This is a genomic window from Paenibacillus humicus NBRC 102415 (assembly GCF_004000905.1).
Classification (GTDB): domain Bacteria; phylum Bacillota; class Bacilli; order Paenibacillales; family Paenibacillaceae; genus Paenibacillus_O; species Paenibacillus_O humicus.
On the sequence record NZ_BIMD01000013.1, the window covers coordinates 1 to 57,671 of the forward strand.

Here is a 57,671-nt window from a genome sequence, read left to right on the forward strand (position 1 = left end):
TCGCCGAGTCGAGCGTGGGAAGTCAGCAGCTCGCCGAAGGCAGCGTGAAGAGCGAGCATATCGCGGCTTCGAGCGTAGGAAGCCGTCAACTGGCCGAAGGAAGCGTGAAGGGCGAGCATCTCGCGGAATCGAGCGTGGGAAGCCGTCAACTGGCCGCAGGCAGCGTGACGTCGGAGCATATCGCGCCTTCGAGCCTATCGGGCAGCCTGCTCTTGGAACAAAGCGTTGCCGGCCGCCACTTGGCTCCGAACAGCGTGAACTCGGTCCAGCTGGCGGAAGAGAGCGTGACGAGCGCGCATTTGGCTGCCGGCAGTGTGAGCGGAGATCATATTTTGCCGTCAAGCGTAGGAAGCGAGCATATTGCTGCGGCCAGCATAACCGGCGAGCATATTGCGCCATCGAGCCTAACCGGCCTTTTGCTCGCAGAACAAAGCATAACAAGCGGCCTGTTGGCGCCTGGCAGTGTGACCGCCATTCAACTGGCGGATAAAAGCGTGACCAGCTCGCATTTGGCCTCAGGCAGTGTAGGCGGCGAGCAGCTGGCGGCAGGCAGTGTGACGAGCAAGCATTTTGCCTTTTCGAGCCTAAATGGAAGTTTAGTCCAGGAGCAAAGCATAACCGGCCGTCAATTGTCGCCTGGCAGCGTGAACTCCGTCCAACTGGCTGAGGAGAGCGTAACGAGCTCGCATTTGGCAGAAGGAAGCGTGAAAAGCGAGCACATCGCGGAGTCGAGCGTGGGAAGTCAGCAGCTGGCCGCAGGCAGCGTGACGATAGCGCATCTTGCCGCAGAAGTCCTCCGTCAGCTGTCGCATCCGGCTGTGCCGATTCCGGAACCGGCTCCATCACGCAAAAGCAGCGATTTCAACCAGCAATTCGGCCTGACGCCCTTCGCTTTCAACGACCGGGACGATCAGCTTGAACTGGAAGTGGCCTTCAGCGAGCCGTTCGAGGATGCCTCCTATGCCATTGCCGCGAACGCGGACCATCCGTACTGCTATGCGGCGATCAAGGCCAAGGAGCGGGAACGCGCCGTCCTTACGATCGTCCGTACCCGCATAGGTCCGGTGCCGGCCGGCAGCATCAACTGGATTGCAATTGGAAAGGGCCGAGAAAGCAACGAGTAACCCGGAAAAGAAGAGGCTGCCGCCAGGCAGTCTTTTTTTTGCCCTGACCTCGGCGAGATTTTGATTACAGCCCGAATTGTTTATAATCAAGGAGAACGTTTATTGTCGATCGGAGGAACAGGCATGAAAACGAAGTATGCCGCCGGCACGTCCCTCGCCGTCATGGCGGGCGGCTTTATATTGACGACGATCTTTACCAGCGAGCAGCACAACGCGCTGTCGCTGCTTCAAGGCGGCTTTGAAGCGGGGCTTGTCGGGGGAATCGCGGACTGGTTCGCGGTGACGGCCCTGTTCCGCCATCCTCTGGGGCTGCGGATTCCGCATACGAACCTCATCATCCGCAACAAGGACAAAATGGTCAACGCTCTCGTATCGGCGCTGGAAAACGAGCTGCTCAACAAGGAAAGCATCAGCGCGCGGCTTCGCCGGCTCAATCTCATCGGGGGAGCGGGCCGGTTCATCGTCAAGCAGCTGGCCAAGAGGTCCAACCGGGAAGCGGTGATCGGCGCCGCGATGGCCGTTGTGGAGCGGCTGCCGCTGGAACGGCTGTCAGCGTCTGTGCGCAGCGGGCTGGCCGGCTATGCGAGAGGCGTGGACCTTCGCCCGGCGGTGGAAGGAGCGGCATCTGCGATCATCCGCGACGGACTCGACGAGAAGGCGCTGGACTATGCGCTCGACCAGGCCGTCGACTGGGTGGCCAAGCCGTCTACCGGCAAGATGCTGGGAGAGATCGCTCAGAAGAAGCTGCAGGAGCTGCAGGTGGGCGGTTTCATGGGCTTTGCCGTCCAAGCGTTCGCGGGCTTCATGAACGAGGAGAAAATGGGTGCGATGCTTCAGCATATGCTGCTGTCCGGCATCAAGGATCTCGGCACCCCGGGAAGCAGGCAGCGCGACAACCTGCTGCTGGAATTCCGCTCGCGCGTAATCGGAATTGCGGAGGATGAGGAGAAGCTCGCGGCAGTCAAGGGCTGGCTCGAAGGCAAGGTCGATTCGGAAGAAGCGGAGGCGTTTTTTGTCGCCCGCCTGTCCGAGCTGAAGGCTTTTGTGCTGCAATGGCTGCAAAGGGACAAGGAAGAAGGCGGTCGAAGCCTCGTCCGCATCGCCCACGTTGCGAACGAGCGGCTTAAACGCGAGGAAGAGCTGGTCCGCAGCTGGGAGGAGCGCTTGTCGGCCGTCCTGGTGAGCACGATCGAGGCCAACCATTACCGGCTCGGATTGCTTGTCCGGGAAAACCTGAACAGCCTGGACAACAAGGCGCTGGTCGAGCTTCTGGAATCCAAGGTGGGAAGCGATTTGCAGTGGATCCGGGTCAACGGGGCGGTCTGCGGTTTCCTGGTAGGTATTCTGCTGACTTTGCTCGGCTGGGTAGTCTAGACGGGCGGGCAAGCGGAAGCTCGCGGGCTCTGCGGCTGCATGGAGTACGCTTGAATCGGATCAAGCCAAGCAGGAAATCATGAAAAAAGAAGCCGCCTTCCTTGAACAGGAGGGCGGCTTCTTGCGCGCTCTTGCTGCGAAGCTCGGCTGCGATCCGGAAGCTGCGTGCAAGCTTCCCTCAGTCTTCCGGCAGCCGCCTGCGCGGCTTCGCCTAGCCGGAGAACGATGAGCCGATAGGAAATCGGCAGGCGGACGAGGATTTCCGAGCCTTATCAATGAGTTCCGGTTACTTGTCCTCCTGGACAGCCCGGCTGTCGGCTCCGCTGCGGTCGTCTCCGGGATATTCACGTTCCTTGCTGCCGTGCAGGGCGCGGTTCTCATAGCCGAATCGATTCGGCTGCCTCTGCTCCGGCCGCCAAGGGGTGCTTTTTACCGGCTCCTCTTCATGGAGGACAGCTCCGTAAGGGCCTTCCGGAAACTCCTCGAACGTAAGGTCGTTGCGCTGCGACTCCACCGTAGATAAATCGGTATATTTCTCCCGACGCGATTCTTCTGTCGCGAAGTCGGTGTCGCCGCGCCGAATGTCGTTGTCCATCCTTCGTACAGCCCCTCTCTGCTGCCGGGGGATCATGCTCCCCTGCGTGAAGGCAGCTGTACTAGCTTTTCCCAATCAGTCGGTGAAATTCACTTCGCCGACGACAAGCGACAGGAAACCGCCAAGCTCGGACGCTTCTTCCTCGTCCAGCTTGAACGTATGCTCCAGATAGCCTTCCTCCTCCAGATCGTCCTGGCCGATGATGGCTGTCTTGCCGCTCTGCAGATCGGTGACGAGCTTTTTGCCGTAGAAGCGGTTGGTCGTCGTGACGGCCAGGTCGAAGCGCTTGAGGCCCGGCGTAATGAAGGTGACGAAACGAGTCGAGGTTTGCTCGGTCGAATCGGACATGAAATCATAATCTTTCAGCTGCAAGTGGATTCGTACCTCCTTCTTGTCCGATGTAAGGCGGGTCCGATCCAGTATAGCATGGATGTTGAGCGGCCGCCGCCTGCAAGGAGGATAAAGAAGGCGTTGCACAGGTGCCGGGCCGTATGATAGGATGAATGTACCAGAACAAGAACCGAACGACCGGGAGGAAGCACCTCTCTTGCCTGCATTTGCGGGCGGGAGAGGTGCTTTTTTGCGTTTGCAGACGATAGGAGTCTTGATCTGGACCATAATCGGAGGTGCGCGAATAATGCAGATCGTCTTTTTGAATTCATTCGAAAAACCGCTTGGAGACGGGAGAATCGACAACGCCCAGCTGTCCATCTGCGAGCAGCAGGGAACATGGTCCGTCGTATGGAACGGAGCCCGGCACGGCAGCGCGGAGCCCTCTTCCCTATGGTATGAGGGAAGCTCCTGGGAGGAGATGATCACCGCTTTCCGGCATGGGGTCGCGGTGCAGATGGGCGAGGGATTCACGCCGCTCATCGACGGCATGCTGGACGAGCGGCCGGCCGGCAAGGGAGGCGTCATTTCCATGCAGCAATGCTACGGAGAGCTTCATGCCGATCACGAGCTGTTCGAGGCGCTTCGCGACTGGAGGCGGATCAAGGCTTCCTCCGAGAAGAAATCGGCTTATCTGGTGGCGACGAACCGCACCTTGCTCATGATCAGCTCCTATGTCCCGCATACTCTCGAGGAGCTTGCCCAGATTCCGGGATGGGGACCGGGCAAAAGCCGCGAATATGGAATGGAGGTGCTGGAGCTTACGGGAGCTCGCAAGCAAGCAAGGGCGTTCCCGCTAAGCTGGGTGAGCGAGGCTCTTGAGCCGAAAGCCTATATCCAGTGGCTCTACAAGCAGAAGGAAACCAAATTCAAGAACAAGATGGACAGGCAGCAGTCGAGCCGTCTCATTCTGGAAGGAATCAATCAGGAGCGGTCATTGGAGCAGCTGCTGGCGGATACCGGCCTGCAGAGAAGAGAGCTCATGGAAAGGATCGAGCAGCTGGATCAGGAAGGCTATGATCTGGAGCCCTTGATCGCCAAGGAGCTGGAAGGAATATCGCAGGAGGAGCAGCAGCGCATTTGGGAAGCGCTGAAGGAGGAAGGGGACAAGTACCTGAAGCCGATCCTCCAAAAGGTTTATGGCACGGAGCCGGCACCCTCCGCCAAGGTCGACCTGATCTATGACCGGCTTCGCCTGGTGCGGATGCGGTTTCGCCGCAGCGCCGCCGGCGAAGCCGGCGGCCTCGAAGCGATGTAACGCAGACGCATGGCGTCATGCTGATGCCTTCATGGCAGCAAAAGGACGCCTGGAGTTGTCCAAGCCCGATTCAGAGAGGGCCGGGCGGGGCACGGAACCATTCCTCCATGCGGCGCACGAGAGCGGCGCGCAGCTCCGCCTCGCGCCAGCCGAAATCCTCAGCGGCCGCGGCCGATTGTCTGGCCCCAATGGATAGCGCCGCTTCGTCGCGGATGGCGGAAGCTCTCAGCCAGCGGACGACGATGGCAAGCAGGCTAGAGGCTGGAACCACAAGGTCAAGATAAGCTTCCCATGCCTGTCCAGACATTGCGACGGAATGCGGAGTCGATGAACCGGCTGAATGCAAGGATTTCAGCCCGTCTCTCCGGACTCTGGAGTAGGCTTCAGGGGCGAGGAAGCGCGAGGCGATCATGCTTTTGAGACCCCGGGGATCCTGCAGATGCCTCAAGACGGCCAGCATGCCTCGCATGCTCTTGTTCCAGTCATCCTTTTTGACGTAAGGAGCAAGATCCGCATGATGGACGGCGATCATGCACTCATAATTTTCGATTACAGCGTCCGGCAGAGGACCGGCGGCGGCCTGAAGCATCCATGCGTCGAGCCTGGCATCGGACTCTGGGCTTGCATGCATATCCAGCGACTGGTCATCCACGTTCAAGCGGCGTCTGATGGCTTCATATCCGTTGGGAGAGAGACTGCCGTCGGGCTTCATGCCGGCATCAAGGAGCAGATGGAGGATGAAACCGAGCGTGTAGACGACGGCTTCGTCTGTCTCCGGGCCATCGAGAGAACGTCCGGAGACTCCGTCGAGCAGATCCAGCAGCACGGGCAGGGGATTCTGCCGATGAAGCCGGTCGGCCAGCACGTGCATGAGAGATCGTCTCGGCCATGGCATCAGCCGGTGGCAATAAAGAAAATCCGGGCCCAGGCATCCCAGGATGAAGCCTCTTTCCAGCTCCGGCGAAGACAGCAGGCGCTGCTCCCCGGACGTCTCAAGCACCAATCGGCCGAACCGGATATGGGTCCATATACCAGGCATGAGTCATCCTCCGCCTTTCCAAAATTAGAACCAAGCTCACCTTGACGTTATAGGTCTTTAGTAGCGTTAATGGTTATATTGGTATACTTGCACTAGTTAATTTAGTATAATTGCTACCAATATAAGGTTGACGTGAAACTTGGTCTATAAGGAGCTTAAGTGCCGATGAGAGCCGAATTTATCAATCCGTTCCTGGAGTCCGCAGTCATGGTATTGGAACAGGTCGTCCAGATCAAACCTATGCCTGGGCCAATCGGCCTGAAGGTGCTGAGCGGCGCCAACGATTTTTTATGGATTCGAATTCAATTGATCGGTCAAGTGAGCGGAGATATCATGTTCGGCATGAGCGAGGTGGATGCCTTGAACATCGTTTCGGCGATGATGGGCGGTTTCCAGGTCGACGCGCTGGACGAGATCGGCCGCAGCGCCATATCGGAACTGAGCAATATGATCAGCGGCAATGCCAGCACGAAGCTGTCCAGCCAGGGAGTTCATGTGGATATTACGCCTCCGGCGCTGCTGCAGGGAGCGGAGCTTGATTTCCTGGATAGGCGCCAGGCGCTGTCCGTGCCTCTGATTCTCGAAGGAATCGGCCAACTGGACATCCAGGTATTACTTGCATCGTAACATAAGCCTGCCGGCTGCGCCGTTTTTTTTGCTATGGGCGGAACATAGGGCTAAGGACGAAAGCGCAGCAACAGCTTTTTCCAGGCCAAAGGAAGCTCCCCAGGGAGCTTTTTTTTGTGGCTTCAGCGGTCGGGGACGAGACCGGATCTAGAGAGCGGGCGGATGCCTTCTTCGAGATGGGAGCAAGCCGCCCGGCTTTGCTATCATATCGCTTATAAAGTACACTTGTAGCAGGTGATAACAATGATTCGCGACAAAGTAATCGTGGTTACAGGAGCGACCAGCGGCATCGGGGTGCTGATCGCCCGCAGGCTCGCCGCCAAAGGCGCCATTCCGGTGCTTTGCGGACGCAGCGAACAAAGGCTTGCTGCGGCGGCTGCATCCATTTCGGGCCGCTGCGGCAGCAGGCGGCTGGACGTGACGGACAACGAGGCGGTCCAGGCCGTGATGGACAGCGTGCTCCGAGAGTTCGGCCGAATCGACGTGCTGATCAACAATGCCGGCTTCGGTCTATTCAAGACTTTTGCCGACAGTACCGTTCAGGAATTTGAATCCATGATGGATACGAATTATATGGGCCTCGTGAGATGCACCAAGGCCGTTCTTCCCTCCATGCTGGACAATCGAAGCGGACATATCATCAATATCGCTTCGCTGGCCGGCAAGCTCGCGACGCCGAAATCAAGCGGTTATTCGGCCAGCAAGCACGCGGTCGTCGGCTTGACGGATGCTTTGCGGCAGGAGGTAAGAGGTCGGGGCATTTTCGTGTCCGCCGTCAATCCCGGTCCCATCGATACGCCTTTCTTCGATCAGGCCGATCCCGACGGTTCTTATGTCAAGAACGTAAGCTGGCTCATGCTGAAGCCGGAGAAGGTTGCGGACCGCATTGTGCATCTGGTCGAGAAGCCGCGTGCGGAGCTTGATCTGCCTTGGCTTGCTGCCGCCGGAGCGAGGCTGTACCGGCTGTTTCCGAGATTGGCTGACCGGATCGCCGGACCGATGCTGAACAAGAAATAATGCATCCGCCTTCGCCTGAGCAAGGGGAGGCGGTGCGAACAAGGAGAACTAGACAAGATGTCATTGGATACTTGGAAGCAGCTTGGAATTGAAGAAGCCGCAGCCGGCAAGCTGGCGGAGAACGGCATCGGGGAGCCGACCCCTATACAGGCGAAGGCCATCCCTCTCCTGCTGGAAGGCAGGGATGTGTCGGCCGGATCGCAGACGGGAACGGGCAAAACTCTCGCCTACATGCTGCCGCTGCTGCAGCGGATCGATTCGGCGAGCAAGTCGGTGCAGGCCGTCATCCTTTCCCCTACCCAGGAGCTTGCGATGCAGATCGTGCGTGTGGCGGAAATGTACGGCGAGGCCTATGGAGTCCGCGTGCAGCAGCTGATCGGGGGAGCCGCGGTCAAAAGGCAGATCGAGAAGCTGAAGCTGAATCCGCAGCTTGTCATCGGAACGCCTGGGCGCATCCATGAGCTGCTGAAGCTGAGAAAGCTCAAGATGTCCGAAACCCGGACGATCATCGTCGACGAGGCGGACCAGGTTTTCGGGCTCGGTTCGACGAGCGAGGTGGAGACCATTTTGTGGGCGGCGCCCAAAGACAAACAGGTCGCTTTCTTCTCCGCCACCTATCCGCAGGTTCTGAAGACGCTGGAGAAGCGGTGGATGAAAAATCCGGAGCGCGTCGACATCGAGCCTGCCCAGCGCGTATCCGGCACGATCGAGCATGCGTTCATCGGCTGCGAATGGCGCGACCGCCTGGATACGGCCCGCAAGCTCATCCGGCTGCTCAACCCCGCCTCGGCGCTGCTGTTCATCAACGATACGGACCAGATCGCCAACTATGAGGCCAAGCTGTCCTATGAAGGCTTCAATGTCGAGACGCTGTACGGCGATGCCAACAAGCAGCGCCGCGCCGCTACGCTGGCGAGATTCCGCGAAGGGCGCTGCCAGCTGCTGCTGGCCACGGATGTCGCGGCGAGGGGGCTTGATATTCCCGGACTTCCGCTCGTCATCAATCTCGAGCCTCCTGCAGACGCGGATCAGTATGTCCACCGCTCCGGCCGTACGGGCCGGATGGGCCGGGAAGGCCGGGTGTTCACGATCGCGGCGCCGGGCGAACGTTATCTGATCGACAAGTACAAGCGCAAGCTGGATGTCGATATTCCGGAGCTGGCCATGTACAAGGGCAAGCTGGTCGATCCGGCGGATGTCCGCCGCAGGCCGTCTCCTGCGAGAGAAGGTGCGGCTCCATCGCAGAAGGCCGGCACGACACCGTCGAGAGGAGCTGCGGCTTCATCGCAGAGGGCCGGCACGACACCGTCGCGGACGCCGCTGCTGGATCAGCTGTCGGGATCCGGTTCCGGCCAGAAGCGGCGTGCTCCGCTGGAGTCTCCTCCCGCTCAGGAGCAATCTACTCCGCTGCAGTCCCGCCCCGTACAAGAGGCGGGATCCGCACGGGGCTTCACTGCAGGGCAAAAGCCGGCATCAGCCGCCAAGGCTGCCGTCTCCGGAGTCCGGGCAGCGGGCAGCCGGAGCAAGGCGCCGGATTCTGCCGGCGGAGAGCCGGCAGAGTCGGACCGCAGGCGCGAGGCGCAGCCTGCCGCGGGAGGCGTCAAGCCGAAGGCGGCGGCATCTTCGGGGCCGGCAGCCAAGGCGCGGAAAGCCAAGGCGGACAAGAACAAAGGGGCCCCGAAATGGCTGAAAGCCAAGCGGGACCAGCCCGATCAATAACGACTCCGGCGTTGCAAGCCGGGATTTCCAGCTTTCAGGCAGACAGGCTTTCGCAGCGTAGGATGCGGAAGCCTGTTCCTGCACATTCTGCAGGCACGGGAGGAAACGATAGTGGCAGAAGCATTCGCAGAGGAAAATGTGCTGCAGGTCAGTCATCTTGTAGGAGGCTACAGTCCGCGCAGGCCGGTCTTGCATGATCTGGATTTTACGGTCAGGCGAGGGGAGATGATGGGGCTGATCGGCCTCAACGGAGCCGGCAAAAGCACGGCAGTCAAGCATATTCTGGGCTTGATGGCGCCGCAGCAGGGAGAGGTCCGGATCCGCGGCGTCAAGCTGGAGGAGCAGCCGGAACGCTATCGGGGAGCATTCGCCTATGTACCGGAATCGCCGGTGCTTTTCGAGGAGCTCACTGTGGAAGAGCATCTGCGGATGACGGCGATGGCTTACGGCTTGCAGGAGGAGGATTACCGGGAAAGATCGGAGAAGCTGATCGCGGAATTCCGAATGGGTCCCAAGCGCGGCTCGCGGGCTGCGCATCTGTCGAAAGGAATGAAGCAGAAGGTCATGCTCATGAACGCTCTGCTGGCCCGGCCGGATCTGTACATCATCGACGAGCCGTTTCTCGGCCTCGATCCGCTCGGCATCCGCTCGCTGCTGGAGCGGCTTGTGGAAGAGAGGGAGCGCGGAGCGGCCATCCTCATGAGCACGCATATCCTCTCGACGGTCGAGGCTTACTGCGACCGCTTCATGATCCTGCACCAAGGGCGGGTCAAGGAGCTCGGGACGCTGGCGCAGGTCAGAAGCTCGCGCGGAGCCGAAGGACAATCGCTGGAGAGCATCTTCTACGGCATCGTGGAGGAGAGTGACGCCGATGGGCGAAACGCTTGAAGCGATCTGGAAAAAGAGGGCTTCCGCCTTTTACCGCAACTCCATGCCCTATGTCGGCTATATGCTCCGGAGCGGCGTTCCGCTCGTCCTTTTCCTTCTCCTCATCGTAAGCGCCGTCTACTATACGGAATTCATCAAGCAGGTGCCGGCCGACTTTCCCGCCGTCGCCGCAGGCGCTGTGCTGCTGACGCCGGTTGTCGCCTGGAGCCCTTTGCGGACTTGGCTGCAGCCTGCCGATATCGTCTTTCTCATGCCTAGGGAAGCGCATATGGACGCTTATATCCGGAGATCGTTCCGCCATAATCTTCCGGGAGGGCTTGCGCTTGCCGGCATTGTCCTGCTGCTGTTCTGGCCGGTGCGGACAGGGGCGGCCGAATCGGCCGACGCCTGGAAGCCCGATCTTTGGATCACGCTTGCCGCCGTGCTGGTCATGAAGGCGGCCAACAGCCTGTCTGCCTGGCGGGAAAGGCAGGCGGCCTGGCCGTCGGCCCGCTGGGCGCTGCGGCTGCTGCGCTGGTTTCTGACCGCTTGGGCGGCCGCCGCCTGGCTCGCCTTCCTTCCTTGGAAGGCCGCGGCCTTCACGGCTGTCTCCGGAGCTCTCTGGTGGGCGGCTTCTCGGCTGGCGGCCCGCCAGAGATTCCCATGGGAAACGCTGATTCGCGAGGAAGGCCGGACGATGATCCGCTATTACCGGTTTTTCGGCTGGTTCACGGATGTGCCTGCGCTCGGCTCGGCGGTCAGCTCCCGGCCTTATCTGAGCTGGCTGTCCAAGCTCGTGCCGCTGCGCAGACAGAGCACCTATACGTACTTGTACAGTCTCAGCATGGCCCGCACGGAGCTCGGTGGCATGCTGCTGCGCCTGACGCTGCTCGGCATGCTGTGCTGCTACTGGCTTGGCGAAGCCGCCTGGCTAGGTGGCTGGGGAACGGCTGCCGCGCAGCTGCTGTTCCTGCTGATCGCCGGCCTTCAGACCTCTTCTCTCGGTTCGTGGCATCAATACACGGTATGGCGCCATGTGTATCCTCTGCCGGAGAAGCAGCGTCTGCACTCGCTTATCCAAGTGGACAGGCTCGCGCTGCTGATCATCCTGCTGCTGCTCTGGCTCGCCGGCAGCCTGCCTCTGCTGCTGCAGGGCAAGCCGCTGGCCGCAGCAGCGGCCGCCGCTGCCGGGGCCGGGTACATCCTGCTGCTGCGTCCCCGCCGGCTGACGAAGCGTGTGCTTGCAGACGATGGCGACGATTGACCTCCAGCCGCATTCCGTCCATCCGGAATGCGGCTTTTTCGTCTCGCGGAAGGCTCGCCGCGATCATGCCGGGAACTACAAAAAAAAAACAGGCATGCCGGACCATCTCGAGATGGCTTGGCATGCCTGTTTCTTATTGGAATCCGTTCGTCTTCAAGTCGCGTACCGCCTGATGAATCAGGTTGAACAGCTCCTCAAGGCTGGACTCCTCGGTGCAGCTGAATGCAACCCTCAGATCGGTCTCTCCGAGAGCGATCGTGCCGACTCCGTATTCGTCCAGGAGACGCTGGCGCACCTCTTCCGCACCGACGCCGATGAGGCGCAGGCACATGAAATAGCCGGAATTGAACGGATAATACGTCCAGTCGCCGTCGTAGCGGCCGCTGTCCAGCAGCTGCTTGACGCGGTTGGCGCGTCCCTTCATAATGGCGTATTTCTCCGCTCTCTGGGCTTCGAAATCAGGGGAGCGCAGAGCACGGAGCACAAAGGTCTGCGACGGATGCGGGCCGCTGGAGATCGTCGCGCGGATGATGCCCATCGTCTTCTGCTCCAGCGCGGCCAGAACCTCGGGGGAATCCGAGGCGTAGGTGATGAAGCCCACCCGGAATCCCCAGACGTATTCTTCCTTGGTGGCGCCGTCCACCTTGACGGGCAGGATGCGCTCATGGATTCCGGCGAGGCTGCCGAACAGCGATTCATGGACGGAATCCTCGAAGAACAGGCCGAAGTAGGCGTCGTCCGTGACGGCAACGACGAGGATGCCTTCGTCGGCGGCCGCCTTGAGGGCGGCGACGATTTCCCGGCATTCATCCGGGCCGGGAGTGTAGCCGGTCGGATTGTTCGGGAAGTTCAGGATGACGATCGCCTTGCCTTTGTCCCGCTGGGCGAGCAGCGCCTCGCGCAGGCCGTCGGCATTGAAGCGTCCTTCGGCGGTGTAGAGCGGGTATTCCACGATTTCGGCTCCGCGGCGGATGCCGAAGGTGAGCTCGTAGTTCTCCCAGTTTTTATCCGGTATGATGACCGCGTCCCCGGCATCGGCGAACAGATCGGCCACGATGCTCAGGCCATGAGTGAGAGCGTTGGTCGCGACGGGATTGCCGAACGGCTTGGAGGCGAGGGACGGATTGTCCTTGATCATCTTCTCGCGCCATGCGGCCCGCAGCTCCGGCTTGCCGGCAGGAGGAGCGTATTCGTACAGATCCTTCGGCTCATAGGCCGACAGCGTTTCCTGGATAGCCTTCAGGTGCATCGGAGCTCCGCCTTCCGTGGCGATTCCGATCGTGGCGTTGAACTTCGTGGCTTTGGCCTTGGCCTCGGCGGACTGGCTGAGAATGCCTTCCTTCGGAAAATAAAGCTTGCGTCCCAGGCCTGACAACATGGCGTACACATGGGCATTGCCTTTTTCCAGCGCGGTGTTCAACTGCTGGGCAAGTGGATTCATGATTCCGATTCCGTCCTTCCGGGGGTCGATGTGTCCGGGCCGCTTGAGGGTCCCGGCGGGGCTGATGCATCAACTGCTCGCTGCCTGCGCGACCGTCCCTGTTGCCGTCCCGAAGGGCCGCGAGTGGAATGCCGGTCATGCGCATGCTTTCTTCGGGTGCTATTATATCATTATTTGCGCGGCGGAGGGAGGGTTCGGACATTTTTTATGAAGCTTGCGCGTCCCCTCGATGCTGGGGTATGATGGCGAAAAACAAGGCTGATTAGGTTGATCCGCGCCATGGCGGCGGTCTTTCCTTCAATCTAATCCCGCCGAAGAGGAGCATCCGAGGCCGAATGCTGCAAGTACCGCCCTCATCGTTCAAGCTGTTGCCGTCATTCGCCAAGATCGTCTGCGAGCCGGGCTGGAAGTGGCCGCGCAGGGAGAAGCCGATGGCCAATTTCGACCTGTTTTATGTCTGGAGCGGAGAAGGGGAGCTTACGCTTAATGGAGAGCCCTATCCCGTCGGACCGGGAAGCTGCTTTCTGTTCCGCCCCGGAGACTACACCAGCGCCGTCCACAATCCGCAGCGGCCGCTTGTGCTGACTTATATCCACTTTGCCATTGAAGGAGAACCGCTCGATATTCCGGCACGCTACCGCGAGCTGGAGGAGACGGTGGAATTCGAGAACATGCTCTCCCGTTATGTCCGCCTCTTCCTGGTGAGGACCTTTGCAGCGGAGGAAGAAGCGCAGCTCATCCTGAAGCAGATGATGATCCACCTGCTGCGCGCGGACAGGCAGCCGGTCCTGGAGCGCAAGGCGAGCAACCAGCTGACGGAAGCGATCCAGGAAATCGCCAACTACATCCGCCAGAATCCGGGCATCTCCCATCGGGTGGAGGATCTGGCCGGACGAGCCGGCTTGTCTCCGCGGTATTTCTCGATCAAGTTCAAGGAAATCATCGGAACTCCGGTCCAGACGTACATGATCCGGACGCGCATCGAGCGGGCCCAGCATCTGCTCATGCACGGAGGGCTCAATGTGACGGAGGTCGCAGACGCGCTCGGTTACCGGGACATCTTTTTCTTCAGCAGGCAGTTCAAGCAGTACACGGGCAGGAGCCCGTCCGAGATCCGGTAGCCGCCGGATCTTTTTTTATGGGGCTGCAGCGGTCCGGGAAGAAGGCAGGCGCAGGGGAATCGGAGGAGAAGGTCATAAAATACGGCCCCTTTGGGAATATTTAGTTGAGGTGGATAAGCGCATAGCGGAGCGTACTCCGGCGCGGACAGACTAAGCTAAGCGACCCAGGGGGACTCATGACGACTACGGAATCCTATATACAGGCAGCTAGACAGCTCGCCCTGACTCACGATACGGCTAGAGGAAGAAAGGCCTCCCGGCAAAGGAAGGCGCTTGCCGCACAGCTCAGGCAGCTGCAGGAATTCGCCGAGGAGCTGCGCGCGGACGACTGCGGCTGCTCGCAGCCTGCCGCCGAATGGCTGCTGGACCATTCGGAATTCATCGAGGAGCAGGGCTATCATGCTTCGATGGAGCTGAGGCACGGAGGACTTGCCGGCCTTCCTTATTTGAGGCGCTCGGGCCATGCCCGGGTGGAAGCCGTCTGCGACGGGTATTTGGACGCTTCGGGAGGAAGCTACGACCGGAATTCGTTTGTCGCCTTCATCCAGGCTTATCAGGAGGTTGCCGTGCTTACGATCGCGGAGACGTGGTCGCTGCCGCTCGCTCTGAAGACATGCCTCTTCAGGCGTCTTGCGGAAGTGTTCAGGGAGGTGCGCCAGCGGCATGATGCCTGCATGGGCGCGGAACGCATCCTGAAGCAGGCGCTGGCCGGCGGCAGAGGGCCGCAAGCGCTCCCTCTGGCGGAGGCGCTCGACAGAGCTGGAAGGGACATCATGCTCTCGGGAGCGGTCGTGGCCCATCTGACCTCGAGGCTGCGGGAATGGGCGGACGATTCCGAGGATGTGAGGCGCTGGCTGCTGCTGCGCCTGGACAACGGAACGGAAAGCCTGGCCAGGCTGAACGCTTACGAAGCGAGGCTTCAAGCCCGGTATCAAAGCGAGGCCGGACGTCTGATCGGCAGCCTGAGAGCGGCCGAGCGGACTTCCTGGGAGAAAGAGCTGGAAGATCTCAGCATGGCCGATGCGATGCTCAAAAGCGAAGCGGCGGGAACTTATTCTCTTATGGATGCGCAGAGCAGGGCGACGCTCCGGGCAGGCACGGCGCGGCTCGCGGCGCGGCTGGGGCTGCCGGAGAGCCTGGTCGCGTCCTGCGCGGTCCGGCTGGCGGACGCGGAGGCCGGGAAAGCCGGATGGCCTGCAGCGGACGGCGATGGACAGCCGGGAAGGGGCGGCCTGGAAGGCGGCGCGGCTCCTTTATCGGGGAAAAATGCTCCGGGTCTCGGCAGCAGGGCGGGACTCCGCAAGAAGGCTGAGGAGAAAGCCTATGTGGAGCTTCCCCTGCTCCCCCGGACCGCGTACGCCGCTTATTATCTGCTCGAGCCTCAAGGCAGGCGGCTGCTGCGCAGGGAGGCGTGCCGGACAGCGAAAGCCCGGAGATTGCCTGAAAACGGCTTGCTCCGGCATCGGACAAGCACATACCTCGCGCTGCTGGCGGTCCTGTTCGCGGCTGCCGCCGCCGTCCTTACGATCTGGGCGGGGGAAGCAGGCGGACTTCGTGCCGGAGGCTGGGTATCGGCCGCCTTGCTGCTTGCGTTTCCGGCCTCGGAATGGGCTGTCGTCCTGCTGCACGGGCTGATCGGAAAGGTCATGCCGACCAGGCCGCTGCTCCGATACGATTTTTCGACGGGAATTCCTCCGGGAGCGGATACGATGATTGTCGTTCCGGTCATCTGGTCAAGCATCGCCGAGGTGAAGGAGCTGGTCCATCGGCTGGAGCTCCATTATCTGGCCAACCGGGATGCGCGCTTCCACTTTGCCTTGCTGGGCGACTATCCCGATGCGGGGAGCGAGCATACAGAGCTGGACAAGGAGCTTGAGGAAGCCGGAGCGGAAGGAATCCGAAGGCTCAACCGGCACTATGGCGCGGAAGGGAGCACGTTCCACCTGCTCCAGCGGAAGCGGACCTGGAACGAGCGGGAAGGCGTCTGGATGGGCTGGGAGCGCAAGCGGGGCAAGGTCGTCGAGTTCGCGAGGCTGCTGGAGGGCGATCGGCAGACCGGATTCTCGCTGAGCGAATCCGATGCTTCCGTATTTCCGCGGATCGCTTATGTCATTACGCTCGATGCCGACACGCAGCTTCCCATCGGAAGCGCGCAGCGGATGGTCGGCACGATGCATCTTCCGTACAATCGGCCGCGCCTCAATGAGAAGGGCACGAGGGTGGAGGAAGGCTACGCGGTGCTGCAGCCGCGGATCGCGATCAGCAGGGAATCCGCCGCCAGCTCCCGCCTCGCTGCGCTCTGGGCAGGCAACCCCGGCATTGATCCGTATGCGTTCGCGGTGTCGGATCCTTACCAGGACGGTGTCGGCCAAGGCATTTTTACGGGAAAAGGAATATTCGATGCGCGGCTGTTCCGCCGGCTGCTGGCGGACCGGATTCCGGACAATGCCGTTCTCAGCCACGATCTGCTGGAAGGCGGATTTCTGCGGAGCGGCCTGCTTTCCGACATCGAGCTTGTCGACGGGCATCCGAAGACGTTCCGCTCCTGGCAGCTGCGGCTGCATCGCTGGGTCCGGGGAGACTGGCAGCTGCTGTGCTGGCTGAAGCCCAAGGTGCGCGACTGCTCCGGCACGCCGCGGCCCGTCGATCTCAGCGCGATCACCCGCTGGCAGATCGTCGACAATCTCAGGCGGAGCCTGCTTCCGCCCGCGCTTTACCTGCTTCTCGTCATCGGGCTGCTGCTGCCTCCCGGAGCCAGATGGACGCTGCTGGCAGCGGCTGTTCTCACGGCCTGCCTGCCGCTGCTTCAAGCTCTCGCCGCTCCGGGCTACCTGGTGCGCCATCCGGGACAGCTGAAGGCCGCCGTCCTGCAAGCCAGCCTTTCGGTGCTGCTGCTGTCCTATCAGGCGGCCATGATGGCCGATGCCGTCTTGCGGACCCTTTACCGGCTGAACGTATCCCGCAAGAGGCTTCTGGAATGGACGAGCGCGGCAGAGACGGACAGGAACAGCGGCGGGAAGCTGATCGCGTTCCGGGTTCCGGGAACCGTGCTGGCCTTGCTTTTGCCCGTTGTCGGCTGGCTGTCCGGCGCAGCGGCCGGATGGCAGGCTGCCGCCATTCTGGCCGCTGCGGCCTGGCTGGCTGCTCCGCTGCTGGTCGTCTGGCTGAACGGCGCGCCGACGGTACGGGAGGAGAGGCTGTCGGATGCGGACCGGGACAAGCTGCGCAGTCTGGCCGCGAACATTTGGGCCTACTACGCCGATTATGCGAATGCGGAGGACAACTGGCTGCCGCCCGACAACGTTCAGCTCGATCCGGACAAAGGGGCGGCAAGGCGGACCTCGCCGACGAACATCGGCCTGCTGCTCGCCTGCACCGTTACGGCCCGTGATTTCGGATTCATATCCTTCGAACAGATGGTGGACCGGATCTCGCTGACGGTCGACACGCTGGAGAGGATGGACCGGTGGCATGGGCATTTCTTCAACTGGTACGACACGGGCACGCTGCAGCCGCTCTATCCCCGGTATGTATCGACGGTCGATTCCGGCAATCTCGTCGCCTACCTGATCGCGGTCAGGCAAGGAGTGCTGGAATGGGCGCATAGGGAGAGCGGAGATTGGCCGGACGGGCGGGCTCGGTTCCATGCGAATATCGCGGCTGCGTCTGACTCCATGCCTTTCTCCGACTCAAGCTCTACGTTTAAGCTGGAGTCTGAGCCGGGGGTTGGATCGGAATCGGGAGCCGAGCCCGAAGCGAGGGCCGGGTCCGGAATATCCGCATCTGTGGAGAAGGCTGTCCGGCTCGCTGAAAGGCTCGAGAAAATGGCGGCCGAGACCGACTTTCGGCCGCTCTACGACAGCGAGGCGCAGCTGCTGTCGCTCGGATACAACGCCGATCAGAACAGACGGGACGACATCCTCTACGATCTGCTGGCATCGGAAGCGAGACAGGCGAGCTTCCTCGCGATCGCAAGCGGCCAGCTTCCCGTATCGCATTGGTTCAGGCTGGGCCGAGGACTGACCCGGATCGGACGGAATCCGGCTCTGCTGAGCTGGTCCGGCACGATGTTCGAATACTTGATGCCCGCCTTGCTGATGAAAACCTATCGCGGGTCGATATGGGACAGCACATTCAAGGCCGTAGTCGCGAGGCAGAAGGAATATGCGCGCGAGCGCGGAGTGCCATACGGCATTTCGGAGTCGGGCTACTACGCCTTCGATTACGACATGAACTACCAATACAAAGCATTCGGAGTGCCGGGGCTTGGCTTCCAGAGGGGACTTGAAAAGGAGCTCGTCCTGGCCCCGTATGCGGCTATCATGGCGCTGCCTTGGGACATCAAGGCCGGGATGGCCAATCTTCGGCGCTATGAGGAGATCGGAGCTGTCGGTCCATACGGATTCTGCGAGGCGGTGGACATGACTGCATCCCGATTGCCGGAAGGAGACAAGCACCGCGTTGTCCGCAGCTTCATGGCCCATCATCAGGGGATGAGCCTGCTTACGCTCGGCAACCTGCTGCTGGAGCGTCCCATGACCGAACGATTCCACGCCGATCCGCGCGTTGAGGCGGCCGAGCTTATCCTGCAGGAACGCATCCCGGAAAAGGCGGCCGTCATCGCTCCTCAGGCGCTCAAGCCGGGGTCGGCGCGCAGCGCGCCGGCGGAAGACGGCCGTTACATCCGCGAATTCCGCCATCCGGTCACGGACGTGCCGGAGGTGAACGTGCTGTCCAACGGCTCCTTCACGACGATCGTGACGGCGGCAGGCAGCGGCTTCATCCGCAGCGGCGGCGTGAACATGACCCGCTGGCGCGAAGATGCTCTCACGGAATCGCACGGACCGGCCGTATATATCCGGGATCTTACAGGCGGACTGTTCTGGTCGCCTTCTTTCTATCCCGTCGGCTCCGAAGGGGAAGGAGCCTCCGCCAGCTTCGGCTTGGATAAGGCGGTGTTTTCCCGCAAGGAAGGCGGTGTCGCCGCCGTCATGGAGGTATTCGCCGCTCCCGAGCACCCGGCGGAGATCCGGCTGATCCGGCTGGTGAATGAAAGCCGGGAGCCGCGGCTGCTCGAAATCACGACCTACCTGGAGCTGGCGCTTGCTCCTCCGGCCGTCGACGACGCTCATCCCGCATTCAGCAAGCTGTTCGTCCAAACATCCTATGACGGCGATACCGGCGCGCTGCTCGCCTTCCGGCGGCCCCGCTCGCCCGAAGAGAAGCAGGTTTGGGGCGTCCATGCCTTGATTGTCGATGGAGACCAGTCGGCTCCGCTTGAATATGAGACGGACCGGGCGAAGTTCATCGGCCGCGGCCATTCTCTCGCCGCTCCGCGGAGCGCCGGAGAACGGCTCAGCGGAACGACAGGAGCTGTGCTGGATCCCGCGTTTGTGCTGCGCCGCAAGCTGACGCTTCAGCCGGGAGAGCAGGCTGTGCTTCAGGCTGTGAGCGGCATGTCCGGCTCGCGCGGCGAGGCGCTGCAGATGGTGCGCGAGCTGCGCGGCATCCCGCGCATGGACAAGGCGGCCGACCTGGCCTGGACGCTTGCGGGAATTTCGCTGCGGCAGCACAGGCTGCAGCCTGCGGATGCGGCGGCGATGCAGACTTTGGCGGCCAGGCTGCTCTATGTCCCGCCTCTTGGACGCGAGCGGGCTGAAGCCATCCGGCGCAACAAGTCCGGCCAGCCGGGATTATGGAGCATGGGCATATCCGGAGATCTTCCCATTATGCTGCTCCGTATCGGAGATCTGTCGCAGCTTGGATTTGCGAATCGAATCATTGACGGTCACGGATACTTGCGGCGACTAGGCATCGCAAGCGATCTGGTGCTGCTGAACGAGAGCAGCGAAGGCTACCAGCAGGAGCTCCACCATGCCCTCTCGGCATCCGTGCAGGCCGCGGTGTCCTATCCTCCTTATTCCGTAGGGGGCGGCTTGTATCCGCTGGATGCGGCCAAGCTCTCCGGGGAGAGCCTCGACCTGCTGGTCGCTTCCTCTCGGGTCGCTCTTGATGCGGGGGGACCGAGCATCGGAGCCCAGCTGCGCAGCCGTCCGCAGCGGACCGCCGGCGATGATGGGGTTCAAGCCGGCGAGACAGACAGCGAGGTGAAGGAAGCCGGTGCGGGAGGCTGGGACGAGGCTTCGCTGCAGACGCGGAGAAAGGCCTGCGTGACGGCGCTCCCGCTGGCTCCGGAAGCCGGAGAGCTTCAATTTTTCAACGGCTGGGGAGGTTTTTCCGCGGATGGCAGCGAGTACGTCATCCGGCTCAAGCCGGGCGAGCCGCTGGCCGTGCCGTGGAGCAACGTCATCGCAGGCCCTTCCTTCGGAACGCTCGTGACCGAACGGGGGACGGGCTATACCTGGTGGAGCAACAGCCGTGAATTCAAGCTTTCCCCTTGGTCGAACGATCCTGTTCTTGATCCTCCGGGCGAGCTCGCCTACGTTCGCGACGAGGAGTCGGGCTGTTTTTGGACGGCATTTCCATCCCCCTCGGATACGCGGGAATTCCGTGTCGCTCACGGACGCGGATACAGCCGTTTCGAGACGGCGATGGAAGGGCTGAGCCAGTCCATATCCGTCTCTGTCCATCCTTCCGACTCCGTCAAGCTGACCGCAGTCAGGTTGACCAATGACAGCGATCGGAGCCGCCGGCTGTCCGTGACCGGCATGTGCAGTTGGGTGCTTGGAGTGAGCCGGGATTCCTCGGCCTCCTATATCGTCACGGAATGGGACGAGGAATCCGGCTCGCTGCTTGCGCGAAACGCGTACCAGGATACATTCCGGGAAGCGTCGGCTTTCCTGAGGATCAGCTCTGACCGGACGGGAAACCTCGATGAAGACATCAGCTTCACGGCCAATCGCAAGGAGTTCATCGGCAGCGGCCATACGGTATACTGTCCGGCAGGAATGGGAAGCGCGGCTCTTAGCGGCGATACCGGCGCTTTCGCCGACAGCTGCGGAGCCGTCCGGCTTGCCCTGACGCTGGCGCCGGGAGAGACGCGGACTGTCTATCTCTCCTTGGGAGCAGGCGCCAGCAGGCAGGAGGCGCTGGAGCTGGCGCAGCGCTACCGCAGTCCCGACAGCTGCTCGGCCGTGGAGCCGGCTTCAGCCGCCTTCTGGAAGGAGAAGCTGGAGCAGACGGTCGTGGAGACGCCGGACAAGGAGATGAACCTGCTGATGAACGGCTGGCTTCTGTACCAGGCGCTCAGCTGCCGCGTGTGGGCGCGTACGGCGTTCTTCCAGGCGGGAGGCGCATACGGCTTCCGCGACCAGCTCCAGGATTCGATGTCGCTGCTCCATGCCATGCCGGAATTGACGCGCCGGCAGCTGCTGCTGAACGCTTCCCACCAATATGAGGAGGGCGATGTCCAGCATTGGTGGCATGAAGAAACGCATAAGGGAATCCGGACACGGTATACCGACGACCTGCTCTGGCTTCCATACGCATCGGCGCGTTATGCCGTTCATACGGGGGACTGGGATGTTTTCGACGACAAAGCGCCATTCATCGCAAGCTCCCCGCTCGGACCCGAGGAGCATGAGAGGTACGAAGCGACCGTTCTTTCGGGCCGGGAGGGAACGCTGTACGAGCACTGCGTCCGGGCCATCGACAAAGGCCTCACTTCCGGCCGTCACGGCATTCCGCTGATGGGAATCGGCGACTGGAACGACGGCATGAACTCGGTCGGCGACGAGGGCCGCGGCGAAAGCGTATGGCTGGGCTGGTTCCTTTGCGTCGTATTGGAGAAATTCAGCGCCGTCTGCGAGCGCCGCGGGGACGAGCTGCGCGCTGCCCATTACCGCAAGGAGCGGACCCGGATTGCAGGCGCGATCAACGAGCATGCCTGGGACGGCGAGTGGTTCCGGCGCGCCTGCACCGACGAGGGCGCCTGGCTGGGCTCCAGCCGCAGCGCCGAATGCCGCATCGACGCGATCGCGCAGTCCTGGTCGGTCATTTCCGGCGGAGCTCCGCCGGATCGCGCTGCCATGGCTATGCGGTCGTTCGACCGCGAGCTTGTCGACCGCCATCTGATGCTTGCGCGCCTGCTTACTCCCGCGTTCGACAAGACGCATCCAAGCCCCGGCTATATTCAAGGCTATCCGCCGGGCCTTAGGGAGAACGGCGCCCAGTATACGCATGGCGTCATCTGGAGCATCGTGGCGTGGGCCAAGCTGGGTCAAGGCGACAAGGCGGCGGACCTGTTCCGGCTCTTGAATCCGGTCAGCCATGCCAAGTCGCCGGGCGATGTCAGAAGATATGGCGGAGAGCCTTACGTCATGGCCGCGGATGTCTATACGACGGACATCTACGGAGGCAAGGCGGGATGGACCTGGTACACGGGCGCCTCCGGCTGGATGTACCAGGCGGGCCTGGAATGGATTCTCGGTCTGAGGCGCGAGGGAGATGAGCTGATCATCGAGCCATGCCTTCCGGCGGATTGGCCTTCCGTAAGCCTCACCTACCGCCATGGCGGATCGCGGACGGAGATCCGCGTCCTGAACCCGCATCGCCTGCCCGCCTCGAAAAGCCGGGCAACAATCAACGGAGCGTCTCCCGGACCGGATGACGGTCGCGGAGCGCGTATCCGGCTGCTCGGGAATTCGGGGGTTCAAAGCGTTACCATTATAATGGAACAAAGTGAGGGCGAGGAGGGGGCCGTATCGGTTCTGAACTAAATTGAACATCGGACTGTATCGCGCCAGTGACTTCGTAGACGGCATGTCGCCCTTGAGCCTTCAGGCATCCCCCGGTCGTCAGCACCGCATTTGAACCTGGCGGCATCCCCGGGACGGCAGCGCCCCATTGAACCTTGCAACGTCCATTGGACGCTGCAAGGTTTTTTGCACATAGCCGGCACGTTCTTTTCGACCAGTGATAACGGAATTGATCCCATTAAATTTACAAACTAATTCATGCATGTTTATGCGCTTACAACTTTCTTCGGTCCTTCATGATATTTTTCTTTACATAACCTTTAGGAATAATTTATGCTTTCTATGATTTTCGTTTTTCTTCGACTGCTATAATGTCGAAGTACGAAACAATAAGGGAGGACTCATATTTCTATGAATTGGAAGCCGAAATGGAACAAGCCGACCGCTTCCGTGCTGGCAGCCGCCGTGCTGTCCGCGCAGGTCATCGGGGCAGGCGTTCTGACGACGGGCAAGGCTCATGCCGCAGCCGCAGCCGCGCCAGTCGATCTGACACTGCTGAGCACGACGGATGTACACACCAACGTGTACGGCTACGACTACTTCAAAAACGCGCCTTCCCTCACGGTAGGTCTTGACCGTGCAGCAACGCTCGTCAAGAATGCCCGCGCCGAATTCCCGAACAATCTGCTGCTGGACAACGGCGACCTGATTCAAGGAACGCCGCTGGGTACTTATGTAGCCCAGCATTCCGATTTTACTCCGGACAATACGACGGACATCCATCCGATGATGGCCGCTCTGAACGCCATGGGCTACGACGCCGCTACCTTCGGCAACCATGAGTTCAATTATGGCCTTGATTTCCTGGAGCGCACGATCGGCCAGTACAATCCGAAATACGACACCCTCCCTGGCGCAGACTTCCCGTACGTCAACGCCAATATCTATATCGACGATCACGACGGCGACGACAGCAACGATCAGAACGCATTCAAGCCTTACGTCGTGCTGGACAAGCATGTCAAGGACGCGAACGGCATGGATCAAACGATCCGCGTCGCCCTGATCGGCCTCGTAACTCCGCAAATCATGGAGTGGGACAAGGTCAGCCTGGAAGGAAAAGTGAAAACGAAGGATATTTCCCAAACGGCTGCGAAGTTCGCCAAGGAAATCCGGGACAACAACGAGGCTGACGTTGTCGTCGCCATGGCCCATTCGGGCTTCGATGCGACTTCGACCGAAGGCCAAATGGAGGAGAATGCTATCAACGCCCTGACGAAAGTCGCGGGCATCGATGCAGTCACGTTCTCCCACTCCCATAAGGTCTTCCCGACGACAGGCGCGCTGGATGCGAGCTTCATCGATCCCGATACGAAGCTGCCTTACAACAACTCCAAAGCCGTCGTCGACAATGTCAACGGCCGCATCAACGGCACACCGGCCGTACAAGCGGGCTTCGGAGGCGCGTACCTCGGCCTGATCAACCTCAAGGTGGTTCCTGCTGGCGACGGCAAATGGGCGGTCGACAAAGCGGCTTCCAAAGCCCAGACCCGCTCCATCTACAAAACCGACAAGGACTCCGCCGGCAAGACGGTGAACGTTCCTACGGTCGAGCCGGACAAAGCCGTCCAGGATGCCGTTGGCGCCGCTCACCAAGCGACCATCGACTACACCGGCAAGAAGCTCGGAACGACTTCCGCTCCGATGAACAGCTTCTTCGCCATGGTGCAGGATGATCCGACTGTCCAAATCGTGACGAACGCCCAGAAGTGGTTCGTCGAAAATGAGCTGGCCGGCAACGCCGACATTTCGGCTGAAGTTAAGAATCTGCCGATTCTGAGCGTTGGAGCGCCGTTCAAAGCCGGCCGCAACGGCCCTTCGGAATATACGGATATCAGCCAGGGCGACCTGACGATCCGCAGCGCGAGCGACCTGTACCTGTACGACAACACGCTCAAGGCGATCAAGGTCAAAGGCTCCGTCATCAAGGACTGGCTGGACATGAGCGCAGGCGCGTTCAACACGATCAGCCCGCGCAAATCGGCTGCCCAGCCGATTCTGAACTCCAAATTCGCCGTCTACAACTTCGATGTCATCGATGGCGTCAACTACAAATACGACGTGACGAAACCGGCGAAATACAACCCGGACGGCTCGATCGCCAACGCGAACTCCAGCCGCGTCGTCGACCTGACGTTCGAAGGCAAGCCGGTCGACCCGAACCAGGAATTCATCGTCGTGACGAACAACTACCGCGCAAGCGGCGGCGGCAACTTCCCGGGCGTCAAGGGAGCCGACATGATTCTCGACACCCAAAAAGAGAACCGTGAAGTTCTGATGGAATACATCGAGAAGCAAGGCACGGTGAACCCTTCCGCCGACGGCAACTGGTCGATCCTGCCTATCAACGGCAACGTGAAGGTTACGTTCACTTCGGCTCCTAAAGCAGCCGATGTGCTTCCGCAGGGAGTATCCTACACGAACACGATGGACGCTTCCAGCTTCGGCATCTTCACGCTGGATCGTCTGAAAGCGGCCGTTCCGGCTCCGACAAAAGACGTTGAAGTCCATCTGCTCGGCATCAACGATCTGCACGGACAGCTGGACACCGTCTCCACCGTGAGCAACAAAGCGGCAGGTACGGCGCCGATCCTGGCCACATACCTGAAAAATGCCCGCGCTAAGTACGAGAACTCCATCCTCTTCCACAACGGCGACTCCGTGGGCGCATCCGCTCCGGTATCCGCTCTCGAGCGCGACAAGCCGACCCTGGAATGGCTCAACATGATGCAGTTCGACGTCGGTTCCCTCGGCAACCATGAGTTCGACCAAGGGATCGATGCGCTGAAAGCCCAGCTGTACGGCGGCAAAGATCCTAAAAACGACAAAATCGTGCACAGCGGCGTCGACTTCGACTACGTGAACGCGAACGTCATCGACAACACGACCAAAAAACCGCTGATCACTCCTTATGTAGTCAAAGAAGTTGGCGGCGTGAAAATCGGCTTCATCGGTACGGTAACGAAAGCAACGCCTAGCAAGGTATCCCCATCGGGTACGGCTGGAGTATCTTTCCTCTCCGCTTCTGAAGAAGTCGAAGCTCTGAACAAATATGCTGCCGAGCTCAAGGCTCAAGGCGTAGAAACCATCATCGTCCTGGCTCATGACCCGGCCAAAACGACGACGACGGCTGGCACGACGACTACAGTCGGCGAGGCTGTGGATCTGGCGAACGCGCTTCCTGCGAACTCCCCGATCGACGTCATCGTAGCCGGCGACGATCACGCTTATGCCAACCAAGTCATCAACGGCAAGCTGGTCGTACAAGCCTACTCGTACGGTTCCGCATACGAAGACATCAAGCTCGTTATCGACTACAAGACGGGCGATGTCAAAGAGAAATCCGCTGTCGTAACGACAACCTTCCAAGAAGGCGTTACTCCGGATGCCGAGTCGGCCGCTCTGATCAAGAAGTACGTCGACAAGCATCCTGAACTGACGGAATCCGTAGGCACGACGGACGGCTCCATCACGAGAACGGATGCCTACAACAGCGAATCCTCGCTGGGCAACCTGATTGCAGACGCTATGCGCAACGCTCCATTCGAAGGATCCAATGGTCCTGCGGACTTCGCGTTCATGAACCCGGGCGGCATCCGCGCCGACCTGCCGAAAGGCTCGATCACCTACGGCGACCTGGCGAAGGTACAGCCTTTCGGCAACATGCTCGTGAAGCTGTCTCTGACTGGCGCCCAAGTCAAAACCCTGCTTCAACAACAATGGGCTTTGAACGCTGACGGAACACCGAACACGAAGACGCTGCAGATTTCCGGCCTGAAATATATCGCCGACTTCGGTCTGCCTGTCGAAAACCGTGTAACCAGCCTGCTTCTGGCAGATGGAACGCAGCTCGATCCGAACAAAACGTACACAGCTGTAGTCAACGACTTCATGGCTGCCGGCGGGGACAACTACAAAGTCCTGACGCAGGCATCGAACAAAGTTGTAGGCGACAGCGACTTGAAAGGCTTCTACGATTACATTCTCACCAAGTTCAAAAAAGGCGCGGTAACGGCTTCCATTGAAGGTCGGATTACGAACATCAAGAGTTCGGGAACAACGACGCCTCCGGTAATTGTACCAACGCCTGCACCATCCGCAACGCCTGCGCCATCCGCAACGCCTGCACCATCCGCAACACCGGCGCCATCCGCGACGCCAGCACCGAGCGCGACTCCGATTCCGGTGCCTGCATTCACCGACCTCGGCAACGTCGCTTGGGCTAAGTCCGCCATCGAAGAACTCGTGGCAAAAGGCATTCTGAAGGGCGTAGACGCAAATAAATTCGCTCCTCTGAAAAACCTGACCCGCGCCGAGTTCATCACGATGCTCGTTCGCGCTTACGGCCTGAACGATGCGGGAACGGCAACGTTCACGGACGTCAAGAAAGACGCTTGGTATACCGAAGCGATCGCAGCGGCTGTCAAAGCCGGCATCGTGAAGGGAACCGGCAACAACAAATTCGAGCCGAACCGTGAAATTACGCGTGAAGAAATGGCGATCATGGCTGCGAATGCTCTGAAGCTTCAGCATGAGCTTGCCAAGGTCGACAAAAACGCCGCTCTGTCCAAATTCAAGGACAAAGGCAAAATCGCTTCCTACGCTCAGGAATCGGTTGCCCAGCTTACCGATGCGGGCATTCTGACCGGCGTTGACGCCAGCCAGTTCGCACCGAAAGGCATCGCCAACCGTGCGCAAGCGGCTGTCATCATCTCCCGCCTGCTCCAAGCTTCCTAAGCTCCAATCATGAACAAAGTGCGCCTCTGTCATCTCGCGATGGCAGGGGCGCACTTTTTTTGTTCTTTAGACAAGAACAGAAGCTGAAGGGTTACCTTTTCTCTAATTCTGCGACTTTCGGGAATGGGTTTTAGCTTCATTTCTTTTCGAACGGGTCGGCAGGCTTCATTCTCTGATCGCATTGAATTCATTTGTCTATCGATGTCAGGCTTCCATTCTTCCAGGCATAGACCTCATGAGGGAAATACCGTCTCTAGTCCTGGAGCTCTTCATTATTTCCCGGGGCATAATGCCGCATCAGCGATGCCGTTTCATGATCGAACGGGCAGCCGCGCAGCTCCAGCTTGAGTGCAACATCCTCCCGTTCCTCATCCGCAAGATTCTGACCGAATTTGAATTTGGCGGACAGGGAAGAGACGGTCAGCTTGACGACGGCAACGCCTTTGAGGCGAGGAATGTAGTCGGGATCTTCGGCGCTAATCGTTTTGTAGCCGCCATCGGGCTGCAGCTTGGCCATCATCGCTTCCAGCGCTTCGGCTTTCTCCTCCAGATTGTCCAGCGGAGCCGCCGTTCCCCGCAAAAGGACCGATTTGAAATAGGCTGTAGCCGGACAAGCGAGGAGCGGATCCGAGAAATAGGAAGGGATCAGGGCGTATTCCTTGGCCACGCAGAAGCTGACTTCCCCGGAAGCCGCGATGCTCTTCATTTTTTCCCCTGCCCTGCTCCCATGGAAGTACAGATTTCCTTTGTGGTACACGAAATTAAGCGGCGTAATTCCCGGAGTTCCGTCCGGCCGGATGCTGGCCATGAAGCCGAATGTCATCTCCTTCAAGAAAGCCTCCAGCTCGATCTGATCGCGGCTTTGATCGAATTCTTTCCTTCTCATTGTCTATTCCCCCTCGTTAAGTCTGTCCTGCCGTTTCATCCCGGCCTTGGACCGCCGGCTTTCAGAGGCAAAGTCCATTTCGGAAGCAGGGTGAAAAAGAAGCCGTGCGGCTTGCTCTAGCTGAACATTACAACTAAAGTGGATACAAGATAAGATCCAATTAAAGCCCATTCAAATAGACCACTTGACAAGGAGTAGGAAGAGGTATGGAGATTCGGTTGGCTTTTGAACGTTATTTCCTCCAATCCGGGAGCAAAAGAGCGGCTCTGTACGATTCGCTGCGCGATGCCGTCCGGAGCGGACAGCTGAAGGAAGGGGAACGCCTTCCATCCTCCCGTTCTCTTGCCGAGCTGTACGGAATATCGAGAGGGACGGTTACTCAGGTCTATGACATGCTGTATGCGGAAGGCTACATTCAGGGAGAGCGGGGCAGCGGCACGTATGTTTCGCAGCGGATCCCTTATCCTTCGGCAAGGCCGGAGCGCGTGGAGCAGCCCTCCGAGCTGCTGTCGACATGGTTCAACAGGCTGGACGAATTGAAAGCGGACAAAGAAGGCCCTCCTCCTTTTGCTCCTGAATCCCAGCAAGCAGGCCGTACGTTCGGTCAGCAGCTGTTCCAGTCGGGACAGACCGATTTTCGCCTGTTTCCCGTAAAGGAATGGAAGGTCGCGCTTCATGCCGCCGTTCGGGAATGCATGCAGGAAAATCTTCCTGACGGCTACAGGGAGATCCCCGGCTCCGGCCTATTCCGGCTCAGGGAAGCTGTGGCCGCTATGCTCTATATGGAGAGGGGAATCGCCGCTTCTCCAGAGGAGATTGTCATGACGAGCGGCTCCAAGCAGGGGCTGGCCTTGCTGTTTCAAATTCTGGCCGAGCCGGGCCGGCGCATCGTGCTGGAATATCCATGTTATGGCGGCATCCGGGAAGCGGCCTCCGTAACCGGGGCCGAGCTCATTCAGGCGGCAGTGGATGAATGCGGAGCGATTCCTGGCAACTGGGATGCTGCGATAGCGGCATTGACGCCGAACCGCCAGTTCCCGACCGGGACGGTTCTGTCCGCCGGGAGAAGGAAGGAATGGCTTGCTTGGGCGGAGCGCCGCGGCGCGATTATCATTGAGGATGATTACGACAGCGAGTTCCGCTATTCGGGAAGGCTGGGCGAGCCTCTCAAGGCGATGGACCGCAACGGGCGGGTCATCTATCTGGGAAGCTTCTCCCGCACGATGTACAGCGGGCTGAGAATCGGCTATGCTGTCGTCCCGTCCTGGATGGCTCCTAGGCTCGCCCAGGCGAAAGCGTTTTATGAACCCTACGCTTCCGGGCAGCTGGAGCAGATGGCGCTGGCCCGCTTCATCGCGGAAGGCTCTTATGCCAAGCATCTGAGGAGGATGAAACGCCAGTACAAACGAAAGCTGGCAGCTCTCCACCGGGGACTCGACGAGCTGGAGGGAACTCCGTTCCGCTTCCGCCCCTCCGATGCAGGACTGCATCAATATGCGGAATGGACGGGCAGCAGCGCCGATTACGACCGGCTGCTGCAGAGCTGCCGAAAAGGGGGAGTCGCCTGGCATGACGGGAGCAGCTATTTCGCGGGCGAGCCTGGAGGAAATAAGGACAAGCGCTTCGCTCTATTCGGCTTTGCCCACCTGGAGGAGGAAGAGATCGCCCAAGGCATGCAGGCTGTCGCCGAACAGTGGAGCGGGATTGCGGGGAATGGGGAAGACAGCCGTCAAGCTTGACCTGATTTCCGTCCGATCCGCTGTTGACCGGGAGAAAGAAGAGATTGAAACCGCCCTCTATCTTTGGTAAAGTATTGCGTAAAGATTTACTAAAAAATTTACTAAAAGCGATGTGCGTATATGGCCACTTTAAAAGAAATTGCCGACGAAGCAAAGGTATCCGCCGCCACCGTATCCCGGGTGCTGAACTATGACGCTGCGCTTTCCGTAAGCGAAGAGACGAGGCGGCGCGTCTTTGCCGCCGCCGAAAAGCTGCGCTACAAGCCGCGGCAGATGAAAAAGCTCCGGGAAGAGTCGACAGCGTCCCGGAAGCGGCTGGGCTTGCTGCTGACTTTGTCTTCGGATGACGAGCAGCAGGATTCCTACTTCTCGCTCATCCGCAAAGGAATGGAGCTGCGCACGGAGGAGCTGGGCCTGCCTCAGCCTGTCGTCCTGCGTTATACGGGCGGAGAAGAGCCGGATCTATCCGGAGTCGACGGCTGGATCGCGGCAGGCAGCTTCATGCCGGACGATCTGGAGCGCCTCCTTCCTCCGGGAGCGCCGCTGGTGCTCGTCAACAATCACTTCGACGACGGCAGGCATGACAGTGTCCGGCTGAATTTTGAAGGAGCCGTCAATGGCGTTCTGGAGCATCTTCTGGGGCTTGGCCGCGACAAAATCGGCCTACTGGCGGGAGAAGAGTACCCGGTCCGCATGAGCGCAAGTCCGGAGCCGCCTGTTCGCCATGACTTCCGGAGAATCCAGTTCGAACGGACGATGAAGGAGAAGGGGCTGCTGCGTCAGGAGTGGATACGGACGGCGGCATGGAGCCCGGCCGGCGGTTATGCGGCGATGCAAAGCCTGCTGGATTCGGGGGAGCGGCCCACAGCCTGCTTTGCGAGCAGCGACCCGATCGCCGTGGGAGCATTGAAGGCTTTGCAGGAACGGGGAATCCGGGTGCCGGAGGAGATGGCGCTCGTCGGCTTCAACGACATGGACATATCGGGGTATCTCCAGCCCCCTCTGACGACCGTCCAAGCCTTCCCGGAAGAGATCGGCCGCTCTGCGGTCCATCTGCTTCTCGATCGTCTCGGAGGCCGGGAGGCTTCCTTGCAGCTCATGGTCAATACCCGCCTCATCGTCCGCGAAAGCTGCGGCGCAGCATCGAAATCAATCGAATAGGAGACTCAGACATGCCGGTAACCTACCACGAAAAGGAACACGTTTTTCATCTCTACTCCAGCAAGATGAGCTATGTCATTCAAATTTTGAACGGCTTCCCTCTCCATCTGTATTGGGGCCGCCGTCTCCGGGACGAAGCGGGTTTCGAGAGCATGCTGAGCAGGGTCGAGAGAGCTTCCTTCTCCCCGACTCCGTTCCCGGAGGACCGGACGATCTCCCTGGACGCGCTGCCGCAGGAATATCCCCAGTACGGAACGGGCGACTTCCGCGCTCCGGCCTACCAGGTGCAGCTTGAAGACGGGACCCGGATCACGGAGCTGCGCTACGATTCGTACTCGATCTCCAAGGGCAAGCCTGGTCTGGAGGGGCTGCCTGCTGTCTATGCCGAATCGGAAGATGAAGCCGACACGCTGGAGCTGGTCCTGCGCGACGACTACTCCGGGCTCAATGTCATTCTCTCCTACACCGTGTTCAAGGATGCCGGCGTCCTGGCTCGTTCATCCCGGCTCCAGCTGGATGCGTCCGCCAAGCCGCTGAAGATTCTCCGGGCGCTGAGCGCGAGCGTCGATTTCCATGAGCAGGACTATGAACTCGTGTATCTGTCCGGCGCGTGGACAAGGGAGCGGCATGTCGTCCGCAGGCCGGTCGCGGCCGGGACGACTTCCCTGGAAAGCCGCCGCGGGTCGAGCTCCCATCAGCAGAATCCGTTCGCCGCGCTTGTCAGGGCGGATACGGGGGAAGAACAGGGAGAAGCCTACGGCTTCAGCCTCGTCTACAGCGGCAGCTTCCTGGCCGGAGCGGAAGTGGATCAATTCGGGATGACCCGGGTAAGCATCGGCATCCATCCGTTTGATTTCTCCTGGCGGCTGCAGCCCGGCGGGAGCTTCCAGACGCCCGAGGCGATCATGGTCTATTCCTCCGAAGGACTCGGCGGCATGTCCAGGACCTACCACCGCCTGTACCGCACCCGGCTCTGCCGCGGCAAGTTCCGAGATCAGCCCCGCCCGATCCTCGTCAACAATTGGGAGGCGACCTATTTCAACTTCAACGCGGAGAAGATCGAGGCGATCGCGAAGGCGGGGAGCGAGCTCGGCATCGAGCTGTTCGTGCTCGACGACGGCTGGTTCGGCAAGCGGGACAGCGACAACAGCTCGCTGGGCGACTGGGTCGTGGACCGCGCCAAGCTTCCGGCCGGCCTGGAGGATCTCGTCCGGCGCGTCAACGGCCACGGCATGCAGTTCGGCCTATGGTTCGAGCCGGAGATGATTTCTCCGGCGAGCGAGCTGTACGAGGCGCATCCGGACTGGTGCCTGCATGCCGCAGGCCGCAGACGCACGGAAGGGCGCTCCCAGCTCATTCTCGATCTGTCCCGCCAGGATGTGAGAGACTACCTGTTCGAGGCCATCAGCGGCATTCTGGGAAGCTGTCCGATCGCTTATGTCAAATGGGACATGAACCGCAACATGACGGAGATCGGCTCCGCGCTCATGGAGGCGGAGGGGCAGATGGAAGTCTCCCACCGCTATATGCTCGGCCTGTATGAGCTGCTGGAGCGCATCGTGACCGCCTTCCCGGACGTCCTGTTCGAGAGCTGCTCCGGAGGAGGGGGCCGCTTCGATCCCGGGATGCTGCATTACATGCCGCAGACGTGGACGAGCGACGATACGGATGCGGTCGAGCGGCTTAAAATCCAATACGGAACGAGCATGGTCTATCCGGTCAGCTCGATCGGCGCACATGTATCGGACGTGCCCAACCATCAGGTCGGACGGACGGCTTCGCTGGAAATGCGCGGCGATGTGGCGATGTCGGGCAACTTCGGCTACGAGCTCGATCTGACCAAGTTCGGCGAGCAGGAAAAAGAGATCGTGAAGAGACAGGTGGCGGCCTACAAGGAGCTGCGGAGCCTGATTCAGACGGGCGATCTGTACCGGCTGAAAAGTCCGTTCCAGAGCAACGAGACGGCCTGGATGATGGTATCGGAGGATCGCCGCGAAGCGGTCGTATTCTGGTTCCGGACGCTGGCGGAGCCGAACGCTCCGCTGCGCAGGCTTCGGCTGGCCGGATTGGATCCGGACGCTTCCTACCGGGTAGCAGTGCTGCAGACGGCGGCGGATGCCGAAGCAGCCGCTGCGAAGCTGCCGGGAGCGGCGGAGGACGCGTCGGCCGGAGACAGGCTCATGCATCACGGCATTCCGCTTCCCCTGCTGCATGGCGATTTCAAGAGCATGGTCGTGAAGCTGACGGCGGTATAGGATCATGAGCACGCCCTGAACCGGGTTGCCGGTTCAGGGCGTCTTTTTGCCGGGCAGTCCCCATGGCTCCTATAAAAAGGAAGAGTCCGATAGATTGACAGGGGAATTGGATTCAAATATAACCATATGACGAGGCAATGGTGATTTTAAGCGAGGTGTGCAATGGAAGCGGGAACTTTTTGGTCCAAAATGAAGGGCGGCGGGAGAAGCGCGTTGAAGGCAAGCCCCAGAAATGCCGCGATCGGCGCCGCAGGAGGTTTTGCCGTAATCGCAGTGCTCGCCCTGCTCACGCAAGCCTCCTCGTCGGCGTGGCTCATGGCTTCGTTCGGGGCCAGCTGCGTGCTTGCGTTCGGTGTCTGGGACGCGCCTTTGTCGCAGCCCCGAAATATTGTCGGCGGCCATCTGCTGTCGACCCTGATCGGTCTGATCCTGTCTCATTTGTTCCATGGGGGCGTATGGGTCATGGCTGCCGGCGTAGGGCTTGCGATCGGCCTCATGATGCTGACCCGCACGACGCATCCGCCGGCCGGGGCCGATCCGCTGATCGTCATCATGGCCGGCAGCGGATGGAGCTTCCTCGTCATGCCGGTGCTGATCGGGTCTATCGTCATCGTGCTGGCCGCATTGGTAGTGAATAATCTGGATCCGAATCGAAGGTATCCGACATTCTGGATCTGAGCGGTCTTTTCAGCCTGCGTCTAATCTGCGCGCAAGCCATCCGCTTCAAAAAACCGCTCCGCACGGATGAGAATCCGTAAGCGGAGCGGCTTTTTGACGTTCATTCAGGTTGATGACAGCTTGCCGAGCTGTTCGCCCATCTTGACCTTGAGGCCGACGGCCAGGTCTGTACGGGGCTCGAACGTGCCGTCCTCGAACAGCAGGACGACGGTGGAGCCGAACTCGAAGTAGGCCAGCTCGTCGCCGCGCCGGACTTCGGCGGTCTGAGGCTCGGTGTACCGGATGCTGCTGACGTTGAGCGCGCCGACCTTGACGATGGCGATCTCGCCGCCATTGTGGGTCATGTACGTCACAAGCCGCTCGTTGCGGCTCAGCACGCGGCGCATTCTCGTGAGGCCGAATTCGTTCACCGGATACACGCGTCCAGGCAGATGCTCCCGCTCCACGATGACGCCGTCGGCCGGCACATGGATGCGGTGATAATCGGTCGGGCTCAAATAAAGAACCGCATAATAGCCGTTGCGATAATTCTGGATGCGGGGCGAGCCGTTGAGAAGCTCCTCGACCGTATAGTCCTGCCCCTTGATGCCCAGCATCGTGCCGTCCTGGATAGGGCCGGCTCCCGTCACAAGCGCGTCGACCGGGCTTACCGCCATATCCGCGGTATCGTCCACGGGGCGCATGCCGGGCTTCAGCCTGCGGGTGAAAAACTCATTCAATGTCGCGTATTCTTGGATTGCTCGCTCCGCTTCTTCGGTACGGATGCCGTACGTGCGGGCAAAACGGGGGATAAATCCCCGGCTGGCTCTGGATTTAGCAAAGCTTCCCGTCAGGCGGGAAATCCATTTGCGGGATCCGAGCTCCGTCATATGGCGGAATAACCAGGTCCACATGCCTCCGCTCTTCACGTCCTTTCGCTGTCAGCCATGCGGCGGTCTCGGTTCCGCTGCTCTAGCGGACCTATGCCGGCATAGGCCGTCCCGACTAGTGTGCCACATCCGCATGGACAAAGCAATGAAATCGGAGGTTTGAGGGAGTTATTTCAGCGAATGGAAGCGATAGCGGCGGACGGCTTGAAGGACGGCCCACGCCGCGAGCAGGGCGGCAAGAACCCAGGCTGCTGTCGAGACAGCGGCAGGCTGGGCGTCCTTCCCGGCAATGCCGATGAAGGCCCATACGAGGACAAGCTCATAATAAGGATCCCGGAAAAACCAGCCGACGGTCAAGCCGAGCAAGGCGGCTGCTGCAAGTCCGATCAAAGCCCAAGCCTGATCCCCCCAGCCGAAGCCGTCCCAATCCAGGCTGTAAAGCCAGGCCGAGACGTTGACGATCGTCGCCACGCTGATCCACCCCATGTAGATGCTGAACGGAAGCTGGACCAGCAGCTGCTCGCCTGCCGCCGCACTCGAAGAAGGGCGCTGTGTTTTGGCATAGAGGACGATCAAGGACGCGAGCAGAATCAGCATGATGAGGACGCTGAGCCCGACATGCTCGTAATGCCAGGCGACGATCCATGCCGAGTTGGCCAGCCCGTTCAGCACGAACCAGAAGCCGATGGAGCGGACGCTGCTGCGCGAGCTGCCCTGCGGAGTCCATTGGTAGACGATGAAACCGGCCAAGAGCAGGTAGATCAGGCTCCAGATGCTGAAGACATATCCCGGCGGCGTGAGCAGAAGCGGGTATTGGTCGGACAGCTCCTTGGTCGTTTTTCCTCCCAGAGGGAGCAGGACGGCGAGAGCGTTCATGACGATCACTAGGGCGAAGGCGATCGTGTTGAGAGCCTTCCATGCAGGGCTGGTTCGGGGAAAGGATGTTGGGGATGGACTCATGATTGGGTTTCCTCCTTGGCTCAGTTCGATCCACTGCGATCTGAAACTGGTTCTGGATTGGGATGATAATATTATACTCGTGGGTATATATTCACCGTATGGAGAAGTGCCCAACCACCCTTTGCAACGACATCAGCCGTCCGGTACGCAGGCTCGGACAGCATCCGGCCTTTGGGTTTGCGGCGATTTTGTGATGAAGCCTACGACGACGAGGCTGCTGCCATGGCGGGACGCTTGGCCCTTTCGGGTTCTCCAGTCGGAGAATATGCTGAAGCAGCAAGCTTTATGCAGGAAGGGGAGAAGCAAGTTGCAGAGGCCGAAGGTCGCTTTCGTCACGCCGGGATCCTTTCCCATCCCTTCTGCCGGCAGCAGCTCCGTGGAACGCGTTATCGAGAAGATGGCGCCTCTGGTGGCGGGGCAAGCGGAAGCGCGGATTTACGGCCGCTCGGGTGCCGGACTCGGAGCTGTCGGACAGATTGGAGGCGTCCGCTGCGAACGGTTTCCCGCCCGAGACAAGGCCGTTTACCTCAGCAGCGTGAGCCGGTCTCTCCGTCTGTTCCGGCCGGACCTTATCGAAGTGGAAAATCGTCCCGGCTATGCGCTCAAGATGAAGCGGAGCCATCCCGATGCGAGAATATGGATCAACCTGCACTCCTCCTCCTTCATTGGACCGAAAGCCATCAGCAGGGATAGGCTGAAGAGGAGCTTTGCGGCCGCGGAAAAAATCATCGTCAACAGCGAATTCCTGCGGGATACGGTGGAAGGCCGGGTTCCCGAGGCCGCGCACAAGCTGAGAGTCGTGCATATCGGCGTGGACACGGCGCGATTTCTTTCCCGCTGGGAGCCGGAGGGAGCCGCGCGCAGGGAAGCGCTGAGACTGGCGAGAGGCTGGCAGGACAGGGACGTGCTTCTGTTCATGGGAAGGATCATACCGCTCAAGGGCGTCCATCATCTGCTGCGGGTCATGCCGGATATCATCGCTCTTCACCCGAATGTACTGCTCGCCGTCGTCGGAAGCCCGTTCTACGGCTCGCACCGGACGACCCGCTACAGCCGCGCCTTGCAAGCGCTGGGCAGGCGTTATCCCCGCCATATCCGGTTCATTCCCTATGTTCCTTATCCGGAAGTGCCGAGCTGGTTCCTGGCGGCGGATGCCGCCGTCGTGCCCTCGGGAGCGCGCGAGGCGTTCGGCCTCGTCAACGTCGAAGCGATGGCGAGCGGCATCCCGGTCGTCGCCTCCCGAGCCGGGGGCATGCGCGAGATCATCGTTGACGGGGAGACCGGGTACCTGGCCGATCCCGCCCGGCTCGAGCAGGAGCTCTGCGACCGGCTGCTGACACTGCTGCGCGATGCGGCCTTGCGGGAGCGGATGGGCCGCGCCGGCCGCGAGCGGGTGGAGCAGCGCTACACCTGGGAGGCGACGGCACAGCGCTGGCTGGAGGTGCTGGCGGAAGCCGAGGAGCATCCGTGAGCGTGTGCGAGGCGGCCAGGACGGCTGCGGCGAGGCCGCCGAACAGGACGGAACGGGTTGTGCCGTTAAAGCATACCGCCGGCAACGCGAAAAATGACCGTATCCCCTTCTCACGGGGGATGCGGTCATTGCATTCCGCTTTTTATCGTGCCGGCGTCATTTCCCTGACCGGATGTTCTTCAGCGTCTTCTTCTCGAGGACGAAGCCGGAATAGATCCGATCGCCGCCGGATCCGGTCGGGCATTGAGGCAGCAGTCCGACCTTCACCGTCTCTTCCACGGGCAGGGTGAAATACCGCATCATGAAGAAATGGATGCCGTCGAGCGAATAATGAAAAGCGAAGGAAGGGCCGGTGCGGGCAACCTGCAGCCAGACGGAGTTCCCCTCGATGTCGCAGCCATTCGCATCGTCCGACACCGAGTTCGTGACGACGCTGACGACGGCATGCGTTCCGAAGTCCGTCAGCTCGAAGCAGGCTTTCGCCCAGACGTCCAAATCCTTCATGACCATGATCGAGGCCGAATCGTACATGCTCGTGAACGCATGCTCGACCTTGACGCGCATAACGAAATCTCCGGCCGCCTCGGTGTAGTAGAAGGGCGCGTTGAGAAGGCTCTCGGGCAGCGTCCCTTCTTCGGATTCCGTACCATGGGGACAAAAGAAGTCGGTTTTTTCCGGGGCATGCAGGATGATCCGGTCCGAGTCGAATCGTACGCTGCTTTCATTCAGCCAGCCAAAAGTCTTAAAAGCGGATGGGTTCAATAAAATTCCTCCTTGTATATTTTATATTAACAGGAATTTTTATCTAGTACGACAGTGAAAGTGCACGGGAAAGGGCAGTCGTATTGAACGTAAAAAGCCGCTAGGACGATGACGGTCGTCTCTAGCGGCTTTTCGGAGCGTGGATACCCGGATGGCAGCGCATCTTAGGACAGAAAATTAAAACTGAGATTGATAAAAACAAAGGAAAAGGATTTGAGCAAACCGGATATTGGAAATACGACTTTGCTGGAAATGCCGTTGAAGAACAGAACTCTACGTTTAGCAAGATCAATTCTTATGATGCCTTAAACCGACTTATAGAAGTAAAACAACCCAATGGGGAAAGAACCTCCTACGGCTACTCTCTGGCAGGAGCTTTGAAAAAAATTACTCATCCAGATGGCACGATAGAAACGAGCCAGTATGATGAACTAGGCCGTCGGATGCAGCATACCGATGGAAGCGGAAAATCAAAGAAGTATCTTTATGATAAAGCCGGAAATGTGACGAAACTGATCGATAAAGGCTATCAGACAACAACTTATGAGTATAACAACCGGAATTGGCTAACACGTAAAACAGCTGGTGGAAGCTCGGTCGGCTATCAGTACGACAACGCCGGTAGAAGAACCAGCATGACAGATGGAACGGGAACCACTGGATATTACTTTACACCTGGAGTCGGTGAGCTAGAGAAGATTACGTATCCAGACGGCAAACAAATACAGTTTACGTATAACAAACACGGGCTCCGAAGCACAATGACAGATCCATTTGGTCTGAAGCTTTATTACGGTTACGACGAACTCAACCGGCTTAAAAAAGTCGGGCAAACCGAAACAACCGCAATGGCTGAATATAGCTATCATTCAAATGGATTGTTAAAAGACATCAAGTTGGAAAATGGAACATCCAGCACGATGAATTACAATGGGTACGATTTAAGCGATTTGACGCAGCTGCAAGGGGCGTCTACGGTTATAAATCGTCATTCCTATACATGGAGTCCTGATGGAAATCAACTTTCTAAAACAGATCTGGTGGCTGGTCAATCTAAATCTGTCCAATATGGATATGATTCGCTCAATCGGATTGAAACGTCTACGGAGTTTAATGAGCTTTATGTCTACGATTCGCGTGGAAACCGCCAAACGCTTGTGAGCGATCAGGCGCCCAAACTTCAGGAAGCCAGTTACAATTACGACGGATGGAATCAACTGACCGGGGCGTCGGTAGTTGGAAAGTCTCCCGTTGCCTACAAGTACAATGGCGATGGTCTGATGGTTGAGCGAACCGAGAACGGATCGACTCGTCGGTATTATTATGACGGCGATCAAATTATTGCGGAAGCGACGGTTAGCGGATCGACCCTCTCACCGGTTGCTCAGTACATTCGTGGAAAACAACTTATTGCCCGATTAAGCGGAACGACCAAGCATTATTATTACTATAACGGCCACGGCGATGTAACAGAACTAAGAAACAACACAGGTGCGCTAGTAAATCGTTACAGCTATGATATGTGGGGCAATCCATTGACGGTGTCTGAGCAAGTTGCCAATCCATTTCGATACTCAGGAGAATACTGGGATTCAACAACGGAGCTGCAATATTTAAGGGCCCGTTGGTATGATCCGAGTATGGGACGGTTCATAAGTGAGGATACGTATGAAGGGCAGATTGATAATCCTCTGAGTTTAAATCTCTATACTTATGTAATTAATAATCCACTAAAATACGTTGACCCAACGGGACACGAGCACGAAAAAGGATCAGGAGGCGGGGGCGGCGGCGGTGCTGGCGCAGGTAGCGGTAGAGGTCTAGATCTAGACGCGAAAGCTAGTGCTTTATTTGGGAAAATTTTTAAGAGTATAAAGAACATTCCAGCAAAAATTTTTGGAAAAGGTAATAATTCTAAGGGTGTGGGAGAAGTTAAGACTCCTACAGTAGCAGGAAGGGGACAGTCAAAAGGAGGACATCAACCAACTAATCTAAAAGAACAACTCGCAGTGGAAGAATCCATGTCAAATCCTGCCGCAGGAAAAACTTTGGAAGGGAAAAACACAGACCCAAGATGGCCTGCAGATGAGGGATGGGTTAAAAAAGCACAAAATGTCAATGGTGTTGAGGTACACTATACGTATAATACGAAAACTGGTGAAATAGATGATTTTAAGATTAAATAACGAGGTGATTATATGAAAGTCAGGTGTATCGCAAATACAGGCGATAAGCTATCAATAAAAACTAAAGAACTGGGAAACTCTGACCAAACAAGGTACTCTGTAAAGATTGACGAGCAATATACTGTCTACGGACAACACATTTATAAAGGGGTATTAAGTTACTTGTTGCTTGGGACTTTTGAAAACCTCCCATCTTGGTATCCTGCCGAATTATTTGAGGTAACGGATACGTTACTCCCTTTAGAGTGGTACTTTCAATTTTACGGGAATGAAAACAGTATTAGTGCCATTTGGGGGTACAAAGAACTTGTAGCTATTGATTCACATCACGATGACCTTATTGAGCGTGAAGATGAAGCGGTACGTATTTTTTTGAAGCGAAAGAAAGAGATAGACGAATTTAATGAATAGCAAGTTTCAGGCGGCCTTCTTCTGATGGAGAGAGCCGCTTTTCTTTGGCGGGGCTACCCAGTGCCGAATGAACTCAACATTCAACCAATAACACATCTAACGCATGTAATACCCGAATAAAGATTTTTCTATCTTGTTTGTACGCACACAAATGCTGTACTTTTATACCATAAATAACGCTATACCAATACATCAACAGATCGATTATGGTCAGTTACCACCATGATTGACCTGTTTTTTGTTATCTTCGTTTTCTGCGTTTTTTTCAAATTTCTTCTCAACTATCTCGATATAGAAATTGAGAAGGCAATCCATTGAAAAGTCATCGCAACTAATCGGAGGGATAGCCCGACTTTTATAATGTCAGGACGTAACTGGCATTCTACAACGGGAAGGTCATGTGTTAATGCCTAGCCATCTCCCCTCTAATTAAGCCCGAAATTCATCAAAAAATTCGGGAGGGGGCGGCACATGAAAGGGGTCACTGTATCCATTGACCGTATTGTCATCGACTTTACAGGCGTTAATTGGGATTTCTTCAATGAGCTTCACAAGCGTATCTGTCACTTCTACGGGCTCAGGATGACGGTGGGAGAAAGAGGATTCCAATACCGCATCAGAATCAATACGGGAGAACACTTCCTGCATATCTCCTACAAGTTGATTTTTGCCCCAAGAACACAGAGGAACACGCTGAGGATTGAAGCCTACCCGAAATCGCTAGTCTACTTCCGTCAATGGCTCGATCGAACAAATCCGAGAGTATGCAAAGCAAGTGCTTTGATTAAAAGTGGTATTGCACGGATTACAGGAAATGGTACAAAGCAAATAGTAACATCTAATAAGGAAAAATATTAGATGTCAGCCCTTATTACACTCATACCACTACTACCTCAAATCCCGGTTATATTGGTAAACCTAATTCTAGTATCGATATTATTGACCGAAAAACGGGTGAGTTATTAACAAGAAGATGGTATGGAGCAAATGGTAGAGCTATCAGAGATGTAGATTATACCCATCATAATAACACTAAAACCCACCCTGAAGCACCACATGAGCATACTTGGACGTATGATAAAGATGGAAATCCATTTAGAAATTAAAAGGGGGAATAGAAAGTGGGATACACAGAACTAGTCCAACGTGTAGGATGGGGTGAAGAGTTTCAATTCTATTATCTAGGTGATGAGTTCTGGATTAGTAGAAATAAAGAAGGTCTCTATTTAACTAAAGGGAAGAACTCTTTTACACAATCGTTTCTAACCGCAGAAGAATTGTTTAAAAATGCTCGAATAGATGGAAAAACAATTTTTGAATTATGGGAAATGATAGAAATTTAATTTTAGAACCTTGATTGGCTTCATGCCTTTCAGGGTTTCTAAGTGGGACCCTAGTTGACAACTTCCCCCATCCCGACTTATAGTCATACCAAGATATCCACTAGGGGCGCCTGTACGGGCTGAGATAAAGCGCAAGCTTTGGTCCCTTCGAACCTGATCTGGGTCATGCCAGCGTAGGAAAGTGGTCGAACATGCCTTTTATTTGGCTTGTGCCTCTTTTCGCCGCTTCCAGACCGGAGGCGGCTTTTTGCCGTCCTCCGGCGGAAAGCGGCGGAGAATCAGATGCACCCAATCTGCTAGCCGCAATCTGCCGATGAAGGCGAATGCGACGAGTAGAGTGTCCCGGACAGCCTGCGTTTTTCGCGCAGACCATCGGGAACGAAAGGCATGACCGGCATTTCCAAGCGTGCAGCCCCCTGGCGGATATCATCATCCGTTAAGGGGGCTTTTGATTATCCATGGCCATACATACCGAGCCGCTGCCGGGCAGCCGCAAAGTCTACATGCAGGGAAGCCGGGAGGATATCATGGTTCCGATGAGGGAAATCGCGCTGTCGGACAGCGAGGTGCGGGGAGTTTCCATCCCGAATGAGCCTCTGCGAATCTATGACGCAAGCGGTCCTTACACGGACACCGATTACGAGGCAGATGTCGCGAGAGGCTTGCCGCTCATGCGAAGGAGCTGGATCGCAGAACGGGCGGATACGGAGGAATACGAGGGCCGAATCGTCCTTCCCGAGGACAACGGCTTCTCCGACGCAGTCAAGGCGGCCGCAAGGGGAGCGGATATTTTCCCGCCATCCGGCAGGCTGCCGCGGAGAGCCCTGACTGGGAAAAATGTCACCCAATTGCATTACGCAAGGCAGGGCATCGTGACTCCCGAGATGGAGTTCATCGCCTTGAGGGAAGGGATGGAAGCGGAATTCGTACGCTCCGAGGTCGCGGCGGGAAGAGCGGTCATTCCGGCCAACGTCAACCATCCCGAGAGCGAGCCGATGATCATCGGGCGGCATTTCCACGTGAAGATCAACGCCAACATCGGCAACTCCGCCGTGACCTCCTCGATCGAGGAGGAGGTGGAGAAGATGACGTGGGCGACCCGCTGGGGGGCCGATACGATCATGGATTTGTCCACCGGCAAGAACATCCATACAACGAGGGAATGGATCATCCGCAACTCCCCGGTTCCGGTCGGGACCGTGCCGATCTATCAGGCGCTGGAGAAGGTGAACGGCAAAGCGGAGGACCTCAGCTGGGAGGTGTTCCGCGATACGCTGATCGAGCAGGCGGAGCAGGGAGTCGATTATTTCACCATCCATGCCGGCGTGCTGCTCCGATATGTGCCGCTGACCGCGAAGCGCGTTACGGGCATCGTCAGCCGGGGAGGCTCCATCATGGCCGCCTGGTGCCTCGCCCACCATAGGGAGAACTTCCTGTACACGCATTTCGAAGATATCTGCGAAATCATGAAAGCTTACGACGTGACCTTCTCGCTGGGCGACGGGCTGAGGCCGGGATCGATCGCGGATGCCAACGACGAGGCGCAGTTCGCGGAGCTGGACACGCTCGGCGAGCTGACGAAAATCGCCTGGAAGCATGACGTGCAGGTCATGATCGAAGGTCCGGGCCATGTTCCGATGCATCTGATCAAGGAAAACATGGACCGCCAGCTCGCGGTCTGCGACGAGGCTCCCTTCTACACGCTCGGTCCGCTCACGACGGACATCGCGCCGGGCTACGACCATATCACAAGCGCGATCGGGGCGGCGATGATCGGCTGGTTCGGCACGGCGATGCTCTGTTATGTGACGCCCAAGGAGCATCTGGGGCTGCCGAACCGGGAGGATGTGAAGGAAGGCGTCATCACCTACAAGATCGCCGCCCACGCCGCCGATCTCGCCAAGGGCCATCCGCAGGCGCGAAAGCGCGACGACGCTCTGTCCAAGGCCAGATTCGAATTCCGCTGGCGCGACCAGTTCCATCTGTCGCTCGATCCCGAGCGGGCGATGAGCTACCACGACGAGACGCTCCCTGCGGAAGGCGCCAAGAGCGCTCATTTCTGCTCCATGTGCGGGCCGAAGTTCTGCAGCATGAGGATCACGCAGGACATTCGGGATTACGCGGAGAGGGAAGGGCTGGACACGGCGGAGGCGATCGAGGCGGGCATGAAGGAGCAGGCGGAGGCGTTCAAGGCCGGAGGCGGCAGCATCTATGCTTGAGCAGGCGGCAACAAGCCGATCCGAGGCGCAAGAAGCCATTCAGGAACGGTATTCCAGGCAAATCCACTTTGCTCCCATCGGTTGGAAAGGACAGCGGCGGATCGGCCAGGCCGTCGTGCTTGTCGCCGGTACCGGCTCGCTCGGAGCTTCGCTGGCGCAGCATATGGCCCGGGCCGGGGTAGGCGAGCTGCGGCTTGCCGACCGCGACTACGTGGAATTCAGCAATCTGCAGCGCCAGATGCTGTTCGACGAAGAGGATGCCCGGCTGGCGCTTCCCAAGGCGGAGGCCGCCGCGCGGAAGCTGAGACGGATCAACGGCATGGTGGAAGTCAAGGCGTTTGCCGCCGATTTCACGGCCCCCGGCGTGCTGGAGAAGATCGCGTGCGGCTGCGATCTGGTGCTGGACGGTACGGACAATGCCGCGGCCAGGCTTGTGCTGAGCGAATACGGCTTCCGTGCCGGCATTCCTTTCCTGTACGGCGGCGTCGCCGGGGCGGCCGGAATGAGCGCTCCGCTCATTCCCGGCGCGACCTGCTGCCTGCGCTGCCTGATCGGCGGCGAGGAGGAGCAGGACAGCGGGCAGACCTGCGAGACGGCGGGCATGATCTCGCCGGCCGTGGAGATGGTCGCGGCGCTGCAGGCGGCTGAAGCGCTCAAATGGCTGGCAGGCGATAGGGAAGGTATGCGCCGCACGCTCGTCTCCGCCTCTGTGTGGCCATACGCGATGCGCGAAACGAAGCTGCCCGGACCGTCAAGGCTCTGTTCGATCTGCGGCAACGCAAGAGCGGTGCAGGAACGGAGGGGGGGAGGGACACGTCCGGGAACGCAGGATGCTTGGCGGGAGGATGAAGAAGCGGAGTCTCTATGGGGAACAGGTCGAGAGCTCCTTCCGAAAGCAGCCTCGGAAGCAGCCGGAAGCACCCGCCGCCAGAACATAGCCGTTCTGTGCGGCCGCGATTCGTTCCAGCTGCAGCTGGAGCCTGCCGAACCCGGAACGTATGAGAAAAGGCTGGAGAGGCTGGGCTGCCGGCTGACGCTAAATCCTTATCTGCTGCGGGCAGCGCTCCCGGACAACGGGAAGCTTGTCGTGTTTCCGGACGGCAGAGTGCTTGCGCAAGGCGCGGCGGACCCTGACACGGCTTGGGAATGGTGTCGGCATTATTTGGGCGCGGATGCGCCGGAGAGAGAGGCCAAGGATGAAGAAGCTTGAGTTCAGCCTGTACGTCATTACGGGCGAGGGCTGCCATCCCGGAAGAAGGCTGGAGGATGTCATGCGGGAGACGCTTGAGGGGGGAGCCGATATCCTGCAGCTGCGGGACAAAAAAGCTTCGCTGCGGGAGCTGGGAGAGAAAGCGGGCCTGCTGCGCAGGCTTACGAGGGAGTACGGAGTGCCGTTCATCGTGAACGACCATCCCCTGCTCGCGCTTGAATCCGATGCCGACGGCGTCCATCTCGGCCAGGACGATCTGTCCATCGCGGATGCGAGGGAGCTGCTCGGTCCGGAACGGATCGTCGGCATCAGCACCCACAGCCTGGAGCAGGCCTTGAAGGCCGAGACGGCCGGCGTCGACTATATCGGAGTCGGGCCGGTGTATCCGACGGCAACCAAGCCGGGCCGGGCGGCGGTCACGCTGGAATACGTCCGCCAGGCGGCGCGGCATGTTCGCATCCCATGGACGGCAATCGGCGGCATCCATCCCGGCAATGCAGGCGAGGTGCTCGCCGCAGGGGCGAGGAGATTGTGCGCCGTCTCCGCGGTTGTCGGCAGCTCCGATCCCGCAGCTGTCTGCCGGGAGCTGCGGAGCCTGATCGCTGCCGCAAGCGAGGCTGCAACCGGTCGGACCGACTCATCCGAGGCTGGTTCCCGACCGGGCCATCCGCTTCGCCTCACATTGAACGGCAAGGAAATCTTTACGCATTCATCGACTCTGCAGGAGCTGGTCGAATTTCACGGCCTGTCCGGCCAGAGAATTGTCGCCGAAGCGGACGGAATCATCCTGGCGCGCGGAAATTGGAGCCGCCATCGGCTGGCGGATGGAATGCAGATCGAGCTGGTCCACTTTGTAGGGGGAGGCTGAGTGATGGAAGATCATATGGGGGTTCAAGCTGAGCCGCGAACAGAGGCTCGAACAGAGGCTCAGACAGAGGCTCAGACAGAGGCTCAGACAGAGGCTCAATCAGAGACTCAAACAGTGGCTCGAACAGAGGCTCAGACAGATGCTTTGGTCGTAGTTCAAACAGAGCCTCGAACGGGTTGTCCAACCGCTGTCGATTCGAAGCTTCAGCCTGAGCTGGAGCTGGGCCGGGATGTCTGGACAGTGGGCGGGACAAGGCTCTCTTCGCGATTCTTCCTCGGAACGGGCCGTTTCCCGAGCCCGGCCGTCATGCAGCAGGCGCTCCGGGCAAGCGGTGCGGAGGTCATTACGTTCGCCGTCCGCCGCGTCAACCTGGAGCAGCTTGAAGACGATTCGATCCTGCAGCATCTGCCCGAAGAAAAGCGGATCTACCTCCCCAATACGTCGGGCGCAGGCAACGCGGACGAGGCGGTGAGGATCGCGCGCCTGGCCAGAGCGGCAGGGCTCGGCAGCTGGATCAAGGTGGAGATCAGCGCCGATTCCCGCACGCTGCTGCCCGACCCGCTGGAGACGCTGCGAGCGACGGAAAGGCTTGTCGCCGAAGGCTTTACGGTGCTGCCTTACACCTCCGACGACCCCATCCTCTGCCGGAGACTGGCCGAAGCCGGAGCGGCGGCCGTCATGCCGGGCGGCGCACCGATCGGAACCGGGCTCGGCATCCTGAACCCGTACAACCTCGGACTGATCGCGGAGGAATCGCCGGTCCCCGTCATCGTGGACGCCGGAATCGGCTCGGCGAAGGACGCCGCTCAGGCGATGGAGCTGGGGGCATCGGCCGTGCTGGCCAATACGCCGGTGGCGCGGGCGGCTGATCCGGTGGCGATGGCCGAAGCGATGGCGCTCGCGATTCGCGCCGGCCGGCTGGCCAGGCTGTCCGGCCGCATCCCCGCGCTTCCCTATGCTTCTGCGAGCAGCACGGAAGCAGGCGCTCTGTACCCGCGCCAAGCCGATCGCTCGGGAGCGTGGAGGCTGTGAAGGAAAGGGTGCTCATCCTCGGAGGCGGCATCATCGGGCTGAGCTGCGCTTACGAGGCGGCCAGAGGCGGAGGCCGCGAGGTGACCATCATTGAAAAGGGCGGCTTCGGCGGCCAGGCAACGGGAGCGGCGGCGGGCATGCTGGCACCGTTCTCGGAAAATGCCGACCAGCCGGACGCTTTCTTCCATCTTTGCGCCGGCAGCCTGCTCCGTTACCCGGATTGGACGGCAGCAATCGAGGAAGCCAGCGGCATGAAGGCCGGGCTCAAGCGCACCGGCAGCGTCGGCGTCGCTTATCATGAAGCGGATCTGCTCCCGCTGCGCTCGAGACTGGACTGGCAGCGGGCGGCCGGCAGCGGAGCCGAGCTGCTGAGCGCCGCCGAGCTCGCCCGTATGGAGCCGCTTCTCGCGCGGGGAGCGGCGGGCGGCATCTACACGCCGTCCGAAGCCCATGTCGAGGCTCCCCGCCTCGCTGCAGCGCTGGCCGAGGCTTGCAGGCTGGCCGGGATCAGGATGATAGGCGGAGCCGGCAGCCTGCGGGAGCTTGCTTTGCGGACATCCGGTTCCGGGGAGCGGTCCGTCGCTCTCTCGACCGATTATTCCGGAGAGCACGAGGCGGACAGGCTGTTGATCTGTACCGGAGCCTGGTCCGGGGAATTCGAGGTGATGTTCGGCTTGCCGGAGTCCATTCATCCGATTCGCGGTCAGATCTGCGCTTTCGACGTGCCCGACGGAGCGGTCAGGCATATGGTGTTTTCGAGTCAGGCCTATTGGGTCGGCAAATCGGGGAACGCCCTCGTATGCGGAGCTTCCGAAGATGTTGCCGGATTCGACGCCTCGGTCACGGAGAAGGGAATCGGGCGGCTGGAGCGGTGGAGCAGCCGGATATTCCCTTTCCTGGAAGGCGCGCGACCAAAGCTGCGCTGGGCCGGGCTGAGGCCGGCCACACGCGACGGGCGTCCAATGATCGGCGCCTTGAGCGATCATCCCCAGGTCATCGTGGCGGCCGGCCATTACCGAAACGGCATACTGCTTGCACCTGCGACCGCTGCGGCCGTAGGGGAGCTGCTGGATGGAACGAAGCCGGAATGGATCGCCTCCTTCTCCCCGGAACGATTCGCGGCAGCGGCCAGAGGCGGCGCGGAGACTGGTCGAAACCTTCCGATGAGGGAGGAATTCCTTTGCTAGAGACTGCTGTCGGGCAAGGCGACGGGCTGCGGGGAGGCGGCATCCGGAAAGTGCTGACGATCGCAGGCTCGGATTCCGGTGGAGGCGCAGGCATTCAAGCGGATCTGAAGACGTTCCAGGAGCTCGGCACATTCGGCATGAGCGTCATCACTGCGGTGACGGCGCAAAATACGGTCGGCGTGCACGGAGTCTACCCCCTTCCGGTTGAAGCGGTAGAGGCTCAGCTCGACGCCGTCTTGGGCGATATCGGAGCCGATGCCGTCAAGACGGGCATGCTGTTCTCGCCGGAGATCATCCATGCGGCAGCTTCCAGGCTGGAGAAGGCCGCGGCCATCAAGCTCGTGGTCGATCCCGTCATGATCTCCAAGCACGGATCTCCGCTGCTGCGGGAGGATGCGGCTGAAGCGCTTCGCCTGCGGCTTCTGCCTCTGGCGGAAGTCGTTACGCCTAATATTCCGGAGGCCTGCGCCTTGCTCGGTCTGAAAGAAAGGGAGATTGGAAGCCTTGAGGCGATGAAGGACGCTTCCAAGGAAATGCTGGGATTCGGGTGCAGGCATGTCTTTCTTAAAGGCGGCCATCTGGCCGGAACGGAAGCGGCCGCCGACGTTCTCCTATCTTCCTCTTATCCGAATGACCCCGTCGTGCTGACAGCTTCGCGCATTCCGACTGTCCATACCCATGGGACGGGCTGCACGATTGCCTCCGCGCTTGCCGCACTGCTTGCAAGAGGCCTGGACATGGAGGAGGCGGCAAGGGGGGCCAAGGCGTTCACGCTTGCGGCGATCGCATCGGGCGGGCCGCTAGGAGCGGGCACGGGCGCGCTCTGGCATGCCGCCTGGCGCAGCGAGGACAGCTGAATTTCCGGGCTGCTTGCAACGTCATGGTATCCGCCTGCCGGGCAGCCGCATAGGATAACAGTACTATGCATTGGTGGAGGAGCTTGACGATGAAAACGAACGGAAGGCCCGCAAAGGGCAGCAAACCTTATGTACCCGGCGGAGCGCCGCTCGCGCCGAAAGCCAGGAGCCAGCAGGGAGGCAGAGGCAGGCAATCTTCAAAGCCTTTATACCACTATGACAATCCGAACATATCGGAAATCGACTGGCTGGACGACATTCCCGCTTCTATTCGCGTCCCGTTGGCGGCCAAGGAAAGCCGAGTCCCCAAAGTCAGGCTTCACGGCGTTGCCTTGGAGAGCGTTTCGGACACGCTGCCCTGGGCCGGAACGGAGCCGGAAGCTGAATTCAAGCCGTCTGCGCCATCAGATGCAGACGCCGCTTTGTCCAGGATCGGGGATCAGCCGGAGGAACTTCCGGCGGAAAAAGAGCAGCCCGGATATGACGTGAGCGAGATCCGTTACAGCTCGGCGTTGTCCGTCCGAGCGCCGAGCACAGCGCGGCTGCTGCCGCGGCAGGCGTTGGCCGCAGACGACGGGCCAGCCTCGCCTGATGACGAAGCAGGGCAGTCCCCAAAAGGAGCCGGCGTGCAGCACGGAACGATTCCGTTCGCTTTTCGCGACCGCGCCAGAATCGACCTGATCATTCCGCTCCAGACTCCGTTCATGGACAGCGAATATTCGTTCGTCTGCTCCCTCGACGTTCCCCATTGCCACGCTGTCGTGCGCGCCAAGCTGACGGCAGAGGCGGTAGTCACCCTCATCCGCACGCAGGAAGAGGGCAATGCCCGGGGCCGAATCGATTGGATCGCCGCCGGCAGGCTGCAGGAAGGGATCTGAACGCGGTCGGGCAGCCGTCTCCGTTTCCCGGTAATGGGTGGAGAGCCGGAGGCGGATCGGGGAAACAAGAGAACAAGAGGTGAAGGGGATTCAATGAATAAATGACCCCATAAATCAGGGGATGGATGAATTGAAGAATGAATCGAAAAATCGATGCCGATGGATGAATCGATAGATCGATGGATCGATGAATCGATGAGTCGGTGAATGGATGACGGCCGAATTCAATGGTTCGTTCGAAGACAAATCGACAAACGAATAAAATGGGCTGCTGAAAGAGCTGTGCGGACGTCATCTCGGGATGACGCGGCGCAGCTCTTTTTGATTCCTTTTCTCCCCGGTTATCCCGCCTGTACAAATGCCGTGCCATCGTTCCCGCTCTCTCATAAGCTGGCAAGTAGTGAGGTGAAATGATGAGAGACGCACGCTCGAGAAGCCAAGGCGGACGTCGGGAAGGGGCAGGAGCCCCGCGAAGGAACGATGGCGCCGGGAGGCCAGGCGGCTTCGCGGCTAAGGTCCGGCCTGCCGGTATGGGAAAGGGCGGGAATGGACGCCGGTCGCCTGGCAAGCTTCCAGCCTCCGGCCCGACTTCCGCATTCGGAGCGGAAGCCCGCGATTCAGACGGCGCACCGCCCTTCTTGTCGGTCATTATTCCGGTCATGAATGAACGGCGGACGATTGCCGCCGTGTTGAAGCAGGCTGCGAGAATCCATCCGCACACGGAGCTGATTGTCGTCGCCAACGGTTCCACCGACGGATCTGCGGAAGCAGCCGAACGCTGCGGCGCCAAGGTGATCCGATACCTGAGTCCTCTCGGACACGATGTCGGACGCGCCATAGGCGCCCGTGCCGCCCAAGGAGAGATCCTTCTGTTCCTGGACGGAGATATGGTGCTGTCCGCCGTCAAGCTGAGGCCGTTCGTCGATGTCATTGCCCGCGGGCGAGCGGATGTCGCCTTGAACGATTACTCCGGTCCTGTCCATACATCCCGGGTTCATCCCGTCGTGCTGGCGAAGCATGCGCTCAACGAGATGCTCGGCCGGCCCGATCTCAAAGGAACCTCGCTCACCGCCGTCCCCCACGCGATGTCGAGGCGCGCATTGTCGGTCATCGGATCGGAATCGCTGCTCGTTCCGCCTCTTGCCCACGCCAAGGCGGCAGCGGCGGGACTGAGGATCGTCCTGCCGATCCGTGTCGATGTCGGCCGCTGCAACCGGCCGCGCCGCGAGCGCGAGCGGTCAAGGCCGCTTCACCGGCTCATAATCGGGGATCATCTCGAAGCGATCGCCTGGCTGTCGAGGCAAGCTGCGTCCGATAAAGAAGCTCCTGTCCTTCCCGAGTCCGACGGTGCGGAAACCGGACATGGGGGAGGGACGGAATGATGCAGGGCGGCAGGACGGTCCGTCCGGGGACAGGGAGACAGGACGGCAGAGGGTCCGGATATGGAAGGACCGGCAGGGCAAAGGCAGCCGGCAACGGCAGAACGACAAGCCCGAACGAAAAAGGCAAAGCCGGCAGCAAAGCCGATCCAACCCGCTATCGAAGCGGCAAAGCCGGCCGAACCCGCTATCGCAGCAGGAAAACCAATCCAACCCGCGATCGCAGCAGCGGAGGCAATAGCGCGGTCTATCCCGGCTGGAAGCCTCTCTCCGCCGCTGTCGTGGCCGGGAGCGACGCCGGACAGCTGGCCGAAGCTGCGGAGATCATGCGGCGGAAAGGGTTCAGCCCGGTCATTGAAATGCTCTACCGTGCAGGCAGCCGGCTTGGCGGAGCCGGGGAGACTGAAGCAGCTTCGAACCGGTCCGAAGCCGACGTGCGCCATCCCGATCTCGATGCCATTCATGTCCATGAAGCGCTGGCGGCTGGTTCCGTTCTTGCAGCCGCCTCGGAGAAGGATGCCGTCCTGTATGCGGATGCCGGGCTCGGAGCCGATGCGCTTGCCCGGCTGCCGGCGCAGGCTCTCATTGCCAAAGCCGTTTCCTCCCGCCGGCCATGTGCCGCGGTTCCGTCAAGCACAAGCCGCGCGGTCCCGTTCTCGAGCTGGAGCAAGTCCATGGTTCTGAGCGCCTTCATGCACTGGTCGCTCGGAGAAGAGACGCGCAGCTTCGCGTCGATGGAACGGGCCGTTTTCGCTCTGAACCGCAAAGCCGCGGAGCTGCTTCAAGGGGATGCGCTTGCCGATCCGGCCGAAGCATTGGCGACGCTGCTGGCGGCAGGGGGGAAGGCGGTCACGGTAACGGCGCCGGCAGCCGCTGCGCGAAGCGCGCGCGCAGGGAAGCCGCTTCCGGAGGAGGGCGTCCGCTGCGCCCAAGCCGTTGTACGGATTCTAGAAAGGAAAGGCGGGCCGAGATCCGCCTTCCCGGATTACGACCGCCGCCGCGATGTCGCAGGAAAAGAGTCTGATTAGCGCATTTGCTTAAAGAAGAGAAGGAGTGAACGTCTGTTGAAAGCCATTCTGCTTGCAGGAGGAACCGGTACCCGGCTGATGCCGCTGACGGGACTGATGAACAAACACTTGCTCCCGGTGTACAACTATCCGATGATCCACTACGCCGTGAATACGCTCGCGGCGGCGGGAGCGGATGAAATTCTCTTCATTACGGGCCGCCGCTCGGCGGGAATGTTCATCGAGTATTTCGGCAGCGGCCGCGGGCACGGGGCATCGATAACCTATCTCATCCAGGAGGAGGCCGGAGGCATCGCCCAGGCTCTTGAGCTGGCGAAGCCCTATGTCGGCAAGGAAGAGAAGTTCCTGATGCTGCTTGGCGACAATCTGGTCGACGACTCCCTCGAGCCCTATGTGAAGGCATACGAGAAGGAGCCTGCCGGAAGCGCGATGGTTCTGCTCAAGGAAGTTCCCGATCCGGAAAGGTACGGGGTGCCGGTGTTCGATGAAGGCGGAAAGATACTCCGAATCGAGGAGAAGCCGGCCGCTCCCGCTTGCAGCTACAGCGTGACCGGCATCTATCTCTACGACGGCAGCGTCTTCGACGTCGTCTCCGCGATCGCTCCTTCAGGAAGAGGGGAGCTTGAAATCACGGACGTCAACAATGTCTACGCGGCCGCAGGCAAGCTGGCGCATGCGATGCTGCAGGGCTGGTGGGCGGATGCAGGGACGTTCGATTCTCTTCTTGAAGCAGCCCGGCACAAGAAGGATGGAGAGGGACAGAAATGAGAGCCTGCTCCAGGAGCGGCTGCCGGAACGTGGCCAAGGAGGCCGCAGCTCCGTGAGCGGGCGGCGAGGCGCTTCCAGAACCGTTCCAGCAGCCGCATCAAATGCGATGAAAGCAGTTCCGGCAATGCCGTCCCTAGCGGCAAATGCGGCGGATGCGCCAGAGGAGGCGCCGCAGACGCGCGCTCCCGGATGGCAGGAAGGCTACGATCACGGCTTCGAAGCCGGGAAGGCAGCCTTGGGGCAGCGATGGCCGGGCACGAGCATCATCATTCCGACCTACAACAAGCGGGACTACCTGGTCCGCTGCCTGGACAGCATTCGGAGGCATACTCCAGAGCCATACGAAATCATCGTCGTGGACAATGCCTCGGCGGACGGGACGGCCGCCATGCTGGAAACCTATTCGCTGCTGCTTGGCCCGGGCAAGCTCCGCTTCCGGGTCATGGACCGCAATCTCGGTTTTGCGGGAGCGGTCAACCGCGGCCTCATGATGGCCAGAGGCGACAGGCTGCTGCTGCTCAACAACGACACGCTGGTGACGGAGCGCTGGCTGGATAACCTGACGGCCTGCCTGGAACGAAGTCCCTCCGCCGGCATCGTCGGTCCCGTCACCAACTTCATCAGCGGCAGCCAGCTCGTGAAGGTTCCCTATCGTTCGATCAGGGGGATGGATGTCTGGGCTCGGGGCCGCAACAAGCCGGATTCGCGGCGCTGGAAAGAGACGGCGAGACTGACCGGCTTCTGCATGCTGATGCGCCGCTCCTTGTGGGAGGCGATCGGGTACTTCGACGAGGGTTATCAGGTAGGAAACTACGAGGATGACGATTTCTGCCTGCGCGCGAGGCTGCTGAGCCTGCGGCTGTACATTGCGGGAGACTGCTTCATTCATCATTTCGGCAGCGTCACGGTGCGGGAGGAAGCCCGCATGACGGCCATCACCGACAGCAACCGGCTCTTTTACAAGGCCAAATGGGAGGATCCGGCGGGCGTTCTTCGGGCGCCGTCGGCGAAGGATCCGGAACTGGCGAAGCCGGCTGGCGAGGCGTCCTTCTATCCAGGCGGGGTCGCTGCGGAAGGGGCCGACGGAACGGTCTGGTGGCTGGAGAGGGGAGTCCGCTGGAAAATCGAGGGAGGCTGGGAGCTTCCTTCCGTCCGCTTGGGAAGGCCCGTGCTGAGCCGCTACCGCCCGGCTGCGGCAACGATCGCTTCCAGCATCGCGGCTTCCCGCTGGAGAAGCGAGAAGTCCGCCCCGTCCCTGCCGCTGGACGGGGAGAGCTCAACCGGCGATTTTCCACCGCCCTATGCGGCATGGCTGAACGGCTCCCTTGCTTATGTGGAAGAGGGGCGGCGCAGGACCGTTCTCAACCCGGCGGCCGCGGAGCGCTGGGGGCTTCATCTTAAGCCCCTGATGCCTGAGGCGGATGCCGCTGCGGCGCTGCTACCGGCCGGGCTGCCTGTTATTGCTCCCCCTCTGCTGTACCAGCGTCTATGAAATCATGCGGCGGGACAAGGGCTTACAAGGATTCCAAGGAGGATATTTCATGAAGACAAAAAGAAGTGCCGTGAGAAAACGGCTGCCTTCCGCAGCGCTCGGGCGGCGAAAAAAAGCAGCCGGAGCGAAAAAAGGAAAGTCGGCCGCAAAGAAGAAGACTCGTTCCGTCAGACGATCGGCGGCGGCAAAACGGCCGCGCCGCCGGCAGGCGGCAGCGCGGCGCCGAGCCGTCCATGGGTTCGTGGAGCCGGCGATCATGCAGGGAAGCCCCGCTTTCCAGGCCGGATTCCAGCAGACGTACACAGAGGGGTATCAGGCTGGCTTCGGCATGGGCTATGAAGAGGGACTGCAATTCGCCTATGAAACCCAGCCCGGCTGATTTCAAAGCTTTCAGGCCGCCGTCCGGCGGCTTTTTTTTAGGCGACCGAAACGCTCCAGGCGGCTCCTGTCCGGCAATACGGGCATTCATCCGTTGCGGCCGCCGGATGCAGGGGACGCAGCCCGCGTCGTCGCCGCAGGCGTTCATTCTGCTAATCTAGTCATCCGCCATTTTTGGCGGCGCGAGGACAAGAGACCAAGTAGACAGCGGCCTCCGGACATATAGTAGGAGCAGAGCAAGGTCAAGAAGGGAGGCATTCGGCATGCCAAGCCACGTACCGCGGACGGTTGAAGCGGGAAGGCAGGAGGGGCATCGGATCGGATTGGAGGAAGGCCGCCGGGACGGCGCCTGCCAGGCTGCGGCATCCGCCGCGCGGGTATGGACGCCCGAAGCGCGAAGAGCCATGAGCGTCATGTACGTCCCGCAAGGGTTTCCGGCGATCGACCAAGGCGTGCAGGAAGCGCTGGCGATGCACGCCAGCTCGGTTGCTGTAAGCAGTCCCGGCACCATGTTCGTTGACGCGGAGAGGCTCAGGCCGGATCTGGTGCTCGTCATGAACGGCTTGCATCACGTGTTTCCGGCCGATCAGCCTTCGCAGATCGCAGCGATCCGGAATTTGGGCATACCGGCCGCCATCTGGTTCGCGGACGATCCCTATTTTACGAGGGAAACGAGCAGCCTGGCGTTCTGCTACGATTACGTCTTCACCCACGACCTCGAGGCGGTCGATTTCTATCGTCGGCTGGGACATCCGCAAGTTCATTACGCGCCGCTCGGCGTCAATACGGGGGTCTACCATGCCAAGCCGGTTCCCCGCAAATACCGCAGCGACGTTTGCTTCATCGGCCAGGGCTTCTGGAACCGGATCGGGCTGCTGGATCAGGTGCTGCCGCAGCTGCAAGGCCTCAGGGTCGTCATCGCCGGGGGGGAATGGGAGCGTCTGAGTCCAAGGGCGCGCAAGAGCTGCCAGCTGCTTCCCGGCTGGATGCCGATCGAGGAGACGGTGAACTATTACAACGGCGCCCGGATCGTCCTGAACATCCACCGGACGACGGAACCGGGAGTCGACAACCACAACGATCACGGTCTCCGCGGCGCCTCCATCAATCCAAGGACGTATGAAATTTCCGCCTGCGGAACGCTGCAGATGACCGATATCCGCGATGACCTCGGCCGTTATTACGTGCCGGGACAGGAGCTGGACACCTTTGCCGACGCAGGAGAGCTGGTCGGCAAAATAAGGCATTATCTTCTTCATGAAGACCTGCGCAGAGCCGTCTCCGTGAAAGGGATGCTGCGCACGCTTCAGGAACACACCTTCGCCCGCCGCGTCGGAGATCTTCTGGATCTGCTCCCCCTGGGCTGACGGCGTGAGTGCTGCTATCAAAAGAGGAGGACTAAAGTTGGCAGTTAAATCCCTGCGCAAGGGCAGGCGCGCAGCCAAGCATGCGCCTGCCCGCGCAAGCAAGAAGCGCTTCCTGCAACCCGTCGCCCCGATGCTTCCGGATCCGGAGCTGGAAAGGGGCAGGGCAGCAGGCTTCGCGACGGGACATGAGCACGGCCGCTGGTTCGGCAAATGCGAGGCCGGCCTTTCCCTGGTAAGCTATTCGCCTCCCATATTCCCGCTTCATATCATGTTTATCGCTACCGCAAAAGGATATCCGTATTCTCCCCTGGACGCCTCCATCGCCGACTCGCTCCGTTCCATGACGTTGAGGCTCAGCGTGAGCGATACGCTGCAAAATTACGTTCAGCAGGCCGAAACGCTGCGGCCCGACGCGGTCATCTTCCTGGACGGCCTGCAGGCTCCGGTCGAGAACGTCGACGCCATCCGGGCGCTCGGCATCCGGACAGCCGTCTGGTTCACGGATGATCCCTACTATTCCGACATCACCCGCAAGCTCGCTCCGCATTACGACTTCGTCTTTACGCTGGAGAAAAACTGCGTCGAATTCTACCGCAGGCTCGGATGCCCCAACGTCCATTACCTTCCGCTCGGCGTCAATCCCGATGAATTCCGCCCCCGCAATCCCGATCTGTCCCTCCGCAGGGAAATCAGCTTCGTCGGTTCCGCTTATCACAAGCGCGTCGACTTCTTCGACCAGATCACTCCGTACCTCGCCACTCGCGATATTATCATCTCCGGTCTCTGGTGGGAGCGGCTGCGCGATTATCAGCTCCTCTCCTCCCGCATCCGGGCGGGCCACTGGATGGGACCGCTGGAGACGGCGGCGACGTACAACGGAGCGAAGATCGTCATCAACATGCACCGTGCCCATGACGACGAAACGTTCAACAGCAACAGCGAGATGATCACGGCGGTTTCTCCCAATCCCCGCACGTTCGAAATATCCGCCTGCGGC

At 59.8% G+C, this 57,671-nt stretch carries 42 protein-coding genes and 1 riboswitch (1 of these 43 running past the window's edge); of the genes, 34 read left to right on the forward strand and 8 right to left on the reverse strand.

Annotated elements, in window-relative coordinates; all coding sequences use genetic code 11:
* Positions 1–1,124, forward strand: a 1,124-nt coding sequence (locus PHU01S_RS10420; RefSeq protein ID WP_127507523.1) for a WIAG-tail domain, incomplete at its 5' end; no start/stop codon positions are given.
* Positions 1,125–1,247: 123 nt separating this feature from the next.
* On the forward strand, positions 1,248–2,498 hold the full coding sequence (locus tag PHU01S_RS10425; RefSeq protein WP_069202657.1) for a DUF445 domain-containing protein: 1,251 nt from the start codon (positions 1,248–1,250) through the stop codon (positions 2,496–2,498).
* 286 nt (positions 2,499–2,784) lie between these two features.
* On the opposite strand, the gene PHU01S_RS10430 is transcribed toward PHU01S_RS10425, so the two are convergent.
* Together PHU01S_RS10430 and PHU01S_RS10435 are read right to left on the reverse strand one after the other, a co-directional pair.
* Positions 2,785–3,093 carry a hypothetical protein gene (locus tag PHU01S_RS10430; RefSeq protein ID WP_048749280.1) on the reverse strand — a complete coding sequence of 103 codons (309 nt, stop codon included), beginning with the start codon at positions 3,091–3,093 and terminating at the stop codon, positions 2,785–2,787.
* Between the two features lie 75 nt (positions 3,094–3,168).
* Entirely contained in the window at positions 3,169–3,441 is a 273-nt protein-coding gene (locus PHU01S_RS10435; RefSeq protein WP_174806355.1) for a DUF3055 domain-containing protein, read from the reverse strand.
* A 304-nt stretch (positions 3,442–3,745) separates the two neighbouring features.
* On the opposite strand from PHU01S_RS10435, the gene PHU01S_RS10440 reads away from it, so the two are divergent.
* The gene (locus PHU01S_RS10440; RefSeq protein WP_246029203.1) at positions 3,746–4,741 is read left to right on the forward strand and encodes an HRDC domain-containing protein; all 996 of its coding nucleotides are present in this window, start codon (positions 3,746–3,748) and stop codon (positions 4,739–4,741) included.
* A gap of 70 nt (positions 4,742–4,811) precedes the next feature.
* Here PHU01S_RS10440 and PHU01S_RS10445 read toward each other — a convergent pair whose 3' ends face one another.
* Complete coding sequence (locus tag PHU01S_RS10445) at positions 4,812–5,780, reverse strand: hypothetical protein (RefSeq protein WP_021880879.1); 969 nt, start codon at positions 5,778–5,780, stop codon at positions 4,812–4,814.
* Between the two features lie 165 nt (positions 5,781–5,945).
* On the opposite strand from PHU01S_RS10445, the gene PHU01S_RS10450 reads away from it, so the two are divergent.
* The 5 genes from PHU01S_RS10450 (at position 5,946) to PHU01S_RS10470 (ending at position 11,274) form a co-directional block, all read left to right on the forward strand.
* Positions 5,946–6,407 (forward strand): chemotaxis protein CheX, encoded by a 462-nt coding sequence (locus PHU01S_RS10450; RefSeq protein WP_048749281.1) that lies wholly within the window; start codon positions 5,946–5,948, stop codon positions 6,405–6,407.
* 243 nt (positions 6,408–6,650) lie between these two features.
* A complete protein-coding gene (locus tag PHU01S_RS10455; protein WP_049869417.1) occupies positions 6,651–7,424 on the forward strand; it encodes an SDR family NAD(P)-dependent oxidoreductase in 774 nt (257 codons plus the stop codon).
* 57 nt (positions 7,425–7,481) lie between these two features.
* Positions 7,482–9,143 carry a DEAD/DEAH box helicase gene (locus PHU01S_RS10460; protein WP_127507525.1) on the forward strand — a complete coding sequence of 554 codons (1,662 nt, stop codon included), beginning with the start codon at positions 7,482–7,484 and terminating at the stop codon, positions 9,141–9,143.
* A 111-nt stretch (positions 9,144–9,254) separates the two neighbouring features.
* Positions 9,255–10,031, forward strand: a complete 777-nt coding sequence (locus PHU01S_RS10465) for an ABC transporter ATP-binding protein (RefSeq protein WP_048749286.1) — start codon at positions 9,255–9,257, stop codon at positions 10,029–10,031.
* Positions 10,015–11,274 (forward strand): ABC transporter permease, encoded by a 1,260-nt coding sequence (locus PHU01S_RS10470; protein WP_127507527.1) that lies wholly within the window; start codon positions 10,015–10,017, stop codon positions 11,272–11,274. Before PHU01S_RS10465 ends, PHU01S_RS10470 begins: the two co-directional genes overlap by 17 nt.
* 133 nt (positions 11,275–11,407) lie before the next feature.
* Here PHU01S_RS10470 and PHU01S_RS10475 read toward each other — a convergent pair whose 3' ends face one another.
* Positions 11,408–12,715, reverse strand: coding sequence for an aminotransferase class I/II-fold pyridoxal phosphate-dependent enzyme (locus PHU01S_RS10475; protein WP_048746971.1), 1,308 nt, complete (start codon positions 12,713–12,715; stop codon positions 11,408–11,410).
* Positions 12,716–13,050: 335 nt separating this feature from the next.
* On the opposite strand from PHU01S_RS10475, the gene PHU01S_RS10480 reads away from it, so the two are divergent.
* From PHU01S_RS10480 to PHU01S_RS10490, 3 genes are all read left to right on the forward strand, one after another.
* Complete coding sequence (locus tag PHU01S_RS10480) at positions 13,051–13,836, forward strand: AraC family transcriptional regulator (RefSeq protein WP_048746969.1); 786 nt, start codon at positions 13,051–13,053, stop codon at positions 13,834–13,836.
* 176 nt (positions 13,837–14,012) lie between these two features.
* Positions 14,013–22,514: a glycoside hydrolase family 94 protein gene (locus tag PHU01S_RS10485; RefSeq protein WP_127507529.1), complete on the forward strand. Its 8,502-nt coding sequence runs from the start codon at positions 14,013–14,015 to the stop codon at positions 22,512–22,514.
* 390 nt (positions 22,515–22,904) lie between these two features.
* Positions 22,905–27,290, forward strand: a complete 4,386-nt coding sequence (locus PHU01S_RS10490; protein WP_048746848.1) for a bifunctional 2',3'-cyclic-nucleotide 2'-phosphodiesterase/3'-nucleotidase — start codon at positions 22,905–22,907, stop codon at positions 27,288–27,290.
* A gap of 253 nt (positions 27,291–27,543) precedes the next feature.
* On the opposite strand, the gene PHU01S_RS10495 is transcribed toward PHU01S_RS10490, so the two are convergent.
* The gene (locus PHU01S_RS10495; RefSeq protein WP_049869421.1) at positions 27,544–28,176 is read right to left on the reverse strand and encodes a pyridoxamine 5'-phosphate oxidase family protein; all 633 of its coding nucleotides are present in this window, start codon (positions 28,174–28,176) and stop codon (positions 27,544–27,546) included.
* A 206-nt stretch (positions 28,177–28,382) separates the two neighbouring features.
* Between PHU01S_RS10495 and pdxR the strand changes: the two genes are divergently transcribed.
* The 4 genes from pdxR to PHU01S_RS10515 all read left to right on the forward strand — a co-directional run bounded on the left by pdxR (position 28,383) and on the right by PHU01S_RS10515 (position 34,009).
* Positions 28,383–29,915, forward strand: a complete 1,533-nt coding sequence (pdxR, locus tag PHU01S_RS25735; protein WP_164763048.1) for a MocR-like pyridoxine biosynthesis transcription factor PdxR — start codon at positions 28,383–28,385, stop codon at positions 29,913–29,915.
* A gap of 120 nt (positions 29,916–30,035) precedes the next feature.
* The gene (locus tag PHU01S_RS10505; protein ID WP_049869423.1) at positions 30,036–31,076 is read left to right on the forward strand and encodes a LacI family DNA-binding transcriptional regulator; all 1,041 of its coding nucleotides are present in this window, start codon (positions 30,036–30,038) and stop codon (positions 31,074–31,076) included.
* An 11-nt stretch (positions 31,077–31,087) separates the two neighbouring features.
* A complete protein-coding gene (locus PHU01S_RS10510; protein WP_127507531.1) occupies positions 31,088–33,331 on the forward strand; it encodes an alpha-galactosidase in 2,244 nt (747 codons plus the stop codon).
* Positions 33,332–33,493: 162 nt separating this feature from the next.
* The gene (locus PHU01S_RS10515; protein WP_021878286.1) at positions 33,494–34,009 is read left to right on the forward strand and encodes an HPP family protein; all 516 of its coding nucleotides are present in this window, start codon (positions 33,494–33,496) and stop codon (positions 34,007–34,009) included.
* Between the two features lie 104 nt (positions 34,010–34,113).
* Here PHU01S_RS10515 and asd read toward each other — a convergent pair whose 3' ends face one another.
* A complete protein-coding gene (gene asd, locus PHU01S_RS10520; protein WP_048746841.1) occupies positions 34,114–34,902 on the reverse strand; it encodes an archaetidylserine decarboxylase in 789 nt (262 codons plus the stop codon).
* Positions 34,903–35,046: 144 nt separating this feature from the next.
* A complete protein-coding gene (locus tag PHU01S_RS10525) occupies positions 35,047–35,838 on the reverse strand; it encodes a TspO-related membrane protein (protein WP_127507533.1) in 792 nt (263 codons plus the stop codon).
* Between the two features lie 307 nt (positions 35,839–36,145).
* Here PHU01S_RS10525 and PHU01S_RS10530 point away from each other — a divergent pair, with 307 nt between their 5' ends.
* Positions 36,146–37,309 carry a glycosyltransferase family 4 protein gene (locus PHU01S_RS10530; RefSeq protein WP_174806354.1) on the forward strand — a complete coding sequence of 388 codons (1,164 nt, stop codon included), beginning with the start codon at positions 36,146–36,148 and terminating at the stop codon, positions 37,307–37,309.
* A 156-nt stretch (positions 37,310–37,465) separates the two neighbouring features.
* On the opposite strand, the gene PHU01S_RS10535 is transcribed toward PHU01S_RS10530, so the two are convergent.
* A complete protein-coding gene (locus PHU01S_RS10535; protein WP_127507535.1) occupies positions 37,466–38,071 on the reverse strand; it encodes a DUF1349 domain-containing protein in 606 nt (201 codons plus the stop codon).
* A 377-nt stretch (positions 38,072–38,448) separates the two neighbouring features.
* Between PHU01S_RS10535 and PHU01S_RS26290 the strand changes: the two genes are divergently transcribed.
* The 18 genes from PHU01S_RS26290 to PHU01S_RS10625 all read left to right on the forward strand — a co-directional run.
* Positions 38,449–40,257, forward strand: a complete 1,809-nt coding sequence (locus PHU01S_RS26290; RefSeq protein WP_127507537.1) for an RHS repeat domain-containing protein — start codon at positions 38,449–38,451, stop codon at positions 40,255–40,257.
* Between the two features lie 12 nt (positions 40,258–40,269).
* Entirely contained in the window at positions 40,270–40,668 is a 399-nt protein-coding gene (locus PHU01S_RS10545) for a hypothetical protein (RefSeq protein ID WP_021878280.1), read from the forward strand.
* A 471-nt stretch (positions 40,669–41,139) separates the two neighbouring features.
* Complete coding sequence (locus PHU01S_RS10550) at positions 41,140–41,526, forward strand: hypothetical protein (protein ID WP_021878279.1); 387 nt, start codon at positions 41,140–41,142, stop codon at positions 41,524–41,526.
* Positions 41,527–41,789: 263 nt separating this feature from the next.
* On the forward strand, positions 41,790–42,011 hold the full coding sequence (locus PHU01S_RS10555; protein ID WP_021878277.1) for a hypothetical protein: 222 nt from the start codon (positions 41,790–41,792) through the stop codon (positions 42,009–42,011).
* A 92-nt stretch (positions 42,012–42,103) separates the two neighbouring features.
* A riboswitch (TPP riboswitch) is annotated at positions 42,104–42,208 on the forward strand.
* Between the two features lie 261 nt (positions 42,209–42,469).
* On the forward strand, positions 42,470–44,230 hold the full coding sequence (gene thiC / locus PHU01S_RS10560; RefSeq protein WP_127507539.1) for a phosphomethylpyrimidine synthase ThiC: 1,761 nt from the start codon (positions 42,470–42,472) through the stop codon (positions 44,228–44,230).
* The gene (locus tag PHU01S_RS10565) at positions 44,223–45,440 is read left to right on the forward strand and encodes a ThiF family adenylyltransferase (RefSeq protein ID WP_127507542.1); all 1,218 of its coding nucleotides are present in this window, start codon (positions 44,223–44,225) and stop codon (positions 45,438–45,440) included. The genes thiC and PHU01S_RS10565 overlap by 8 nt, the downstream gene beginning before the upstream one ends.
* Positions 45,427–46,308: a thiamine phosphate synthase gene (gene thiE / locus PHU01S_RS10570; protein WP_127507544.1), complete on the forward strand. Its 882-nt coding sequence runs from the start codon at positions 45,427–45,429 to the stop codon at positions 46,306–46,308. The genes PHU01S_RS10565 and thiE overlap by 14 nt, the downstream gene beginning before the upstream one ends.
* Before the next feature lie 240 nt (positions 46,309–46,548).
* Positions 46,549–47,340 (forward strand): thiazole synthase, encoded by a 792-nt coding sequence (locus PHU01S_RS10575; RefSeq protein WP_307721796.1) that lies wholly within the window; start codon positions 46,549–46,551, stop codon positions 47,338–47,340.
* Positions 47,337–48,527: a glycine oxidase ThiO gene (gene thiO / locus PHU01S_RS10580; protein ID WP_049869438.1), complete on the forward strand. Its 1,191-nt coding sequence runs from the start codon at positions 47,337–47,339 to the stop codon at positions 48,525–48,527. The genes PHU01S_RS10575 and thiO overlap by 4 nt, the downstream gene beginning before the upstream one ends.
* Positions 48,521–49,384 (forward strand): bifunctional hydroxymethylpyrimidine kinase/phosphomethylpyrimidine kinase, encoded by an 864-nt coding sequence (thiD, locus tag PHU01S_RS10585; protein ID WP_246029204.1) that lies wholly within the window; start codon positions 48,521–48,523, stop codon positions 49,382–49,384. The genes thiO and thiD overlap by 7 nt, the downstream gene beginning before the upstream one ends.
* Positions 49,385–49,473: 89 nt before the next feature.
* Positions 49,474–50,262 (forward strand): WIAG-tail domain, encoded by a 789-nt coding sequence (locus tag PHU01S_RS10590; protein WP_164763049.1) that lies wholly within the window; start codon positions 49,474–49,476, stop codon positions 50,260–50,262.
* A gap of 638 nt (positions 50,263–50,900) precedes the next feature.
* Positions 50,901–51,644 carry a glycosyltransferase family 2 protein gene (locus PHU01S_RS10595; protein WP_281279766.1) on the forward strand — a complete coding sequence of 248 codons (744 nt, stop codon included), beginning with the start codon at positions 50,901–50,903 and terminating at the stop codon, positions 51,642–51,644.
* On the forward strand, positions 51,641–52,669 hold the full coding sequence (locus PHU01S_RS10600; protein ID WP_127507552.1) for a hypothetical protein: 1,029 nt from the start codon (positions 51,641–51,643) through the stop codon (positions 52,667–52,669). The genes PHU01S_RS10595 and PHU01S_RS10600 overlap by 4 nt, the downstream gene beginning before the upstream one ends.
* A 36-nt stretch (positions 52,670–52,705) precedes the next feature.
* The gene (locus PHU01S_RS10605) at positions 52,706–53,437 is read left to right on the forward strand and encodes a sugar phosphate nucleotidyltransferase (protein WP_049869442.1); all 732 of its coding nucleotides are present in this window, start codon (positions 52,706–52,708) and stop codon (positions 53,435–53,437) included.
* Positions 53,418–54,929 (forward strand): glycosyltransferase family 2 protein, encoded by a 1,512-nt coding sequence (locus PHU01S_RS10610; RefSeq protein WP_218032440.1) that lies wholly within the window; start codon positions 53,418–53,420, stop codon positions 54,927–54,929. Before PHU01S_RS10605 ends, PHU01S_RS10610 begins: the two co-directional genes overlap by 20 nt.
* A gap of 49 nt (positions 54,930–54,978) precedes the next feature.
* Positions 54,979–55,308 (forward strand): hypothetical protein, encoded by a 330-nt coding sequence (locus tag PHU01S_RS10615; protein ID WP_021881604.1) that lies wholly within the window; start codon positions 54,979–54,981, stop codon positions 55,306–55,308.
* A gap of 262 nt (positions 55,309–55,570) precedes the next feature.
* Complete coding sequence (locus PHU01S_RS10620) at positions 55,571–56,674, forward strand: CgeB family protein (protein WP_048745374.1); 1,104 nt, start codon at positions 55,571–55,573, stop codon at positions 56,672–56,674.
* 37 nt (positions 56,675–56,711) lie between these two features.
* Positions 56,712–57,671: the 5' portion of a CgeB family protein gene (locus tag PHU01S_RS10625; RefSeq protein WP_246029206.1), read on the forward strand. It continues 228 nt past the right edge of the window; the window shows 960 of its 1,188 coding nt (coding positions 1–960); its start codon is at positions 56,712–56,714; the stop codon falls past the right edge of the window.

What these genes read in the sequence shown, in the direction of transcription:
- PHU01S_RS10525 (WP_127507533.1), bottom strand. Translation starts at nt 35,838, where the DNA reads ATGAGTCCATCCCCAACATCCTTTCCCCGAACCAGCCCTGCATGGAAG.
- PHU01S_RS10615 (WP_021881604.1), top strand. Translation starts at nt 54,979, where the DNA reads ATGAAGACAAAAAGAAGTGCCGTGAGAAAACGGCTGCCTTCCGCAGCG.
- thiC (WP_127507539.1), top strand. Translation starts at nt 42,470, where the DNA reads ATGGCCATACATACCGAGCCGCTGCCGGGCAGCCGCAAAGTCTACATG.
- PHU01S_RS10550 (WP_021878279.1), top strand. Translation starts at nt 41,140, where the DNA reads ATGAAAGGGGTCACTGTATCCATTGACCGTATTGTCATCGACTTTACA.
- PHU01S_RS10490 (WP_048746848.1), top strand. Translation starts at nt 22,905, where the DNA reads ATGAATTGGAAGCCGAAATGGAACAAGCCGACCGCTTCCGTGCTGGCA.
- thiE (WP_127507544.1), top strand. Translation starts at nt 45,427, where the DNA reads ATGAAGAAGCTTGAGTTCAGCCTGTACGTCATTACGGGCGAGGGCTGC.
- PHU01S_RS10545 (WP_021878280.1), top strand. Translation starts at nt 40,270, where the DNA reads ATGAAAGTCAGGTGTATCGCAAATACAGGCGATAAGCTATCAATAAAA.
- PHU01S_RS10505 (WP_049869423.1), top strand. Translation starts at nt 30,036, where the DNA reads ATGGCCACTTTAAAAGAAATTGCCGACGAAGCAAAGGTATCCGCCGCC.
- PHU01S_RS10430 (WP_048749280.1), bottom strand. Translation starts at nt 3,093, where the DNA reads ATGGACAACGACATTCGGCGCGGCGACACCGACTTCGCGACAGAAGAA.
- PHU01S_RS10590 (WP_164763049.1), top strand. Translation starts at nt 49,474, where the DNA reads ATGAAAACGAACGGAAGGCCCGCAAAGGGCAGCAAACCTTATGTACCC.
- PHU01S_RS10620 (WP_048745374.1), top strand. Translation starts at nt 55,571, where the DNA reads ATGCCAAGCCACGTACCGCGGACGGTTGAAGCGGGAAGGCAGGAGGGG.
- PHU01S_RS10480 (WP_048746969.1), top strand. Translation starts at nt 13,051, where the DNA reads ATGCTGCAAGTACCGCCCTCATCGTTCAAGCTGTTGCCGTCATTCGCC.
- PHU01S_RS10455 (WP_049869417.1), top strand. Translation starts at nt 6,651, where the DNA reads ATGATTCGCGACAAAGTAATCGTGGTTACAGGAGCGACCAGCGGCATC.
- PHU01S_RS10485 (WP_127507529.1), top strand. Translation starts at nt 14,013, where the DNA reads ATGACGACTACGGAATCCTATATACAGGCAGCTAGACAGCTCGCCCTG.
- PHU01S_RS10600 (WP_127507552.1), top strand. Translation starts at nt 51,641, where the DNA reads ATGATGCAGGGCGGCAGGACGGTCCGTCCGGGGACAGGGAGACAGGAC.
- PHU01S_RS10475 (WP_048746971.1), bottom strand. Translation starts at nt 12,715, where the DNA reads ATGAATCCACTTGCCCAGCAGTTGAACACCGCGCTGGAAAAAGGCAAT.
- PHU01S_RS10510 (WP_127507531.1), top strand. Translation starts at nt 31,088, where the DNA reads ATGCCGGTAACCTACCACGAAAAGGAACACGTTTTTCATCTCTACTCC.
- PHU01S_RS10435 (WP_174806355.1), bottom strand. Translation starts at nt 3,441, where the DNA reads ATGTCCGATTCGACCGAGCAAACCTCGACTCGTTTCGTCACCTTCATT.
- PHU01S_RS10460 (WP_127507525.1), top strand. Translation starts at nt 7,482, where the DNA reads ATGTCATTGGATACTTGGAAGCAGCTTGGAATTGAAGAAGCCGCAGCC.
- PHU01S_RS10470 (WP_127507527.1), top strand. Translation starts at nt 10,015, where the DNA reads ATGGGCGAAACGCTTGAAGCGATCTGGAAAAAGAGGGCTTCCGCCTTT.
- PHU01S_RS10495 (WP_049869421.1), bottom strand. Translation starts at nt 28,176, where the DNA reads ATGAGAAGGAAAGAATTCGATCAAAGCCGCGATCAGATCGAGCTGGAG.
- PHU01S_RS10425 (WP_069202657.1), top strand. Translation starts at nt 1,248, where the DNA reads ATGAAAACGAAGTATGCCGCCGGCACGTCCCTCGCCGTCATGGCGGGC.
- PHU01S_RS10515 (WP_021878286.1), top strand. Translation starts at nt 33,494, where the DNA reads ATGGAAGCGGGAACTTTTTGGTCCAAAATGAAGGGCGGCGGGAGAAGC.
- PHU01S_RS10445 (WP_021880879.1), bottom strand. Translation starts at nt 5,780, where the DNA reads ATGCCTGGTATATGGACCCATATCCGGTTCGGCCGATTGGTGCTTGAG.
- asd (WP_048746841.1), bottom strand. Translation starts at nt 34,902, where the DNA reads ATGTGGACCTGGTTATTCCGCCATATGACGGAGCTCGGATCCCGCAAA.
- PHU01S_RS10450 (WP_048749281.1), top strand. Translation starts at nt 5,946, where the DNA reads ATGAGAGCCGAATTTATCAATCCGTTCCTGGAGTCCGCAGTCATGGTA.
- PHU01S_RS10565 (WP_127507542.1), top strand. Translation starts at nt 44,223, where the DNA reads ATGCTTGAGCAGGCGGCAACAAGCCGATCCGAGGCGCAAGAAGCCATT.
- PHU01S_RS10610 (WP_218032440.1), top strand. Translation starts at nt 53,418, where the DNA reads ATGGAGAGGGACAGAAATGAGAGCCTGCTCCAGGAGCGGCTGCCGGAA.
- pdxR (WP_164763048.1), top strand. Translation starts at nt 28,383, where the DNA reads ATGGAGATTCGGTTGGCTTTTGAACGTTATTTCCTCCAATCCGGGAGC.